The 57671-nt window shown below is 69.4% G+C and carries 41 protein-coding genes and 1 pseudogene (2 of these 42 only partly in view); 18 read left to right on the top strand and 24 right to left on the bottom strand.

What is annotated here, in order from left to right:
• Positions 1-267 carry the 3' portion of a zinc-binding metallopeptidase family protein gene (locus tag HHAL_RS01915; RefSeq protein WP_011813191.1) on the top strand. 699 nt of this gene lie to the left of the window's left edge, so 267 of the gene's 966 nt are visible here — the last part of the coding sequence; its start codon lies off the left edge, out of view; the stop codon is at positions 265-267.
• Between the two features lie 97 nt (positions 268-364).
• Entirely contained in the window at positions 365-1597 is a 1233-nt protein-coding gene (locus HHAL_RS12440) for an HD-GYP domain-containing protein (RefSeq protein ID WP_011813190.1), read from the top strand.
• 81 nt (positions 1598-1678) lie between these two features.
• Here HHAL_RS12440 and HHAL_RS01905 read toward each other — a convergent pair whose 3' ends face one another.
• From HHAL_RS01905 to HHAL_RS01890, 4 genes and pseudogenes are all read right to left on the bottom strand, one after another.
• Entirely contained in the window at positions 1679-2332 is a 654-nt protein-coding gene (locus HHAL_RS01905; protein ID WP_011813189.1) for a LysE family translocator, read from the bottom strand.
• 243 nt (positions 2333-2575) lie between these two features.
• A complete protein-coding gene (locus tag HHAL_RS01900) occupies positions 2576-2986 on the bottom strand; it encodes a hypothetical protein (RefSeq protein WP_041595002.1) in 411 nt (136 codons plus the stop codon).
• A gap of 144 nt (positions 2987-3130) precedes the next feature.
• Positions 3131-5023, bottom strand: a pseudogene (locus HHAL_RS01895) (CheR family methyltransferase); the annotation flags it as partial.
• 46 nt (positions 5024-5069) lie between these two features.
• On the bottom strand, positions 5070-5666 hold the full coding sequence (locus HHAL_RS01890; RefSeq protein WP_011813186.1) for a PAS domain-containing protein: 597 nt from the start codon (positions 5664-5666) through the stop codon (positions 5070-5072).
• A 286-nt stretch (positions 5667-5952) separates the two neighbouring features.
• Between HHAL_RS01890 and HHAL_RS12435 the strand changes: the two genes are divergently transcribed.
• Complete coding sequence (locus HHAL_RS12435; RefSeq protein WP_011813185.1) at positions 5953-6276, top strand: BON domain-containing protein; 324 nt, start codon at positions 5953-5955, stop codon at positions 6274-6276.
• Between the two features lie 123 nt (positions 6277-6399).
• Positions 6400-7980 carry an ATP-binding response regulator gene (locus HHAL_RS01880; RefSeq protein WP_011813184.1) on the top strand — a complete coding sequence of 527 codons (1581 nt, stop codon included), beginning with the start codon at positions 6400-6402 and terminating at the stop codon, positions 7978-7980.
• Here HHAL_RS01880 and HHAL_RS01875 read toward each other — a convergent pair.
• Positions 7928-11728 (bottom strand): PAS domain S-box protein, encoded by a 3801-nt coding sequence (locus HHAL_RS01875; protein WP_011813183.1) that lies wholly within the window; start codon positions 11726-11728, stop codon positions 7928-7930. The genes HHAL_RS01880 and HHAL_RS01875 overlap by 53 nt on opposite strands.
• 93 nt (positions 11729-11821) lie before the next feature.
• A complete protein-coding gene (locus tag HHAL_RS01870) occupies positions 11822-12748 on the bottom strand; it encodes a diguanylate cyclase (RefSeq protein WP_011813182.1) in 927 nt (308 codons plus the stop codon).
• 207 nt (positions 12749-12955) lie between these two features.
• On the opposite strand from HHAL_RS01870, the gene HHAL_RS01865 reads away from it, so the two are divergent.
• The 4 genes from HHAL_RS01865 (at position 12956) to HHAL_RS12430 (ending at position 20902) form a co-directional block, all read left to right on the top strand.
• Positions 12956-14308: an MFS transporter gene (locus HHAL_RS01865; protein WP_011813181.1), complete on the top strand. Its 1353-nt coding sequence runs from the start codon at positions 12956-12958 to the stop codon at positions 14306-14308.
• 97 nt (positions 14309-14405) lie between these two features.
• Positions 14406-16439, top strand: a complete 2034-nt coding sequence (locus HHAL_RS01860) for a putative bifunctional diguanylate cyclase/phosphodiesterase (protein ID WP_011813180.1) — start codon at positions 14406-14408, stop codon at positions 16437-16439.
• 186 nt (positions 16440-16625) lie between these two features.
• Positions 16626-18182, top strand: a complete 1557-nt coding sequence (locus HHAL_RS01855; protein WP_011813179.1) for a class I SAM-dependent methyltransferase — start codon at positions 16626-16628, stop codon at positions 18180-18182.
• A gap of 104 nt (positions 18183-18286) precedes the next feature.
• Positions 18287-20902 carry a hybrid sensor histidine kinase/response regulator gene (locus tag HHAL_RS12430; protein ID WP_011813178.1) on the top strand — a complete coding sequence of 872 codons (2616 nt, stop codon included), beginning with the start codon at positions 18287-18289 and terminating at the stop codon, positions 20900-20902.
• Positions 20903-20906: 4 nt separating this feature from the next.
• Here HHAL_RS12430 and HHAL_RS01845 read toward each other — a convergent pair whose 3' ends face one another.
• The 3 genes from HHAL_RS01845 to HHAL_RS01835 all read right to left on the bottom strand — a co-directional run bounded on the left by HHAL_RS01845 (position 20907) and on the right by HHAL_RS01835 (position 25129).
• On the bottom strand, positions 20907-21842 hold the full coding sequence (locus HHAL_RS01845) for an AEC family transporter (RefSeq protein ID WP_011813177.1): 936 nt from the start codon (positions 21840-21842) through the stop codon (positions 20907-20909).
• A gap of 6 nt (positions 21843-21848) precedes the next feature.
• Entirely contained in the window at positions 21849-24020 is a 2172-nt protein-coding gene (locus HHAL_RS01840) for a TRAP transporter permease (protein WP_011813176.1), read from the bottom strand.
• 131 nt (positions 24021-24151) lie between these two features.
• The gene (locus tag HHAL_RS01835) at positions 24152-25129 is read right to left on the bottom strand and encodes a TAXI family TRAP transporter solute-binding subunit (protein ID WP_011813175.1); all 978 of its coding nucleotides are present in this window, start codon (positions 25127-25129) and stop codon (positions 24152-24154) included.
• A 323-nt stretch (positions 25130-25452) separates the two neighbouring features.
• Between HHAL_RS01835 and HHAL_RS01830 the strand changes: the two genes are divergently transcribed.
• Positions 25453-25758, top strand: coding sequence for a sll1863 family stress response protein (locus HHAL_RS01830; protein ID WP_011813174.1), 306 nt, complete (start codon positions 25453-25455; stop codon positions 25756-25758).
• A 134-nt stretch (positions 25759-25892) separates the two neighbouring features.
• Here the strand turns inward: HHAL_RS01830 and HHAL_RS01825 are convergent, their stop codons facing one another.
• From HHAL_RS01825 to HHAL_RS01800, 6 genes are all read right to left on the bottom strand, one after another.
• Positions 25893-26759 carry a TorD/DmsD family molecular chaperone gene (locus HHAL_RS01825; protein WP_011813173.1) on the bottom strand — a complete coding sequence of 289 codons (867 nt, stop codon included), beginning with the start codon at positions 26757-26759 and terminating at the stop codon, positions 25893-25895.
• Positions 26760-26815: 56 nt separating this feature from the next.
• On the bottom strand, positions 26816-27997 hold the full coding sequence (gene nrfD, locus HHAL_RS01820; protein WP_011813172.1) for an NrfD/PsrC family molybdoenzyme membrane anchor subunit: 1182 nt from the start codon (positions 27995-27997) through the stop codon (positions 26816-26818).
• Between the two features lie 31 nt (positions 27998-28028).
• Positions 28029-28790, bottom strand: a complete 762-nt coding sequence (locus HHAL_RS01815; RefSeq protein WP_011813171.1) for a 4Fe-4S dicluster domain-containing protein — start codon at positions 28788-28790, stop codon at positions 28029-28031.
• A 23-nt stretch (positions 28791-28813) separates the two neighbouring features.
• Entirely contained in the window at positions 28814-31315 is a 2502-nt protein-coding gene (locus HHAL_RS01810; RefSeq protein ID WP_011813170.1) for a molybdopterin-dependent oxidoreductase, read from the bottom strand.
• Positions 31312-32490 (bottom strand): 4Fe-4S binding protein, encoded by a 1179-nt coding sequence (locus HHAL_RS01805; RefSeq protein ID WP_011813169.1) that lies wholly within the window; start codon positions 32488-32490, stop codon positions 31312-31314. Before HHAL_RS01805 ends, HHAL_RS01810 begins: the two co-directional genes overlap by 4 nt.
• A gap of 134 nt (positions 32491-32624) precedes the next feature.
• Positions 32625-33092, bottom strand: a complete 468-nt coding sequence (locus HHAL_RS01800; RefSeq protein ID WP_011813168.1) for a rhodanese-like domain-containing protein — start codon at positions 33090-33092, stop codon at positions 32625-32627.
• 101 nt (positions 33093-33193) lie between these two features.
• Between HHAL_RS01800 and dinG the strand changes: the two genes are divergently transcribed.
• The gene (dinG, locus tag HHAL_RS01795; protein WP_011813167.1) at positions 33194-35329 is read left to right on the top strand and encodes an ATP-dependent DNA helicase DinG; all 2136 of its coding nucleotides are present in this window, start codon (positions 33194-33196) and stop codon (positions 35327-35329) included.
• A gap of 76 nt (positions 35330-35405) precedes the next feature.
• Here dinG and HHAL_RS01790 read toward each other — a convergent pair whose 3' ends face one another.
• The 7 genes from HHAL_RS01790 to HHAL_RS01760 form a co-directional block, all read right to left on the bottom strand.
• Complete coding sequence (locus HHAL_RS01790) at positions 35406-36878, bottom strand: SLC13 family permease (RefSeq protein WP_011813166.1); 1473 nt, start codon at positions 36876-36878, stop codon at positions 35406-35408.
• A gap of 140 nt (positions 36879-37018) precedes the next feature.
• Entirely contained in the window at positions 37019-37222 is a 204-nt protein-coding gene (locus HHAL_RS13400) for a TonB-like protein (protein ID WP_011813165.1), read from the bottom strand.
• Positions 37223-37310: 88 nt separating this feature from the next.
• On the bottom strand, positions 37311-37808 hold the full coding sequence (locus tag HHAL_RS01780; protein ID WP_011813164.1) for an NfeD family protein: 498 nt from the start codon (positions 37806-37808) through the stop codon (positions 37311-37313).
• 65 nt (positions 37809-37873) lie between these two features.
• Positions 37874-40297, bottom strand: coding sequence for a glycoside hydrolase family 65 protein (locus tag HHAL_RS01775; RefSeq protein WP_011813163.1), 2424 nt, complete (start codon positions 40295-40297; stop codon positions 37874-37876).
• Entirely contained in the window at positions 40294-41091 is a 798-nt protein-coding gene (otsB, locus tag HHAL_RS01770) for a trehalose-phosphatase (RefSeq protein WP_011813162.1), read from the bottom strand. Before otsB ends, HHAL_RS01775 begins: the two co-directional genes overlap by 4 nt.
• 19 nt (positions 41092-41110) lie before the next feature.
• Positions 41111-41854, bottom strand: a complete 744-nt coding sequence (locus HHAL_RS01765; RefSeq protein WP_049751370.1) for a beta-phosphoglucomutase family hydrolase — start codon at positions 41852-41854, stop codon at positions 41111-41113.
• A 91-nt stretch (positions 41855-41945) separates the two neighbouring features.
• The gene (locus tag HHAL_RS01760; RefSeq protein WP_011813160.1) at positions 41946-44405 is read right to left on the bottom strand and encodes a sensor domain-containing protein; all 2460 of its coding nucleotides are present in this window, start codon (positions 44403-44405) and stop codon (positions 41946-41948) included.
• Positions 44406-44687: 282 nt separating this feature from the next.
• On the opposite strand from HHAL_RS01760, the gene HHAL_RS01755 reads away from it, so the two are divergent.
• Both HHAL_RS01755 and cysB read left to right on the top strand, forming a co-directional pair.
• Positions 44688-45908 carry a YeeE/YedE family protein gene (locus tag HHAL_RS01755; protein ID WP_011813159.1) on the top strand — a complete coding sequence of 407 codons (1221 nt, stop codon included), beginning with the start codon at positions 44688-44690 and terminating at the stop codon, positions 45906-45908.
• An 89-nt stretch (positions 45909-45997) separates the two neighbouring features.
• The gene (gene cysB, locus HHAL_RS01750) at positions 45998-46999 is read left to right on the top strand and encodes an HTH-type transcriptional regulator CysB (RefSeq protein WP_011813158.1); all 1002 of its coding nucleotides are present in this window, start codon (positions 45998-46000) and stop codon (positions 46997-46999) included.
• Here the strand turns inward: cysB and HHAL_RS01745 are convergent.
• Together HHAL_RS01745 and HHAL_RS01740 are read right to left on the bottom strand one after the other, a co-directional pair.
• On the bottom strand, positions 46996-48555 hold the full coding sequence (locus HHAL_RS01745; RefSeq protein ID WP_011813157.1) for a phospholipase D family protein: 1560 nt from the start codon (positions 48553-48555) through the stop codon (positions 46996-46998). The two genes, cysB and HHAL_RS01745, sit on opposite strands and share 4 nt — an antisense overlap.
• Positions 48552-49430, bottom strand: a complete 879-nt coding sequence (locus tag HHAL_RS01740; protein WP_011813156.1) for an EamA family transporter — start codon at positions 49428-49430, stop codon at positions 48552-48554. The genes HHAL_RS01745 and HHAL_RS01740 overlap by 4 nt, the downstream gene beginning before the upstream one ends.
• Before the next feature lie 243 nt (positions 49431-49673).
• Here HHAL_RS01740 and HHAL_RS01735 point away from each other — a divergent pair, with 243 nt between their 5' ends.
• The 6 genes from HHAL_RS01735 to HHAL_RS01710 form a co-directional block, all read left to right on the top strand.
• Positions 49674-50477 carry a MotA/TolQ/ExbB proton channel family protein gene (locus HHAL_RS01735; RefSeq protein ID WP_041594999.1) on the top strand — a complete coding sequence of 268 codons (804 nt, stop codon included), beginning with the start codon at positions 49674-49676 and terminating at the stop codon, positions 50475-50477.
• The gene (locus tag HHAL_RS01730) at positions 50474-51214 is read left to right on the top strand and encodes an OmpA family protein (RefSeq protein WP_011813154.1); all 741 of its coding nucleotides are present in this window, start codon (positions 50474-50476) and stop codon (positions 51212-51214) included. The genes HHAL_RS01735 and HHAL_RS01730 overlap by 4 nt, the downstream gene beginning before the upstream one ends.
• A gap of 80 nt (positions 51215-51294) precedes the next feature.
• Positions 51295-53268, top strand: coding sequence for an ATP-binding protein (locus tag HHAL_RS01725; protein WP_011813153.1), 1974 nt, complete (start codon positions 51295-51297; stop codon positions 53266-53268).
• A gap of 213 nt (positions 53269-53481) precedes the next feature.
• A complete protein-coding gene (locus tag HHAL_RS01720; protein WP_011813152.1) occupies positions 53482-55086 on the top strand; it encodes a BCCT family transporter in 1605 nt (534 codons plus the stop codon).
• Between the two features lie 63 nt (positions 55087-55149).
• On the top strand, positions 55150-56361 hold the full coding sequence (locus HHAL_RS01715) for an MFS transporter (protein ID WP_011813151.1): 1212 nt from the start codon (positions 55150-55152) through the stop codon (positions 56359-56361).
• Positions 56362-56489: 128 nt separating this feature from the next.
• A protein-coding gene (locus tag HHAL_RS01710; protein WP_011813150.1) for a putative bifunctional diguanylate cyclase/phosphodiesterase crosses the window boundary here: on the top strand, positions 56490-57671 show its 5' portion. The gene runs 516 nt beyond the window's last position; 1182 of the gene's 1698 nt are visible here — the first part of the coding sequence; it begins with the start codon at positions 56490-56492; its stop codon lies beyond the right edge, outside the window.

Genomic DNA, 57671 nt, shown 5'->3' with positions numbered 1-57671 from the left:
CACTTGCTGCATCTGACCGACATTGCCGACAGCTTCGTCGCCACGGGGCTGTCGTCGCCCCAGATGCCGGACGCCGGCTGGGACCCCTATACGGAACCCGATGCCGAGCGGTTGATCCGCATCGCGGTCACGCTCAGCTTCGGCATCAACCACGTCAACCGTTCCATGGGATTATCCGATCTCTACCCGTTCGTGCTTTCGGACCACGCCCGTCATAAAATGGCGTTTGTACATAACTGGTTGCGGCGGGGTGCCCAGGGACTCTGAGCGCAGTGGCCGGTTGCGTGGATGCAGGGCGCGCTTGCGGACTGGGGCCTGTGCCGGCAAGCTGTAGGATGATCGACTAGGGTGATCACCGGGCCTGATGAACGACAACGCGAGGCATAGCTCCGAGGAGGTGGCAACCGACCCCTTTGTGCCGGTGCGTGGTCGGGATCTTGTGGTCGGCCGGCCGGTGCCGTACTCGATCTACGATACCTACGATCGCCTTTTGCTCCGCTCCGGTCGGATCCTCAAGAGCGATGCGCAACGCCAGATGCTCCTGGAGGCGGGGCGAACCCGTGCCGCGTCGTTTCGTGATGAAGTGGTGGTGACTGGTGACGGCAGTCCGTCCTGGGAGAACCACAGCGGCGAATTGAAGTTCGACCCCTTTGTCAGCTTCTACCATTGCGCTACCTCGCTGAGGAAGGTCCATCACGCCATCGATCTCGGCCGGCGCGATTTCCTGCCGCGTCTCGAGGGCATGATCAGTCAGCTCGGCAACCTGATCGACCGCGATGCGGATGCGGCCCTCGCCGCGGCGCACATCAATCGCGAGTTTCCCAACCTCGTGCTCCATCCCATCCGCAAGGCCGTCGTTGCGGACCTGCTCGCCCGTTCCGCTTCGCTGGACGGTGGGCAGCGTCGGGCGGTCGTCGGTGCCTCGCTGACGGGCAATCTGAGTATGCTGGCCCTCCAGGAACAGCTGGATCAGCAAGAAGGTGCCCTGAGTGACGACCAGCGCCGCGAAATCCATGGGCATCCGGAACGCTCCGTGGCCGTGCTGGCGGCCGCGGGTCTGGAAGACCAGCAGTGGCTGCGCGCCGTCCGCGAGCACCACGAACGGATGGACGGCTCCGGCTATCCCCAGGGGCTCACGCAAGGGCAGATCGGTACCGAGGCCGCCGTGGTCATGCTCGCCGATGTCTACATGGCCATGGTCACCCCGCGTGCCCATCGACCGGCCCATGTGATCCGCGACGCGCTGCGCGAGCTCTACGAGGATGCCGGTCGCCGGTTTGATGCCACCCTGACCCGGCTGCTCATTCGCGAATTGGGGATCTTCCCGCCGGGCACCCTGGTCGGTCTGAACACCGGAGAGACCGCGGTGGTCACCCGACGCGGGCCGAGCAGTATGGCCCCGCAGGTTTTCCTGTTGCGTCGTCCGGACGGCAGCATCTTCATTCGCCCCCGGTTCCGGGCCCTGGCCGAGGAGGAGGGGGTCGAGATCCGCAGCGTCTATCGTCAGGAGGAGCTGCGCGTGCTCTATTCGCCGCACATGGCCTGGGGCTACGACGACGAGTGGGGCGAGGCCGTCGACCGCGCCGAGCGCGGCTGATGGCCACCTGATCCGGCGGATCCGCGCCGGTTCCCCGGTGCGGCGTTGGTCCGAAACACGGCCAAAGGCGTGAGGCCGGGGTTAAACGCTCCCCAAGGCGACCCAGGCGGTGTAGAGCGCCAGCATCCCCAGCACGACAGCAAAGATGCCTTCGCGTAGCCGTTGCCGGGCTGCAAGCCGCGCCCGCCAGACGGGCAGGGCGAACAGCGTGGCGACTGCGGCGTACCACCCCATATCGACCCCGGCGGCGACGGCCACCATCAGGGCCTGTTCCCAGGCCGCCTGCCCGGGGTCGGTGAACGGGCTGAAGATCGCCAGGAAGAAGAGGGCGATCTTCGGGTTGAGCAATGCCATTAAGAAGCCGTCGCGCGCCGCCTGGATCCGGTTGCCGGGGGGTGCGCTCGACGCGGTGGAGTGGGGATGCGCCGTGGCCGAGGCGGCGGCGCTCGAGTGGGCCTGGCGGGCCGATTGCACGGCTAGCCAGGCCAGATACGCGGCCCCCAGGCCCTGCACGGCGGCCAGCAGGGTTGGGTGTGCGGCGAGGAGCCCGGCCAGGCCGGCGACGCTCAGGGCCGCGTACCCGCCGACCCCGATCCCGTGGGCCACGGCTGCGGCGAGTCCGGCCGGCCGGCCGCTGCTCAGGCTATGGCGCACCACCACTGCCAGGCTCGGTCCCGGCGTCATGGCCCCGAGTGCGCAGACGGTGAGCAGCAGTAGCCAGTCGCTCAGTACCATGGCTTCGAATCTATCGTGGGCCGTCCGTTCGGCCGCAGCTTATCGGCGCGCCGGGGTGGCGTCCACGGGCCGGCGCACGGTACAGCCTACGTGGTAATCAGGTGGTGATCAGAAAGTTCTTTTCCACTCGGTCGGCCCGTGCCAGGGCCTGGGAAGGGAGGTGGAACACCGGGGGCGGTCACCGCAGTGGTGTCCGCCCCCGGCTGGAGCGGTTGTTGTCTGCCCCCGTGCCTCGGTGGTCCGTTAGCTCACCGCCCGGGAGTAGACGATCAGGGCGTGGCCGCAGAGCAGGATCACGAAGCCGAGCTTGATGGCCAGATCAAACGGGGCCGCACTGCCCTGGGTGCTGAAGAAGATCTCGCGGTCGATCCGCAGCGGCATTCTGGGGGCCAGGGCTGCGCCGCCGCCACCGCTTCCGCCGAGCCAATCCCCTTCGTGGGTGTCTCGATAGTACCGGTCACCCCCAAAGGCGCCGCCGATGATCATGCACAGCCCCGCGAGGCCATTGAGACCGATGATCACCGCATCGTACTGCTCCCGCTGCGTACCGGCGGTTTGCCACCAGGCCCATTCATGGACGTTCATACCCGCGTAGATGACTCCGACGACCCCGAGCACGATCAGGGCAAGGGCCTTTTGCGTTGCACCGAACATTCCGCACCTCCGCATGTGTTGGAACGTTGCGTCATCTAAAGTGGCGCGTTGGTGTGCGCTGCACAACGTGATTTGGTTGGGGGAATCCCGCGGCACGCGCCTGCCCCGGGGGCTGCCGGGCGGCCATGCCGAGCGGCGCGGTGCTCAGCCCGAGCCGGTGGTATCGACGATGGTGATCACGACCCCGTCGATGACGTTGTCCAGGCGGCGGTAGGGCATGATCCGTACGGTGAAACAGCGCTGATCGCAGGTGGTCAGCACCTGGCGTTCCGAGATGGTCAGGGTGCCCAGGGTGCCTAGCGCGTCCTCCTGGAGTTCGGGGTACCGAAGGCGGGTCGTTAGCTCGCTCAGCGGGCGGCCGAGGTCGTTCTCGCGGAGGTTGAACAGCTGCGTGGCGCGCTCGGTGTAGCGGCGCACGTTCAGGTCCTGGTCCAGGAACAGCGCGGCGATATCGATGCTGTTGAGCAGGTTCTGCATATCGCTCTGGGCCCGGGCGAGGTCGTTGAGTTTGCCCTGCAGCTCGTTGTTGATGGCGTGCAGTTCCTCGTTCATCGACTGCGTCTCTTCCTTGGTGGTGGTCAGCTCCTCGTTGGCGGATTGCAGCTCCTCATTGGTGGACTGCAGCGCTTCATTGGTGTGCTCCAACTCCTCGCGGGACGCCCGGTCCTGCGCGCGCAGCCGCTCGATCTGGTCTCGATACTGCTGCAACTCGATGGCGTGCGTGGCCTCATCATCCCCGGGGCGGGCGTTGGCGCCGCCGAGGGGCTGCACCGGAGCAACAGCGTCGCGGAATACGACGAGGGTCTTCCCTTGCAGGGGACCGGGCTCGCGGAACGCCTGCACCGTGATGTCCACAAGCTGCGTGCCGGTGGACGGGGCCGCGCACAGGCCGTGGCGCTGGACGGGGCGGTGCTGGTCCGCGGCCTGTTGCAGTGCGCTGTAAAGTGGTTCACGCAGACCGTCCGGCGCCATGGCGTAGACATTCCAGTTGGCCTTCCCGGCAGCCGGCTCCAGGTAGCGGCCGATCCGTCCGCTGATGTAGACCACGTCGGCGTCATCGTTGAGTAGCACCGCGGCGGGGGCGTAGGACTGCAGCAGCACTTGGTCGACGGCGGTCGACAGGCTCTCGGCGGCAGGGGGCGGTTGGTTGGGGGGCGACAACGGGGCCTCCTCCGCGGGGCAGGATAATGGTGGGAACGCGTTCAACAGGAAACCCCGTCCGCCACCCGGGCTGCTCGGCTGGCGCCGGTAGAGTCGCAGGCGTGCGTCGATCGGCGCAAATAGTCGATGGAGCCGGCCGATGGTTTCTGAAAGGCCCAGCACCAGTACACCATCCGGTTTCAGGCTATAGTGCAGGAGCGGCAGCAGGCGGCGCTGCAGCGTGGGCTGGAAGTAGATGAGCAGATTGCGGCAGAGGATCAGATCGAGCTGGGTGAACGGCGGGTCGAGCACCACATCGTGCTGGGCAAATAGCACCATGCTCCGGATGCTGGGGTGAATCCGGTAGCTGTGCTCGTGGGCAGTGAAAAATCGCCGCAGGCGGGCTGCGGATACACTGCCGCAGATCGATGGTGGATACGCGCCGCGCCGTGCCGTATCGATGGCCTCTGCGCTCAGATCGGTGGCGAAGATCTGGACCGACGGGATCTGCAGCGGTTCGGCCTGATCCATGGCTTCCGAAAGTGCCATGGCCAGGGAATACGCCTCTTCGCCCGTGGAGCAGCCAATGATCCAGGCCCGAAGTGTCTGCTCCGCCGGTTGTCGTGCCAGCAGATCGGAAAGAACGGTTGCAACCAGGCGTTGCCACACCTCGGGATCGCGGAAAAAGCTGGTCATCCCGATCAGCAGCTCCCGGAATAGGAAGTCGAGCTCCTGCGGATGCGCCTCCAGCAATGCGGCGTAGCGCGTCGGCGAATCGACACCGTGGACGACCATGCGGCGCTCGATGCGGCGGTGGAGGGTGTTGAGCTTATACAACGAGAAGTCGTGCCCCGTCCGTTGCCGAAGCAACGTCAGGACTCGCTTCAAGGACGCCGAAGGCGCATCCACGCCCGCCGTGTTCACGCCGGCCGGCCCCGCCCGATCACTCGGTCGCGGATGCGACCACGAGGATGTTGTCCACTCCTGGCCCGAGAGCGGCGTCGATCCGCCAGCGCTGCGGTGCGTCTGCGCCATTGGGGGTACAGACATGGCAGGTTGCGCCCGATCCCCCTTGGCGCAGGGTCTCCAGGAGTGCAGTGAACGCCTGGCGGCAGCCCGGATCCAGGAACCAGCTCAGTGGTTGACCGGCTGCGGCGCTCGCCTCGAGGTTGAGCCATTCCGCGCCGAGCCGATTGGTATCGAGAAGACGCCCCTCGAGATCCAGCACGAAATAGCCCACCGGGGCGTGTTCGAACAGTGTGCGGTAGTGGTGCAACTCCTCGGTGAGTGCCTGTTCGTTCGCCTCGCTGTACTCCTGCTGCAAGTCGAGTTCCACTTGGTGCGTTTGCAGTTCGTGCAGCAGTTTCAGCGCATCGGCAGCTCGCTCGGGCTGGCTGGCCAAGCGGTAGAGCAGCGAAAGGGTCTCGGCGCTGATGGTCCAGCCTCCAGCGCTGGGGGCGTTGCCGTCGACCAGGCGTTGCTCGGCCTCGTGGCGCAAGCGCGTCTCGGCGCTCGGTTGTGCAGCGGCGTCGTACTTCATGGTGCCTCCGGGGGCAGGCAGTCCGGGTGCGCGCTGCCCGCGTGACGGTGATGTATCGCCATGGTAGCGCGTCTGCCCGCAGGGCGGGGGCGAAAAGACGGGCGTGGCGCGGTCGCTGTTCCCCGGCGGCATCGCGGTGTGTGCGGTAACGAACCGACGCCGGCCGCGTTCCGGCCTGACGCTGTCTCGCCCGTCGCTGCTGCGCACCCGGCGGACTGACCGGGTGCATGCCCGCGTAGCGCGGGACAGAGGGCAAGTTCCCACAGGACACTGCGCGAGGTCGATCATGAAAAGCATCTACACGACAGCCAGCCCGGTTCGGGAATCCAGCGCGGACGCTCCGTTGATCCCTGGCGCCCCATGCGCCAATCGGAGGGAGGAAGGCGACAGCTTCGCGTTCGATCACCTCGCCGTGGCCGAGCAGGTGCGGCTGGCCCTGCAGGAGGAACCCGGGTTGCGCGGCGTGCAGGTCCACATCGAGGCGTTCGCTGGTGTCGTGCAACTAAGCGGTCTTGCGAACACCGCGGAGCAAATGAACCAGATGGTCGTCCGCGTGGCGGGATTACCGGGCGTCACCTCGGTGAGGAACTGCCTGCGGCTTGCAGCGTAGTGGCGTCGTGGTGGCCCCCTCCCGCAGGGGGCCTGGCGCCCCCTGTGGTCGCGCCGAATCCGGAAAGATCAGTTAGTCTAAAGAGAATTGGAGAACGAAACATCGAGGCTGCGGCTGTTGAGCATGTCCACCCCCTATCACCGAGTGATCCACGAGAACGAGCAACGCTTTCGCATCGCCACGGACGCCGCCGGGATCGGTGTCTGGGAGCTGGATATGCGCAATGGCGAATTCTACTGGAATCCGCGCATGTACGACCTCTACGGGGTCGCCCCGGTGGATGGTCCCCTGGGGTATTCGGAGTGGGAGCGGCGTCTGTTGCCCGAGGACCGCTGCAGGGCCCTGCAGCGGATCTGGACGGGGGTGGAGCAGGGCCATCCCTGGGAGGTCACGTTCCGCATCCGTCGCGGCGATGGCACGATCCGGGACATTCGCTCGGTGGGCCAGCAGCTCTACGATGAGCGCGGCGAGCCGAGTCGACTCTTCGGCATCAACGAGGACATCACCGAGCGTTGTCAGGCCGACCGGGCCCGGGTACAGTCCGAGCTGGAGCACTGTCGGGCCCTGAGCGCCATCGGCCGGGAGTTGCGCAACCCCCTGAGCGCGTTGCGGCGGTGCCACGAGCGGCTGGATTCTGCGGCCCTGGATGCCGAGCAGCGCCACTGCCTCGCTCTGGCCCGGATAGCCAGCGACACCCTGCTTGCGCAGATCGACGCCATTCTCGATCAGGCGTGGGCAGACAGCAGCCGCGCCGAGGTGCAGGCCGAACCCTTCGATCTCCGCCGTTGCCTCTCGGAGCAGATCGCCCTGCTGCGCGAGCTCGCCGAGCGCAAAGGACTGATCCTGTCCCTGGAGTGGGGGCGCGATCTGCCGGCTCGGGTCTGCGGTGACGAGACCCGGCTGTTGCAGGTGGTCCACAACCTCACCCGCAACGCCATCCAGTACACCGATCAGGGGTGGGTGTGCGTGCGGGTGCGTCGCTTGGATGCGACACGCATTGAGGTGGCGGTGGCCGATACCGGGCCCGGGATCCGGCCGGAAGATCAGGATCTCATCTTCGAGGCGTTTCGCCGCGAGCGCTCCGCCGGGAACGGACGCGGGGGCAGCGGGTTCGGGCTCTACATTTGCCGTCAGGTGGTCTGGCTGCTCGGGGGTGAGATCCGGGTGGAGAGCGAGCCCGGGGCCGGGGCGACCTTCACCTTCTCCGCCGAATACCCAGAGGTTGCTGAAGGCGAGGGCTCGGGGTGTTGCGAGACCGATACGGTGCCCCCCGAAGCGAGGCCGGCGCACCGCCGGTCCGCGGGGCTGGATGTGCTCGTCGTGGCCAACGATCCGGATCAGGGGCGGTTACTCTACGAGCTACTGCTGCGCATTCATTGTGCCCCGCGCCTGGTGGACAACGGCGCCGATGCCCTCGCGGAGTGGCAGCGCCAGGCGCCGTCGCTGATGCTCCTTGAACTGGAGCTGGGCGATCTGGATGGGCGCACGGTGGTTCAGCGGGTGCGTGAGGCCGAGCGAGGGGTCGATGCACCGCGAACGCCGATCGCGGTCATGACTGCCTACCCCCTGGCCGAGGTGCAGCGCGACTGCCTGCAGGCCGGCGCCGATCAGGTGCTCAAGCAGCGGGTCGGGCTGGCCGCCCTGCAGCAGCTCATCGGTCGCGTGCGGGGGGAGACTCCCCAGACGCTGCGCTGTCCGGTGTGAGGGCGGCGTGGGGAGCCAGCACCTCGGTGGCGGCGTCGTAGTCGAACTGGTCGATCTGCTGCCGGACTCGGCGCACGGTCGCCTCGTCGCTGAGCGCACGGAGGTGGTGGAGCGCGGCATCGACCAGGGCCTCGTCGACGAGTTCGTTCGCTCGCAGGGCCGTGTACAGGCGGTTTAGCGCCTCACGGGCCGCCGTCGCATCCAACGGCGGTTGCGGCGCCGAGGTGGTGGCCGCATCGGCCAGCACCTCAAGGCCCGCGGAGACTTCGTCCAGGGCCGCACGCAGCTCCCGGTGCAGCTCATCGGAAACGCTCTCTCCGGCCTTGAGGCAGCGGTCAACGCCGGCCGCAGCCTCGGCGAGCCGGGTGGCCCCTACGGTGGCGGCCGTGCCCTTCAGGGTGTGCGCCACCCGGCGGGCGGTCTCCGGGTCCCCCCGATCCAGGGCGGCGGGCAGCTGGCCGAGCTCACCCTCGAGTTGGCTGGCAAAGCGCTGGAGCAGGCGCCGATAGAAGGCGCGATCCCCCTCCAGGTGGCGCAGGCCGGTTGTCTGGTCGATCCCCGAAAGCTGCTCGGGCAGCGCGGCGTCCTCGCCATCCGCGCCGGGCGGGGTCGGGCCGTTCACGGAGGGCGATGCCGTGCCCTCGGCGCCGAGCCAGTGGACCAGCCGTTGGTACAGCAGCCGGCTGTCGATGGGCTTGCCGATGTGGTCGTCCAGGCCCGCGTCCCGGGCCCCGGCGCGGTCGTTATCCAGCACCGCAGCCGTCAGGGCCAGGATGGGCAGGTTCGGGTGCTCGCGGCGGATCTCCCGGGTGGCCTCGTAGCCGTCCATCACCGGCATCTGCAGATCCATCAGGATCAGATCGAAGGTGGCCTCCCGCGTCCACGCCACGGCCTCGGCGCCATTGCTGGCCAGGGTGATCCGCGCCCCGGTCTGCTCTAGCAGGCGCTGGGCCACCTCCTGGTTGATGGCGTTGTCCTCCACCAGCAGCAGGGATCGATCCGAGAGATTCGGAATGGCCCCGCTCGTGGTGACCGGTGTCGCGGCAGGTGCGCCGACGAAGGTGTTCTGGACGACATCGAAGAGCGTCGAGGCTGTCACCGGTTTGGGCAAGCAACCGTCGAAGGGATCGCCTACGGACCGGTCGTCCAGCTGATAGGCGCTGACCAGGATCATCGGCCCCCTGGTGGTGGGTAGGTCGCCGCGCTCATGCAGGGTGCGCAGGCGCCGGGCCGTGCCCCAGCCATCCGCTTCGCCGGGCAGGTGGCCGTCGATCAGCATCAGGTCGAAGGGCTGGCGGCTGCGCTCGGCGGCCAGCGCCGCCTCGATCCCCGCCGGGCCGCTGTCCGCCTCGGTGACGGTGTACCCCCAGGCCTCAAGATACTCGCGGAGGATCTGGCGCGCGACATCGTGGTCGTCGACCACCAGGACGTGGCCACCGGGCAGGCTCGGCGCATCCAGTGTCCACGGGCCCGTCCCGGCGATGGGCAGGTGGAGCTCGAACGCAAAGCGTGTGCCTTCGCCGGGGGTGGATTCTAGCCGAAGCTCGCCGCCCATGTGCGCCACCAGCCGCTGACTGATGACCAGCCCGAGGCCCGTGCCTCCGTAGTTGCGGGTGGTCGAGGTGTCCGCCTGGGAGAACGCCTGGAAGAGATTGCGCTGTTGCTCGGGGGTGATACCGATCCCGGTATCCTCCACCTGGAAGTGCAACCGCACCCCTTCAGGATCCTGACCGAGCTGCGTGATGCTGAGTCCAACCTGGCCGTGCTTGGTGAACTTGATGGCGTTGGAGAGCAGATTACTCAGCACCTGGCTCAGGCGCAGGGCATCGCCCTCGAGGCTTGAGGGGATGGTCGGTTCGACGCGCAGGAACAGCTCCAGGCCCTTTTCGCCGGCCTGGTCCCCGAACAGGGTAGCCATCTGATCCATCAGCTCGTGGAGGTCGAACGGGTGGGGGTCGAGGGTCAGCCTGTCGGCCTCGATCTTGGAGTAGTCGAGGATGTCGTTGATGATCCCCAGCAGCATCCGCGATGCGTTGTGCATCTTCTCGGCGTAATTGCGCTGAACGGGATCGAGGTCCGTCTCGATCAGGAGTTGGCCCAGGCCGATGACCGCGTTCATCGGGGTACGGATCTCGTGGCTCATGTTGGCCAGGAAGTCGCTCTTGGCGCGGTTGTTGGCCTCGGCAGCCTCCTTGGCCTGGTGCAGGGCCTGCTCCACGGCTTTGCGCTCGGAGATGTCCTGGATGACCGACCAGACCACCACTCGTCCGGTCTGCGGGTCTGTCATCCGGAACCCATTGAGCAGGACCGGGAACCGGTGCCCGTCTCGGTGGATGAACTCCTTCTCGTACGGCCCGTAGTACCCGGTGCGCGCCATCGCTTCCAGGTGTTCGCGTTCCTTCGGCTCGTATTCGCGCGGGGTAACGTCCCAATAGGTGAGCTGTGCGAAGGCCTCCCGGGTATAGCCGGCAGCCTCCGAGACCTGGTCGTTGAAGTCCAGGAAGGCGCCGGTCTCGAAGTCGGTCATGGCCAGCCCCACTGGGGCGAGTTCGAAGAGGCCGCGGAATCGCGCCTCCTGCGCGGCCAGTTGCTCGCGGGCCTGGACCCGGTCGGTGATGTCCTCGTTGATCCCTACCAGGCGCTGAACCTGGCCGTGTTCATCGGGGATGGAGAGGCTGACAGACCGGATGTGGCGAATCGCACCGTCGCTTTTGCGACGGATTCGGAACTCGGCCTCGCACGGTTCCGCGCTGTGGAGACTGCGCTCGATCAGCCCCTCGGCGATTGTCCGGTTCTCGTCCCACAGGGTCGCCTGGAGGTTGGCAAGACGGTGGTTGAACGCAGCCGGGTCCGTCCCGAAGATCCGCGCCGATCCGGCATCCCACTCGAGTCGGTCCGTCGCCCGGTCGAGTTCCCAGACGCCGATGCGGGCCGCGGTGGTGGCCAGGCGAAGCCGCTCATTGAGGCGCTTTTCGTTCTGCTGGGCCTGCCGCTCGGCGGTGATATCCCGACCGGTGCCCCGGAAACCGATGAGTTCGCCGGCCTCATTGAAGATCGGTAGCCCGCTGACGCGCTGCCAGACTCGGGTGCCGTCGGGGCGCACGGATTCATGCTCCAGCCCCTGCCAGGCCGCACCGGTCTGGGCTCGTTCCGAGAGCATCGTCTGGATCCGTTCGGCCTCGGCGCTCGGCATGAAATCGACCGGGGAGCGACCGATGATCTCCGCCGTGGAGCGGCCCAGCAGGGGCTCGATCTGCGCGGTCACCAGCTGGTAGGTGCCGTCGCGATCGATCTCCCAGATGTACTCCCCGGCCGCGTCGACCACATCCAGGAAACGTTGCTCGCTGGTCCGCAGGGCTCGGATGGTTTCCTTGCGCTCGGTGATATCCCGGAAGACGGCGAGCAGGCGGGGGTGTCCCGCGAATTCGACCTGTGACACCGTGATCTGGACATCGACCAGGGTGCCATCGCGGCGCCGGTGCTGGCTCTCGAAGTCGTCGCGCCCGGCGCGCTGGATCTTCTCGATATGTGCGGCGATCTCTGCCGGGGTTTCGGCGGCCTCGAAATCGGCGATGGTCAGCCCGCGCAGAGCCTCCGGAGTATAGCCGAGGTGCGCGGCGGCGGCCGGGTTGCCTTCCAGCACTCGACCGGTGTCCGGCGCGATGAGCAGGGTGGCGTCCGGGAGGTGGTCGAACAGGATGCGCCATTCGTCGGCCCGGCGATCAGAGTGGGGCGCGCTCTCGGACACGGTCTACCCTCCCTGTCTCACAACCCCGTGGAGCTCAAGGTTACCACGTCGGTCGCGGCGTCGCGCGGCCGCTTCGGGGCCCGAGGCCTGGGGTCATTGCGCCGCCTGGACCCGGTTGCGGCCCGCCTTCTTAGCGGCGTAGAGCGCCTGATCGGCGGCCTCCAGGAGCTGCTCGGGGCTGTCGTAGGGGCGATCGGCCGTATGGCTCGCAACGCCGACGCTCATGGTGATGATGCCGTCGGTCGAAGAGTGTCCGTGGGGGAGTTGCAGCGCGGCGACCGCCGCGCGGAACCGCTCGGCCATCTGCCAGGCATCGGGGGCATCGGTATAGGGCAGCAGGGCGATGAACTCCTCGCCGCCGTAGCGGGCCACCAGGTCCGTGGTCCGGCTCGGCACATTCGCAAGCACACGGGCGACGCGGCGCAGGCACTCATCCCCGGCGCCGTGGCCGTAGTGGTCGTTGTACGGCTTGAAGTGGTCGATATCCATCATGATGACCGATAACGGCGTGTCACCGCGCTGGCACCGGCTCCACTCCTCCGGCAGTTGCCGGTCCAGGACCCGGCGATTGGGCAGGTCGGTCAGCCCGTCGCGCTGCGAGAGCCGCTCCAGGGCGTCGGTCTTGCGCTTAAGGTCGACGTGGTTGCGCACGCGGGTTCGTGTGATCCGCGGGCTGAAGGGCTTGGTGATGTAGTCCATGGCGCCGAGTTCCAGCCCGTGCTCCTCATCGGCGGCGCTGTCCCTTCCTGTTACGAAGATCACCGGGATGTTCTGGGTGGCCCGGTCGGCCTTGAGCCGGCGGCAGATCTCGTAGCCGTCGGGCTCGGGCATGACCACATCGAGCAGGATCAGGTCCGGTTGCGGTGTCCCGGCGGCGATCTCCAGCGCCTTGGCGCCCCCCGTGGCCACCCGGATGTGGTAATCGTCCTTGAGCAGGTGGGCCAGGGCCTGGATGTTGGTGGGCTCGTCGTCGACGATGAGGATCGTCGGCCACTGCGGCAGGGGGTCTTCGTGCATCATCGGTCCAGTCCAACGGCCCGTCCGCGGGCTTGCCTCGGTACACCGCGAGGGGGTCCGGCAAGAGGTTAAACTAACATTCTGCAGGGTTTTGTTCCGTGGGGCCAGTGCTGCGCCCGGTGCAGGCGGGGGTGGCTGCTCGCCGTGCCCACGCCCCACTGGTAGGGTAATCGGCTTCTGTTCGTAACCCTACCGTTTCGGAGCCGAGCCATGACCATGGAGCAGCAGGTCGCCACCCCCACTGAGTCCGCCCTGGACAAGGCCTACCGGACCCTGGTCAACGAGGAGGACGCCCGCGTCTGCAAGGACATCAGCGCCGACGCCTGCCGCGTGGTGCCGGCCAACTTCTTCCTGCAGATCGCCGCGCAGTTCTTCACCAAGCTCGGTGATGCCATCGCCAGCCCCAAGACCGTCCTCGCCTGGGTCCTCAGTGCCCTGGCGGCCCCGGGGATCTTTACGGCGTTCCTGGTCCCGGTGCGCGAGTCGGGCTCGTTGTTGCCGCAGCTGTTCATCGCCAGCTTCATCCGCCGCCAGGCGGTGCGCAAGTGGACCTACGTCCTCGGCAATCTCCTACAGGCGGTGGCGGTGCTGGCCATGGCCGGGGTGGCGCTGACCCTGGAAGGGGTGGCCGCCGGCATTGGGATCATCACTGCGCTGGTGCTCTTCAGCCTGGCCCGCGGGCTGTGCTCGGTGGCCTCGAAGGATGTGCTCGGCAAGACCGTACCCAAGACCCGGCGCGGCCAGGTCAACGGCTGGTCGGCGGCCGCCGCCGGACTGGTCACCGTCGGCGTCGGTCTGGCGCTTTGGCTGGGCATGGGCGCCGATGCCGGGGCGGGTCTCTACGCGCTGCTGCTCACCGGTGCTGCCGCCCTGTGGGTTCTGGGTGCCGGGTTCTACGCCGCCATCCGCGAGGAGCCCGGCGAGACCGACGGCGGCGGCAACGCCATCCGCCAGGCCGTGGCGCGGCTCCACCTCCTGGTCGAGGATCCGCCGTTCCGGCGCTTCGTCCTGGCTCGTGCCCTGCTGCTGTGCTCGGCGCTGACGGCCCCGTTCATCGTCATGCTGGCCTACGAGCAGACCGGTGCGGCGGCGCTGGCGCTGGGGCTGTTCGTCATCGCCGACGGCCTGGCCGATCTGCTCTCGGCCCCCTTCTGGGGGCGTTTCGCCGACGCCTCCAGCCGTCGCGTGATGATCCGGGCCGGGCTAGCAGCGGCGCTGGTCGGCATCGCCCTGGTGTCCGTGGTCCACCTTTCGCCCGGGCTGGCCGGGCACGCCGCCCTCTACCCGGTCTTCTTCTTCCTCCTCGCCGTTGCCCACGCCGGGGTGCGCATGGGCCGCAAGACCTACGTGGTCGATCTGGCCGGCGGCAACAAGCGCACCGACTACGTCTCGGTCAGCAACACCGTCATCGGCGTGGTCCTGCTGCTCACCGGCCTGATCGGGGCGCTGACCGCGGTCCTGCCGATCACCGGCGTGATTCTCATCCTCTCGGCCATGGGGCTGGCCGGTGCCTGGCTCTCCGCCCGCCTGCCGGAGGTCACCGAAGAGCCAGCCGCCGGGTAGGCGAAGCGCGGGATCGAGGGGCGGTAGACCGATCGGGCTTTACACTCCCTGTACGGTTTGGAAATCTGTGGGCCTGAGCGGACAGGGAGCCACGGAGATGGCGGCGAAGGGTTTGCCCCGGGTCCTTTGGGAAGACTTTCTGGATCGATCCCGCATCGGCCTGTTCCTGGTGGACGCCCACCAGCGGTTACAACCGGTCAACCCCGCCGCGCGGGATCTCCTCGGCCGATCCGGGTCGGCCGAGCCGATCCCTCCGGAACAACTGCCCTGGCGGTTCGAGGCGAACGAGAAAGAGCCGGTTCCCCGGTGGCCGTGGGAGCGTCTGGTTGACCGTGCCGCCCCGCAGCCTGTGGTCGAAGAGACCCTGAATGTTCGTGATCCGTGGCAGCGCCCCCGCACTTTGCACTGTCATGGGGTTGCGCGGGATGGCATCGATGAGGCGGGCCCGAAGGCGCTGCTGGCCATCGAGGATTGGACCGCTGTCCGGGCCGCAGAAGAGGAGCGCGGCTTTCTGCTCGAACTCCTTGACGCATTGCCCGACTATATCGGCATCGCTGACACCCGAGGCGGCATGCTCTACCACAACCGGGCCCTCTACGAGGCGCAGGGGCAGGGCGGATCTGGCTCGTTCCTGGAACGGCTCGCCGGCGCGCATGATCCCGAGAGCTTTCAACGCCTCCAGAACGAAGCGGTCCCGAACGCCGAGCAAACGGGTATCTGGCGCGGCGAGACCCGCCTGCACCACCGGGGGATGGAGGCGGAAGTGCCGGTGGAGCAGTTCCTGATTGCGCACCGCGATGAGCACGGGGCCGTGGTGCGCTACTCCACATTGATGCGGGATCTCTCGCAGCGCTATCACCACGAATCCGAGATCGAGCGGCTGCTCTACCGGGATCCGATCACCGGATTGCCGAATCGGATGCTCTTCCACGACCGGATCGAACAGGCCCACGCTCTGCAGGAGGGTAGCGCCGATTGGCTCGCGGTGATCGTCTGCGATATCAAGGAGTTTTCCGCCATCAATGAAAGCCTTGGCCAGGATCTTGGAGATGAGATCCTCGCAGCGGTGGGCCGTAAGCTGCGTGAACTGTTGCCCCAGGCGGCCACCATCGGGCGCATGGGCGGAGATCAGTTTGGGGTATTGCTGCCTTGGCTGGCGGACGCGCAGGAGGCCATGGGGTATGCCGAGCGCATCGTCGACAAAGTCGGCAATCCTCTGGCGTTGTCGGATCGGTCGATCCACCTCAGCTTGCGAGCGGGAATCAGTGTGACCCGCCACAGCGGCGAGTCGGCGGGGGTGTTGGTGGAGCAGGCGGATGCCGCGCGGCAGCAATCGAAGCGGACCGCCTCGCGCTGCCAGTTTTTCAGTCGTGAACTGACGGAGCAGGCTCGCGAGCAGGTCTATCTGACCACAGAACTCCGCCGGGCCCTGGATAGCGGCGGGCTGGCGGTGCACTACCAGCCCCAGGTCGATCTGCGCAGTGGGGAGTGGCTGGGTTATGAGGCGTTGGTGCGTTGGCACCACCCGAAGGACGGCTGGATCTCACCAGGACGGTTCATCCCGGCCGCCGAGCGGGCCGGGATGATCCACCACGTGGGTGAGCAAGTGCTGGAACAGGCCGGCCGGCAGTTCCGGCAGTGGCGGGACGAGGGCGTGGCCCCGGAGTGGCTGGCCGTCAATATCGCCGCGCCGCAGATGGAGACGCCGGGCTGGGGGGAGCAGCTGCTGGCGTTCCTGAACCGCTTCGGCTTGGCCCCTGAAGATCTGGAGCTCGAGATCACCGAGCGTCTGCTGGTCGAGAGGCGCACCGAAGTGGCCACCGAGTTGGCTTATCTGCGTCGGCACGGCGTGCGCGTGGCGGTGGACGATTTCGGCACCGGGTACTCGTCGCTCAACTACCTGACCGAGCTCCCGGTGGACCGGATCAAGATCGACCGGGCGTTCATCGCCGACCTGACCGAGGACCCCCGGAAGGTGGCGGTGGTCGAGGCCATCGTGACCCTGGGCCAGAGGCTGGGTATCGCGGTGCTGGCCGAAGGGGTCGAGACGGAGGCGCAGCGCCAGGTCCTGCTCGATGTCGGCTGTCGCCAGGGTCAGGGGTTTCTCTTTGCCCGGCCGGCGCCGGCCTAGCGAAGCCAGGCGTGGGCCGACCAGGGCCATGTAGACATCGGCCACCATCAGGATGCGCGCCTCGTTGCCGATCGCCTCACCGGCCAGTCCTTCGTATGCTCGGCCCGAGCCGATCTTTGTGTCCGGCGCCCGGGGATGCAAGATGCCCGGAAACTGGTACCGTACCGCGCCGAACGGGGAGGGGGAATGGACTGGAGCGGTGGCTACGTCTCGGACATCAACTACATCAGCGGCTTCTATCGGGAGATCGCCCCGGGGTACCTGAGTTTCGTGGCCCGCCTGCGGGGCGAGCCGGCGCCGGATCCGGCCCGGCCGTTTCGCTACGCCGAGCTCGGCTGCGGCCAGGGGCTGGGGACCAACCTGCTCGCCGCCGCCAATCCCCACGCCGAGTTCGTCGGCATCGACTTCCTCCCCGGGCAGATCGCCAATGCCCGGGACCAGGCCGCAGCAGCCGGGTTGGGCAATGTCACCTTCCACGAGGCGAGCTTTGCCGAGGCCGCCGACTGGCCCGCTGCGGCGCTGGAACCCTTCGACTACATCACCTTGCACGGCATCTACGCTTGGGTCAGCCCGGCCAATCGGCAGGCCATTGTGCGCTTCATCGAGCGCTGGCTGAAGCCCGGAGGGCTGGTCTACGTCAGCTACAACGCCATGCCGGGGTGGGCCGGCGTGCTGCCCTTCCAGCGCCTGCTGCGCGAGCACGCCGCCCGCCACCCCGGCCGCAGCGACGAGCAGGTCCAGTCCGGGCTGGCCTTTCTGCAGCGGCTGCGTGAGGCGGGGCTGGCCTACTTCGACCGCCACCCGGCGGCCCCGGCCAAGCTTGACGGCCTCGGTGATATCGCCCGGGAGGCCACCTACCTGGCCCACGAGTACCTCAACAGCGCCGCGCAGCCGTTGTACTTCACCGACGTGGTCGCCGATCTGGCCCCGGCCAAGCTCGACTACGTCGGCTCAGCCGATCTGGTGGAGAACTACGACGTCCTGAGCCTCCCCGAGGCGGCCCGCGCGGCCTTGGAGGAGGTCGCCGACCCCCACTACCGCGAATTGTTGCGCGACTACGCGGTCAACCGGGTGTTCCGCCGTGACATCTTCATCAAGGGCAGTCGCCGCGGGACCACGGCACAGCAGGACGCGGCGCTGCTCGAGACGTCCCTGGCGCCGCTGCTCACCCGCTCCGAAATGACGCCGGTGTTCCACACCAACCTCGGCGAGCTGACCGGGCAGGCCCGGATCTATGAACCGTTGATGGACCGCCTCGCCCGCGGTACGACCACGCTGGGCGCCTTGCGCGAGGCCACCGGGATCGAATTGGCGGCCCTGATCCAGGCCTGCACCGTCCTCGTGGCCACCGGCCAGGCCCATCCGGCCCAGCCAGTCGCCGATGCGGGGCCCGCCCGGCGGCTGGCCAAGCTGCTGGCCGCCCGCATCCTCGACGATGAACCCCACGGCCATCTGCCCGCCCCGGCGATCGGCAGTGGCGTCGCCGCATCGGATACCGAGATCGTCGCCCTGAGTGCGCTGCTTGACGGGGTCCCGCCCCGCGCCCGGCGGCTGGCCGAGGCCGTCTGGGCGCGTTTCCGGCCCGTGGGGCGGCGCATGCTGCGGGACGGCGAGGTCCTCGAGTCCGAGCGGGAGAACCTGCGCGAGCTGCAACAGCGCGCTGGGGCCATCCTGCGCGAGCGACTGCCGGTCTGGCAGGGCCTGGGGTTGCTCGACGCCGGCGACGATCGGCGCAGCGGCTGAGGCCAGCAGCCGGCATCCCGCCGCACCGCCCCAATCGGGTGCACGCCGGTGGTATGGTGCTGCGGAGTTGAAACAGGTCGGTGGCAGCGCCGGCAGGGACCGTTATGAACCGATCCGAGCAGTCCGAGGCGCAGCGGCTGTACACCCGCATGTTCACCGAGCATGTCGCGGTTCAGCTGCTCATCGATCCCGAGACCGGCGCCATCCTCGACGCCAACCCCAGTGCCGTGCGCTTCTACGGGTACCCTCGGGAGGAGCTCTGCGGCATGCGGATCCAGCAGATCAATACCTTGGACGAGCCGCAAGTGCGCGCCGAAATGGCCCGCGCCCGGGCCGAGCAGCGGCGCTACTTCCGCTTCCAGCACCGCTTGTGCGGCGGCGAAGTCCGGGACGTCGAGGTCTACAGCGGGCCGCTGGAGCTCGCCGGACGGCAGTACCTTCACTCCATCATCCACGACATCACCGATACACGCCGCTATCAGCGCCGCCTGGAGGTCTTCCACGATCTATTCCGCTCCCTGCCGGTGGGCATCTACCGCAACACCCCCGGGCCTTCGGGGCGTTTCCTTGAGGTCAACCCGGCGATGGTCGAGCTCTTCGAGGCCGAGAGCGAGGCGCAGCTGCTGGCGACGCCGGTCGCGGCGCTCTACCGGGACCCGGAACGCCGGGCCGAGATCAGTGCCCTGATCGAGCGCGAAGGCTCCGTGAGCTGGGCGGAGCTCCAGGCCCGGACGCTGCGCGGTCGGCCGCTCTGGCTGCGGCTTTCAGTGCGGCGGGTGGAGGATGAGCACGGGCGGACGGTATTCGACGGCATGGTCGAGGATATCTCGGCCCACGTCCGCCTGCAGGGTGAGCGGGATCGCCTGCTCGAGGCCATCAACGAAGGGGTGTGCGGGCTCGATGACGCCGGGCGTTTCACCTTCCTCAACCCCGCCGCCCGGCAGTTGCTCGGGTTTGCCTCCGAGGAGGCCGCCCTCGGCCGGGAGGCCCACGCGCTGACGCACCATAGCCGTCCGGACGGCACCCCGTATCCGCTGGAGGAATGTCCGATTTTCCGGGTGCTGCGCAGCGGCGAGCCCTTGGAGGCGTGGCAGGACTACTTCTGGCGGACCGACGGCCGGGGCTTCGATGTGCTGGTTTACGCCGCCCCGCTGCGCGATGTGGAGGGCGGGATCACCGGCATTGTGCTCTCCTTCCAGGACATCAGCCGGCGCAGGCGCATCGAGCGCGAGCGCGATCAGATGCTGGAGATCCTCGACCACCACCCGCACCTGATCCAGCGCTTCCTGCCGGATACCACGCTGCTCTACGCCAACCGCATGGTGGCCGAGCTGTTCGGGATCCCGCCGCCGCAGATGGACGGCCGGCGCTGGATCGAGTGGCTCGGGCCGGAGGCGCGCGAGCAGCTGGAGGCCTTCCTGTGCCGCTTCACCCGGGCGGCGCCGGTGGGCACCGTGCAGCTCGCGGTGCTCGCCGCCACAGGGGAGCAGCGCCGGGTGCAGTGGACCTGCCAGGCCTTCTTCGATGAGGACGGACTGATCAGCCACTTCCAGGCCGTGGGCATCGACATCACCGAGCAGGTCGCGGCCGAGCGGGCGCGCGCCCAGGCCGACCGCGATCGACGAACCTTCCTCGCGGCGGTCAGCCACGATCTGCGCACGCCCCTCAATGCCATCTACGGCTTCACTGATTTGCTCCAGGCCACGGAGCTGACCCCGCAGCAGCGCGAATACCTCGGGTTGTGCCGTAGCGCCAGCGAGAAGCTGCTGGCACTGATCGACACCCTGCTCGATCTCTCGCGCATGGAGTCGGGGCGGCTGACCCTGCACGACGAGCCCTTCGAGCTGGCGGAGGTCGTGGAGCGCCAGGTGGCGGTGCTGCGGGCCGTCGCCGAGGAGGCCGGACTGCGCCTCACCGTCCGGGAGGCGCCGGGCACGCCGCAATGGGTGCGGGGCGACGCCACCCGCTTCGGCCAGGTCGTGCATAACCTGATCAGCAACGCCATCCAGTTCACCGAGCACGGCGAGGTGGTGCTGGAGGTGGCGCCCGAGGGCAGCGGTTGGCTCTACGTGGCGGTCCACGACACCGGGGTGGGGATCGCCCCGGAGGATCGGGAGCACATCTTCAAGGCGTTTGCCCAGGGGAACCCGTCGTTCCGGCGCCAGCCCGGCAACGGCCTGGGGCTGCGGATCTGCCAGGAGTTGGTGCGGCTGATGGGCGGGCGGTTGGAGATGACCAGCGAGCTGGGCAAGGGGTCCACCTTCTATTTCACGGCGCGTCTGCCCCGCGTGGAGCCGCCGCAGGCGGCGTTCGAGGCGACGCCCGAGCCCCACCGCACGACCCATCTGCGCGTCCTGGTGGCCGAGGATGACCCCACCAACGCCCTGCTCATCCAGGCGCAGCTGGAGCTCGCCGGGGTGACCCCGACCCTGGTGGAGGACGGCCGCCAGGCGGTGGACGCCTGGCAGGAGCAGGACTGGGACCTGGTGCTCATGGACGTACAAATGCCCGAGGTTGACGGTCCGGATGCGGTGCGCACCATTCGCGCCCGCGAGGCCGAGCGCGGCCGAGCCCGCACCCTGATCATCGCCCTGAGCGCCCACGCCGTCGATCAGGTCCGCGAGGAGTGCCTGGAAGCCGGCTGCGACGAGTACCTGACCAAGCCGGTGGACCGGCAACGGCTGGCGGCCCTGCTGGCCGGGATCGCCGGCCGCGACTGACCAGCTATCCCCCACCGCTGACCGCCAGGAAGCCCCCCACCACCAGCGGCAGGGTGGCCACGGCAGCGATGGTCTGCACGGTGAGGATCGAGGCCATGAGCGGCGCGTCGCCGCCGAGCTGGCGGGCGAGGATGTAGCACGAGGCGGAGGCCGGTACCCCGGCGAAGAGCACCAGCACCGCCCCGGTGGTCGAATCCAGGCCCGCCGCCAGGGCCACGGCGCCGACGCCGGCGGGCAGCAGCAGGAGCTTGATGGCCGATGCGGCGATGAGTAGCCGCGGGTGGCGCCCGATCTGTCCCCAGTACAGCCCGGCGCCCACCGCCATCAGGCCCAGGGGAAGGGCGGCCTGACCTAGGCCGTCGAGGAAGGCGGCCGCCGGTGTGGGCAGATTCAGAGGCAGCAGGCTGAGTGTGACCCCGACCAGACAAGCGAGAACCAGCGGGTTGCGCCCCAGGCTACCCCAAAAGCCCGGTGCCCGCTGCCCGGTCCTGCGGCCATAGCGGATCAGCGCGGCGACGGCCAGCAGGTTCACCAGCGGGACGAGTACGGCCAGGCTGATCGCCGCCAGGGTGACGCCCTCAGCGCCGAACAGCGCCGCCGCGGTGGCTAGGCCCACGTAGGTGTTGGGCCGGAAGGTACCCTGTAGGGCCGAGGTGAACCCCGGGCCGTCCGGCTCGAGCAGCGGCCGGGCGAGGAACAGCAGGGCGCCGGCGATGGCCACGCCGCCGGCAAGGATGGCCACCACCGGCAGCAGCGGCATCTCGCGCAGGGGCGCCTCGGCCAAGCGCACCACCAGCAGCGCCGGCAGGGCGAAGTAGTAGGTCAGCCGTTCCGCCCCGTCCCAGAACAGGGGCGGAACGACCTCATGGCGGCGTAGCAGGTGGCCCAGGGCGATGAGCCCGAAGACCGCCGCCAGGGCGCTGACCAGGGCGCCCGCCACGCCCGGCTACCCGCCCTGGCTCGGCACCAGCGGCTGGCGCGAGGCGAAGCGGTACTGCCAGGCCATCAGCACGGCGCCCAGGGCGATGCCGGCCAGGTCACTGTAGATTCCGCCGTAGATCATCGAGATCGCGCCGGCGAGCAGCACACCGCGCAGCAGCCACGGTACGTGGCCGAAGAGCCAGCCCTGCACCGCGGCAGCCAGCAGAAAGATGCCCACCGAAGCCGTCACCCCGACCCGGGCGATCTCCGTCCACGTACCCTCGCCGAGTATCGCCGGACTGTAGAAAAACATGAACGGCACGATAAACGCAGCCAGCCCGATCTTGAACGCCGTCACCGCAGTGCGCAGCGGGTCGGTGCCGGCGATGCCGGCGGCGGCGTAGGCGGCCAGCGCCACCGGCGGGGTGATTGCCGAGATGACTGCGTAGTAGAAGACGAAGAAGTGGGCGACCAGCGGCTCCACACCGAGCTGCTGCAGCCCGGGGGCCACCACGGAGGCCGCCACCGCGTAGGCGGCCGTGGTCGGCATGCCCATGCCGAGCATGATCGAGATGCACATGGCGAAGAACATCGCCAGCAGCATGGAGGCGTCCGCCACGCCCAGCAGCATCGACGAGAAGCGCGTGCCCACCCCGGTGAGGCTGATCACACCGACGATGATCCCGGCACAGGCGCACACCGCCACCAGCGGGATGACCATGCGCCCGCCCATCTCCAGGGCGCGGAGGATGCGGCGGATGCCCATCGCCTCCGGGGTCAGCCAGCTGACCACCACCGCCGAGATCATCGCCACGGTCCCGGCGCGGATCACCGAGTAGCCCTGGAACAGGGTGAAGATCAGCACCAGGATGGGAATGAACAGATAGACCTGCCGCAGCATCCGCCCCAATGCGGGCAGCTGGGCCCGGGGCAGGCCGCGCATGCCCATCTTGGCCGCCTCGTTGTCGACCATGAAGTAGACCGACAGGAAGTAGAGCGCGGCCGGCAGGATGGCGGCGGCGACGATCTCCACGTACGGGATGCCGGTGATCTCCGCCATGATGAACGCCCCGGCGCCCATGATCGGCGGCACCAGCTGTCCGCCGGTGGAGGCCGTCGCCTCGATGGCGCCGGCGCTCTTCGCCGGGTAGCCCACCTTGCGCATCAGCGGGATGGTCAGGCTGCCGGTGGCCACCACGTTGCCGGCGGAGGTGCCGTTGATCATCCCCATCAGCCCGGAGGCGAAGATCGACACCTTGGCCGGACCGCCGCGGGCCCAGCCGGCCACCGCGAAGGCGAAGTTGACGAAGTAGTCCCCCACCCGGGAGACCTGCAGGAAGGCGGCGAAGGTGATGAACAGGATGATGTAGGTCGAGGAGACCGCAGTGGTTGGCCCGAGGATCCCGCTATCGGTGTAGAGGTAGGTGAAGAAGCGCGTGAACGAGTAGCCGCGGTGCTCCAGGAAGCCGGGCAGCCACGGCCCGACGAAGGAGTAAACCAGGAAGACGCCGGTGATGATCACCAGCGCCAGGCCGGCGATCCGTCGGGTCAGCTCCAGGATCAGCAGCACGCCGGCCGCCGAGATCCACAGCTCCTGCTCCCCGGCGAAGGGGGTCCCGGCGGCCATCTGCCAGCGGCCCAGCGCCATGACGATGTAGGCGCCGACCATCAGCGCGCCGAAGCCGAGGATCCAGTCCGGCCAGTGGACGCGGTTGTCCGGGCTGCGCAGGAACCAGCCGGCCAGGGTGGCGACGGCCACGCTGGCGAACAGGGTGTAGCCGAACTGCTTGGCCAGCCACGGCGGCAGCTGCGTGGAGGAGATCCCGTCCACCTCCAGCAGGTAGCCGACGTAGGCGAGGGCGCCCAGGGCCCAGAGCATCAGGGCCGTGGAGGCGAGCAGAATCAGCCACTGAAGGACGCCCATCGGTGCCGCCGGGGCGTTGCGGTCCAGGGTCCGCGCGGAGGTCAGCGCGAAGCCGATGAACAGGCCGCCGGCGATGTGCAGGATCCGGAAGGTCCAGGTCTCCAGCGGGGCGACGTTCAGGGTGAAGATATGGAATGCCGTGTAGAGCGCACACGCCCAGAAGAACAGCTGCTTCTGCCAGCCGGTTAGGGCGCGCTCGTTGGCGCCGAGGGGAATCTCCGTTTCGCCCTGGGCTTCGATCGTTGAATCCGCGGTGGTGGATCGATCGCTCATCGATGGGGATGCCTCGGCGTCGGTGAGACCGGTGCGGGGCCTGCTACGGGGCAAGCCCCCTGACACAACCCGCCCCCGGTCGCAGGCGTGCGGCGCGGGGGCGGGGGATCAATGGGCTGTCCTGCTTGGGATCAGCCGCGCAGGTCTTCGGAGATCTCGTAGCCGTTCTCCTCGAACCAGCGCACGGCGCCCGGGTGCCAGGGCATCCAGTCGTTGAACTCGTGGTTCTCCGGCAGGGTCTCGCGGGCGGCCCGGTGGATGTCCATCATCCGGTCGTGGTTCTCCATGACCGCCTTGGTCACCTCGTAGACCAGCGACTCGGGCATGTCCTGGTGGGTGATGGCGAAGTTCCAGATGGAGATCGCCGGCGTATCCTCATCCAGGGAGCCGTACAGGTCCGCCTCGATGTCCGCCGGTGCCAGGGCCGGGAAGGCCTCCAGCAGCTGCTCCTGCTGCGCCTCGGTGACCGAGAAGATGTTGGTGTCGATCTCCGCCTCGAGCTGCGAGAACGCCGAGATCGGGGTGCCCGCGGCGAAGGCGAAGGCGTCGATCAGCCCGTCCTGCAGCTGCCCGGCGAGGTCCGAGGCGCCGCCGTTGCGCACGCGCACATCGATGCCCAGCTCATCGAAGAACTGCGGGAAGTACATGTCGGCGGTGCCGCCGGACGGCCCCACCCCGACGCGCTTGCCTTCCAGATCCTCCATGGAGGTGAGGTCATCGCCCTCGCGGGTGATGATGTGGAAGGTGGTCTGGTACATCGGGAAGACCGCGCGGATGTTCTTGTGCTCCATGCCGGGGGCGAGTTCGCTCTCGCCGTCCCAGGCGGCGCGGGCCGGCCCCATGGTCACCAGGCCGAACTCGTGGTCGCCGGTCTCCACCAGGGTGGCGTTCTGCACCGGCCCGCCAGTGACCTCGCCGCCGGCGCGGACGTCGAGCATACCGGCGACCATATCGGCCCAGCCGCTGCCGTAGATGTAGTAGGTGCCGCCCTGGCTGGCGGTGCCCACGGTGAAGCTGCGCGGCCAGTCGTCGCGGTCGGCCAGGGCCGGCGCCGAGAGCGCCAGCGCCGAGGTGGCGCAGATGGCAATGTTCCAGGTCTTGATTCTCATTTTTCGTGCTCCTCCTCCAGAGCCCGGGGAAGCCCTTTGGCGGGCGTGGCGCTACTATTGATAATCCGCACCCACGACCCGGGTGCAGTGCGCTTTATCGCAAGGGGGCGCGCGGTTGTCAATTCCCCATCCGCGTGCCGCGGGGGTGTGCCGCCCCCGCTGGTGGCCCTGGTCAGGGTGTGGCCAATGGCCGGAGAGGCGCGTCGAAACGCGGGTTGCGGCATTTCTCCGCAGGGTTTTCCACAGGTTTTGTGAACAGCTGATTCCCGACTACCTTGAATGGGGGAACTAGCCCAAAAGAACCAATAAAGAGGAGACCGGCGATGAGCGACAACGATCAGGACCGCAAGGACGAGCACGTGGAGGATATGAAGGCGCGCCTGGCCGAGTGGCAGGAACAGATCGACCGCGTCCGTGCGCAGGCCGAGGAGGCCGGCGAGGAGATGCGCGAGCGCTATCAGGAGCAGCTCAAGGAGCTGGAGGAGAAGTACGAGGAGGGCAAACAGCGGCTGCGCCAGATGCAGGACGCCAGTGAGGAGGCCTTCCGTGACATGCGCGAGGGCTCGGAGTCGGCGTGGGAGGCCATGACGCGGGCCTTCCGTGAGGCTGTCAATCGCTTCCGGCAGTAAGCCTCACCCGGGCGGGCCCGCTCGGGTCCGTCCGTCCACCTGCAACGCCCGGTCCGTCGCGCCGGCCGTAGCGTCTGACGCTGGCCGGCGGCGCCGGGCGGGTGGTCCTCTTTCTGAGCAGTACTCGATCCCGATCAGTACTTGCGGGGCGCCGGCGACAGGCCTTGGGCCTGGCAGTCGCGGCAAATGCACAGATGCTCGGCGGTGACGCCGGCCCCCTGCAACCGCCGATAGACCGCTGCCTGGCTGCCGCGCAGCGTCACCGCGGCCTGACAGCGCGGGCAGGCGACCGCCACCTCCGCCGTCTGCTGCTCCGTGGCCACCTGCTCCGCGGCGCTGATGCGCGCCGTATCCGCCGCCGTGGGGGCCCGATGGGCGCCCGCCGTCTGCGGTGCCGGGAGGCGGGCGTGGTCGGCATCGGCGACGTGGCGGGTGATCTCGGCCAGGGCCAGGTAGAGCGCCGCGGCCGGCTGGTGGGGGAGTTCGGCCTTGAGCTGGCCGATCAGCCGCGGCAGCCATGGGGTGACGTAGCGCTCCAGGAAGTTGCGCAGCTGGCGTGTTGTCTCCGCCTCGGTGGGCTGGGCCCACAGGTAGGCGACGAACTCCAGCTGAGCGGCCAGGTGGTCCGGCAGATCCCGGAAGGATTCGGCTCGATCCAGGCCGTGGCGCTGGTAGCAGGCGCGGATGGCCTGGACCACAGCGCCATTGATCGCCCCCTCGAGCTGCAGGCCTGCGTTGAGGGGGGCCCGGTAGGGCGGGTTCAGGAACAGGGCCGTGTAGCCGCGTCTGAGCGTGGCGGTGTCGGGGAGCGCCCGGGCCGCCCGGCGCAGGGTGGCGATCCGTTCGCCGCCGGGGTCGTCTGCGCCGAGCAGCGCCTCCAGATCCGCCGGCAGATCCTCGGCGAGGGCCGGCAGGAACCCCTCGGCGTGCGGGGTCACGAAGGCCCGCGACAGGCAGAGGTAGAGTTCCGCGCGTTCCGTGGTGGAATCCGTCGTGGCCATGCAGTACTCCCGCAGGTTCGGGGTGGCCCCGCCGCAGGCGGGGCCACCATCGGGGGTTACGCCCCGCGGCCCCGGTCGGGCCCGGCGGATCGCAGCAGCCGGTCCCCCAGGCCGTAGAAGATCAGCGCCGTGAACACCCCCACCAGCACGATGCCCCACTCGACCGCATTGGGACTGTACTCGATGAAGCCGGGGATCCAGGTGCCCTTGAGCAGCGGCACCATCTGGCCGCCGATGGTCAGCTCATAGCGGGCGATGAACAGGCCGATCAGGGCCAGCGCCCCGGCGGTGACCTGCGCCCACGGCTGGCTGCGCCAGGCCGCGCGGGCCATGAGCACCAGCGGGGCCACCAGGCCGAGGACGATCTCGATCCAGAACAGCGGGCTGCGCAAGAACTCCTGGTAGACGACCTGCACCCCCGCCGTCGGTGCCCACAGCCCGCCGATGATCCGCGCCAGCAGAACCGCCGCGTAGGCGGCCAGTGCCAGGGCGAAGGCGGCCGGCAGGTAGGCCTGGATGGAGCGCCACTCGGCGCCGTCGGCCTCGGAGCCGCGGAAGCGCCGCACGCTCTGGGCGGCGATCAGGGTGACTGCCAGGCCGCTGGCCACCGCACCGACGAAGAAGTAGAGCGGCGTGCCCATGCCGTACCAGACCGGGCGGAAGGCGAACATCCCGTAGGCCAGCCCCTGGGTGCCGATTGCGGCCAGGCCGGCGACCACGATGCCGACCGCCAGGCGCCGGGTCACCGGATCCTGGCTGCCGGCGGTGTGCAGCCGTACCAGGATGGCGATCACCAGCACCATGTAGGCGGTCCAGGCCAGGCCCATCCACACCAGGGGCGAGCGCAGCTGCACCCCGGTGGGGATGGCCCAGAGCGAGCGCAGGGCGTTGCCGAGCTCCAGGTTGAGGACGAAGATCGCCCCCACCGAGAGGCCCAGGGCCAGGGCGAAGAGCCGCGGCGTCATCCGATGCCACTCGGTGCGCCCGGAGAGCAGCGCGGTGGCCGCGGCCAGGCTGACCCCCATGGAGGTCAGCGCCAGGAAGGCGTAGCCGGCCACCGGCAGCCCCCAGATCATGTCGCTGCCCATGGCCATGGCCTGTCCACCCTCGGTCAGGACCGGCAGAGCCAGGGCGCAGGCGATGATCAGGCCGACGATGCCGACGGCCAGGGTGGCGTAGGGGACGAGGTTCGAAGTCCGGGCCGGGGTGCCCCCGGCCTGCTCAGCGGTGATGCTCATGATCCTGCCTCCTCAGCGCAGCCGTGCGCGGTCACGAGGACCGGTCGTCGTGTTCGAATTGCGGATCGAACGTCGGCACGGTGCCGTGTTCGCCCAGGTAGTAGACCTGCGGTCGGTTGCCGGTCTCTTCCTTGATGCGCGTGCCGCGCTTGTCGGCGATCAGTCGGTTGACCTGGCTCTCGGGGTTGTCGAGGTCGCCGAAGTAGCGCGCCTTGGGCGGACAGGTGCGGACGCAGGCCGGCACGTACTCGACCAGCTCCGGGTTGTCCTCGTCCAGGTCGGCGACGCCCTCCGGGGCCTGCGAGATGCGGTGGTAGCAGAAGGTGCACTTGGAAACCACGCCCTTGGGCTGAATGCCCACGCCGGTGCGGTGGTCCTGGTTCGGCCCCTGGTAGGGCGGGCTCCAGATCTGCCCGTCCTCGCCGGGGTGGACCTCGCGCAGATCCGGCTCGATGAGCGGCTTCTCGTCGGCGTAGAAGCGCACCCCGTAGGGGCAGGCGATCATGCAGTACTTGCAGCCGATGCACCGGTCCCAGTCCACCAGCACCACCCCGTCTTCGGTCTTGTAGGTTGCCCGGGTGGGGCAGACGTAGACGCAGGTGGGGTTCTCGCACTGCATGCAGGGCCGCGGGAACCACTTGATCGAGGTGTGCGGATAGCGTCCTTCGTTGTAGAACAGTACGTCCTGCCAGGACTCGCCGGGCAGGGTGTTGTTCTCCATGGCGCAGGCCGTGGTGCAGGCCTGGCAGCCGGTGCACTTGTCGAGGTCGATGACCATTCCCCATTTCGGCATGATGACTCCTCCTCAGCGCGGCCCTAGGCGCGCTCGACGCGGACCTTGGTGGTGTAGTAGCTGGCCAGGCCCGAGATGCGGTCGGACTGGTTGACGGTCACCTCGCCGGAGTGGCCGGGCTTGCGTCCCTCGGCCCAGCGCCCCTGGGCCCAGTGGCCGTGCTCCATGGGCAGGCAGACCGTGTCCGGTCGGGTGCCCTCGAACAGCCGGGCGTAGGCCTCGATCTCGCCCACGTCGCTGACGATGCGGACCCGGTCGCCGCTGCGGATGCCCCGCTCGCGGGCGGTGCGCGGGTGGATCTCGAGATAGACCGTGGTCCGTCCACCCATCACCGGCTGCACGTGGGCGATGGCGTGGGGGATATTGGCGCCGCGCCCCTCGGCGTGGAGCGCCGTCTTCGGGGTCGAGAAGTAGAGGTCCCCGCCGCCGGGGTGGTCGGGATCGACCCACTGGATCAGGCCGGCACGCTCGTGGTCGATGCCGAACTCCGAGGCCACGAAGTCCGCGTGCTCCTGGAGCTTCTCGGAGAAGAACTCGAACCGCCCGGAGGGGGTTGGCATCAGCTTGTCGGCCACTTCCTCGGCGGACATCTCGTGGGTGTAGTCGCCGTCGTCCTCCACCCACTCATAGAAGACGCCGCGCTCCTGCTTCCAGTGGTAGGGCTTCTTGTACCAGACGCCCTTCGCCTTCCAGCTCTCGAAATCCTCGACGCCGTTGTCCCCGGGGTGGTCCCGGAACCCTTCGGCCAGGTGGCGGAGCAGGTTCTCGGTATCGCCCACCGCCTGCCAGTACTCGCCGGCAGGTCCGTCGAGGCGCTTGCCGATCTCGATGAGGATGTCGCCGAAGACCTTGGTGTCGTAGAGCGGCTCCACCGCCGGGGTGCGCAGAGCGGTCATCGGGTACCCCTCGAAGGGGTAGGTGGGGGCGTCCTGCAGCCGCTCCAGGTAGGTGTGGTCGGGAAGGATCAGGTCGGCGTACCGGGCCGTCTCGCCGGGGAAGGGGGAGGTATCGATGATGAAGACATCCTTCAGGGCCTCTTCCCAGGCGGTGGCATCGGGCGCCGTCCAGATCGGGTTGTTGAGGTAGAACAGGATGGTGTCGAGCTTGTACGGCTCGCCGGCGGCGTGGTTGGGCCCGACCTCCTGCATCATGTTCCGCGCCAGCGGCCAGCGATCGGTGCCGAGTTTATCGATGCGCGGGATCTCGCCCTCATCGAAGCGTTCCTGCATACGCCCGGCGTAGTCGTCCAGGTAATCGTCCGGGTCGGCGGGGCCGTCGCCGTAGGGCACGTCCATCTGATAGAACAGACCGCCCTCGGTGAACAGCGTCCCGGCCAGGGCGTTCAGCGCGTGGATGGCCATGCCGTTGTAGGTGCCGTTGGAGTGCGAGGTGGGGCCGCGCTCCATGATGGCCATGGCCGGACGGGTGGTGCCGAACTCGTAGGCCACCCGGCGGATGGTCTCGGCCGGTACCGTGGTGATCGACTCCGCCCACTCCGGCGTGCGGTCCTTGAGCTCGTCGTTCCACCAGCGGATGAGCCCCTGGGTCCAGACCTCCTCGAAGTCGTCGGGGTCGATTTCGGTGCCGGCCTCGAAGCGGTTGGCGCCGTCGGTGAAGTCGCCGACGAAGTCGCGGTCCCAGTAGCCGTTGACCAGCATCTCGTGGGCGATGGCCAGGGCCATGGCGCCGTCGGTGGCCGGCTTGATGGTCACCGCCCGGTCGGCGGCGGCCAGAGTGGGGTTCATGTGCACATCCACCGCGGTGACCCGGGTCTTCGGGCTCTTGGTGCGCATGTGCCCCCACACCTGCATGAGGTAGTTGTAGGGGCGGAACGCCTCCAGGAAGCCGGCACCGAAGTTGAGGATGTAGTTGGTGTTGCGGTAGTCGTAGGCGTTGTACGACTCGTTGCCGTCGGTCAGGCCCTTGGCGACCATCGAGCCGTCGGAGCACATCGACGAGTGACCGATGACGTTGGGGGTGCCGTAGAGCTTGGCGAACGGCCCCAGCAGGCCGGCGCAGGACGCCCCCCAGCCGCGCCCGTACATCAGCGCGAAGCGGTGCGACTCTTCCTGTTCGCGCAGCCGATTGAGCCGCTCGGCGACGATCCCCAGGGCCTCGTCCCAGGAGATGGCCTCGAACTGCGGATCCTCGTCCCGGCCTTTGTTCGGGTTGGTGCGCTTCATCGGCCCCTTGAAGCGGTCCGGATCGTAAAGGATGTAGCTGCCCAGGTGGCCCTTGGGGCAGAGGCGGCCGTTGGCGATGGGGTTGCCGGGGTCGCCGTAGATGGCGTGGACGCGGCCGTCGGTGGTGTAGACATCGATCCCGCAGCGGGCGGGGCACTGGTGGCAGACGTTCTTGGTGATCTGCGTCTCGCCGCCGCCAACGGGGCCGTCGGCCCGGGCGTGGCTGCCGCCGGCGCTGAAGCTGAGCAGGTGGCCGACGCCCCCGGCGGCGACAGCCCCGCCGCCGACGCCGGTGGCCTGCAGGAATCGCCGGCGCGAGACTAGGTGATCCAGTACGCTCATGCGCTCTCCTCCTGTGGATCGGTTGCGTCGCTGCCGCGCCCCGGGCGAGGCGGGCGGAATCGCTGGGCGGCGTCCCGGGCGAACTCCCGGGACTTGCGGCACGCCGGGCAGAGCGCCTCGTCTGCCGCGGCCGGGAAGGTGCGTTGGCAGTCGGCGCAGGGGCGCTGCGCATGCCGGGTCAGCGGATGCGGCGCCGGGGCGCCGCCCGTCGCGGTGACGGTGAGGGCCTGTTCGGGGCAGGCCTGCTGGCAGAGTTGGCAGGCGATGCACGCGGCCGGGTCGAAATCCAGCCCGCTGCCGTCGGCCTCCTCGCCCCGGTGGAGGGCCCCGGTGGGGCAGAGTGCGGCGCAGACGCCGTGATCCTGGCAGCCACCGTGGATGGTCACCCGGGGGGTGAGCGCCGGGGGTGGCGTGACGCCGAGCGCCGCCAGGGCGTTGAGCATCCGGGTACGCGGTCGGGGCGTGATCTTGTGGCGCAGCGGGGCGGTGTGCGCGGGGGTGGCGTCGTCGTCCAGGACCCGGGCGGTGGCGCCGGCCTGGCCGGCCAGACGGCGCAGCAGGTCGCGGCGGCTCACCGGCGCCTCGTCGGCAACCCCGGGCAGCGGGGCCTGCGCGCGGGCGGAAGGGAGCGGGGCGGTCTCGATGCGGGGCTGAAGGGCTTCGGCGGGCCGGCCCCCGGCCAGCAGATCAGCCGCCTGCTCGATGGCCCGCTGGGCCGGGTGTTCGGGGCCGCCCAGCGGGCAGTCGGCGCACCAGCCCCGATCCAGCAGCACGGGCCCCCGGCCGCCGCCGGCGGTATGGAGCTCGAGCAGATCGGCGGCGCCGAGCCCGCCCAGGCAAGGCACCCGGACGTCCGCGGCGTCCGTCCGATCGACCCGGTAGCAATCGAGCCGCGCCGGCGCGTCGTCGGCCACCGCCACGCCGAAGCCCGGTACCTGCAGGGCGCCCGTGGGGCAGGCCGCGACACACTGCCCGCAGCTCAGGCAGTGGTCCGTAAGCTGCGCCGGGCCGTTCGCCAGGTGCAGGGCCTCCACCGGACACGCCCGGGCGCAGGCCTGACACGCGGACAGCGGGGTGCGCCGGGGCAGGCAGGCCTCCGGGCGGAACGCCAGCCTGCCGATTTCCGGGCGCAGCACCCGGAAACCGCCCGCACCGCCGTGGGGCCGCTCGGGCATCCTCTCCTCCTGCGTTCACCGCGGCCCCCGGGTTTTATTGTGGGTCATGGTCGGCTGGGGGCGCGTAGCTTTGATATCGCTCAAACGGTAGACAGGAGTTTGAGGGTTATCAATGATGTATTTGTTGTGCTGCTTTACCGCCCGTTCGGGGGGACCGGGTCGTAGCCCAGGTGCATGAGCCGGACGATGCCGCCCTCGATGTTGATCACCGGCACATCCAGGTGGCGGGCCAGCATCCGCCCGGCCTGTTGGGTGCGGCTGCCGGTGCGGCAGATCAGGGCGATGGGGGTGCCCGCCTCCAGGTGCGGCTCCAGTGCCTCGAGGAAGGAGTCGGGGTTAGAGAAGGTCAGCTGCACGGAGCCTTCGACGACACCCGTCTGTTGCCACTCGTAGGGCCTGCGGATGTCGATGAGCACCCCGTCGAAGGCGAGCAGCGCCTCCAGGCTTGGGGCTACGGAATGGTAGCCGGCGCTGGCCGGCCCCACCGGGACGGCAATCAAGGCCAGCAGGGGAAGGGCTACGGCATGCCGGCGCAGGCCCTCGGGGGTCGGTAGTCGGTGGGCGGCGTGGTGCCAGTAGGCGCGAAGCTGGTCGATCAACATGCGCGCAATATATGGAATAACGTATACCCAGGCAACCCCGCCGCCATCGTCCGGCCATCCCTCGCTCCCGCTGACCGGCCGCCGGCGGTTAGACTGGCGCCATGCCCGAGCCTGATATCACCGACACCATCGCCACCGCCTACCGCCGGGTCCGCGACGAGATGCCCGGATTCCGCGAGCGGGAGGCGCAGAAACGCATGATCTGGGAGGTCGCCAAGGCCTTCGATGCGGATCACCCCCACCGCCTGCTGGCCATCGAGGCGCCCACCGGCACCGGCAAGAGCCTCAGCTATCTGCTCGGCGGGGTACCCGTGGCCCGGAGCCGCGACCTGCCGCTGGTCATCGCCACCGCCACGGTGGGCCTGCAGGAGCAGATTCTCCACCAGGACCTGCCCAAGCTGGCCCGCTACGCCGGCATCGAGGTCGACGCCACCGTGGCCAAAGGCCGCGGACGCTACCTCTGCCCGCGCAACCTCAACGAGCTGGTCGGCCAGTCCGGGCAGGCTGAGTCGGGGGCGCAGCAGGCGCTGGCCGGCGAGGTCCTGGGCACCGCGCGCTGGCCGCGCCCGCCGCAGCCGGGCGAGCCCGAGCAGCTGCAGGCGATGGCCGAGGCCCTGGACGGGGAGCGCTGGGGCGGCGACCTGGACGAATGGGCCGACGGCGTGGCCGACGACCTGCGCCCGATGATCACCTCCACCAGCCACTCCTGCTCCGGGCGGCGGTGTGCCCACTTCGAGGGCTGCCCGGTCTACGCGGCCCGCGACCGGGTGGCCCGCGCCGAGGTGGTGATCACCAACCACGATCTGCTCCTCGCCGACCTGCAGCTCGGCGAGGAGCAGGGCGGCGTGCTGCTGCCGCCCCCGGAGCAGGCGCTCTACGTCATCGACGAGGGCCACCACCTGGCCGCCAAGGCGGTGCAGCGCTTCGCCGCCAGTGCCCGCGTGCAGGCGGCGCGGACGTGGCTGGAGGAGGGCGAGGGCGTTGCCACGGACACCGCGGCGGTGCTGCCGGACGACACGGCCGGCGAGCCGCCGGACGCCGAGGCGCAACGGCTGCAGGAACGCCTCAGCGAGGTGGCCGCCGCACTGCAGGAGGCGGACACCTTCCTCCAGCACAACTACCGCGCCGACGCTGAGGGGGAGCGCTGGCGCTTCCGCGCCGGCCAGGCCCCCGACCCTGTGCGCGAGCTGGCCGGGCGCGTGGCCGACCCGGCGCGGGGACTCCACGAGGCCCTGCAGGCGTTCACCGATCGGGTCTACAGCGCCCTGGAGGCGCAGCGCGGCGACACCCAGGAGCTGGAGCGCCAGCTGCCGCGGCTCGGCTTCCTGCGCGAGCGGGCGGCGAACCTGGCCACCACCTGGCAGCTGCTCGGCGAGCAGGAGGCTGCCGGCGTGCCGCCCGTGGCCCGCTGGGTGGAGCGCCAGGCGGAGTCGGACGGTGCCGTGGATCACCGGGTCTCGGTCTCGCCGGTCTCGGTGGCCGGTGAGCTGGCCCGGCGGTTGTGGGATCGCTGTGCCGGTGCCGTGATCACCAGCGCCACGCTGAGGGCGCTGGGGCGCTTCGATCACCTGCGCAGCGATCTCGGTCTCCCCGAGGACGACGCCCTCATCAGCCAGGGGTGGCTGCCATCCCCCTTCGACTACAGCCGCTCGCTGCTCCACGTACCGGCGCTGCGCAGTGACCCGCGCAACGCCGAGGCGCACCTGGCCGAGGTCTGCCAGTGGCTGCCGGAGCTCCTCGACCCTTACGAGGCGGCGCTGGTGCTTTTCACCAGCCGCCAGCGCATGGAGCGGGTGGCCCAGGCCCTGCCGGAGACCCTGCGTGAGCAGCTGCAGTGCCAGGGCGAACGTTCCCGCGAGGCGATGCTCGAGCGCCACCGCGAGGCCGTCGATGCCGGGCAGGGGAGCATCCTGTTCGGGCTGGCGGGCATGGCCGAGGGGGTGGATCTGCCCGGCCGCTACTGCGATCACGTGGTCATCGAGCGCATCCCCTTCGGTGTTCCCACCGAGCCGGTGATCGCCACCCTCGGCGAGTGGCTGGAGGATCAGCAGCGCTCCTCCTTCCACACCCTCAGCCTGCCGCGGGCCTCGCTGCGCCTGATCCAGGCCTGCGGCCGGCTGGTGCGCTCGGAGGATGATCGGGGGCGGATCACCATCCTCGACCGTCGGGTGGTGACCCAGCGCTACGGTCGTCAGCTCCTCGACGCCCTGCCACCGTTCCGCCGCCGCCTCGACTGATCCCCCCCAACGAAAAAGGCCGCCGACCCCGGCGGGTCGGCGGCCTGGCTGCGGGGAGGTGCACTCCCCGTCGGGTTTACTGCTTCTCGATGATGGTGGTCAGCTCCACGCCGAGGGCCACCGGCAGCAGGAAGTAGACGAACAGCGTGGTCAGCACGATGGTGACCAGGTTCAACAGCAGCCCGGCGCGGGCCATGTCCGGCACGGTCAGGGCCCGGCTGCCGAAGACCACGGCGTTGGGCGGCGTGGCCACCGGCAGCATGAACGCGCAGGAGGCAGCCACCGCCACGGCGGCCATCAGCACCAGCGGGTTGAAGTTGGTGGCCACGGCCAGCGCACCCATCAGCGGGATGAACACCGTCGCCGTGGCGGTGTTGGAGGTCACCTCGGTGAGGAAGACCACCAGGGCGACGCAGGCGGCGATGATCAGGAAGATGGAGACGCCGTCGAGCACCTGCAGGCCTTCGGCCAGGCTCTCGGACAGCCCGCTGGCCCCGAAACCGGCCGCCAGAGCGAAGCCGCCGCCGAACAGCAGGACGATGTCCCAGGGGATCTTCACGGCGGTGTCCCAGTCGAGCAGGCGCTGCCCTTTCTCCTTGCCCGAGGGCAGCAGGAACAGGGCCAGGGCACCGGCCATGGCGATGCTGGCGTCGCCGAACTCGTCGAGGACGCCCTCGGGCAGGAAGCCGCGGGACACCCAGGCCAGGGCCACCAGCACGAAGACGGTCAGCACGCGGCGCTCGGCCGGGGCCATGCGGCCGATCTCGGCCAGCTCCTGGCGGATGGTCTCGCGGCCGCTGACCAGATGCCCGATGCCACGGCAGTGGCGGCCAAAGGCCAGGTAGACCCAGGCGATGCCCAGGAAGAGGATCGACAGCGGCAGGCCGAAGGCCATCCAGCCGGCGAAGGTGATCTCGATGTCGTAGAGCTCCTGGGCCTGACCGGCGAGCACGGCGTTGGGCGGCGTGCCGATCAGCGTGGCGATGCCCCCGATGGAGGCGGCGTAGGCAACGCCGAGCATCAGCACCACGCCGAAGCCCCGGGGCAGCTCCTGGCCGTTCTGCTCAGCCTCCTCCTGGCTCTGCTTGAGCACCGCCAGGGCGATGGGCAGCATCATCATCGCCGTGGCCGTGTTACTGATCCACATGGACAGCCCGGCGGTGGCGAGCATGAAGCCGAGGATGATCCGTCGCGGTGAGGGGCCGACGAGGTTGATGGTGTGCAGGGCGATGCGCCGATGGAGGTTCCAGCGCTGCATGGTGACGGCGATGAAGAAGCCACCCAGGAACAGGTAGATCAGGTGGTTGCCGTAGGCCTCGGTGACGTCGCCGACCTCCATGACCCCCAGCAGCGGGAAGGCGACGATGGGGACCAGGGCCGTGGCGGCGAGGGGCAACGCCTCACTGATCCACCAGATGGCCATCAGGATGGCGACCAGGGCGACGCTCCACTCCGCCTGGCTCAGTTCTCCCGGCGGACCGATCAGGAATCCGGCCAGTGCGACCACCGGCCCCAGGAACAGTCCAATGCGCTGCCTATAAGACTCCATGCATGCCTCCATCAGGGATCGAAGAGCGCATAAGGTGGACCAAAAGGCCGGTGCCCCTCAATAGCCCAATAAAAACGGGGTCCGAGTATTGTCTCGAACCCCGTTTCGCAGCACCGGATACGGGGCTGGGTCCCGGCCGGTTACCAGCCCATGTCGCCCTCAGGAGTCGGTGCCGGCTCCTGCTCCGGCATCGGCTGCTGCTCCGGCTCGGGCGCCGGCGCTGGCTCCTGCTGCTCCGGCTCGCCCCACGGGTCGTCGGTGGGCTCCGGTTCGTCGCCGGTGCCGGCGCAGCCAGCACCGAGCAGCAGGGCGAACAGCGCAATGATTCCTAGCTTATAGGGCATGGGTGACTCCCCCTGTTGGGTCGGTTTCCAGGTCGTAGACGCTGTGATGCGTCTCCCCCCACAGAGACCATACTGGGGCGGTTCGGGTTCACGCCTGGGCGTCGTCGAGTCGTGCCCCCACCGGGGCATCCACCGGGCGGACGATGGCCCGGGTCCCCTCCAGCCGGACGATGCGCACCGCGCTGCCTGGCTCGATCTCGGGCTGGTCGGTGGGGTCGGGGATGGCCATCAGGTGGTCGCCGAAGGCGCGCACGCGCAGGTGACCGCGGGCGTCGTAGTAGGCCTCGAAGGCGGTGCGGCGCAGGGCGCTGTCGTCGGCCGACGGCGGCCCGCCGCCGCGCCCCATACGCCGGAAGACCCAGACCATGAACGGCAGAGAGGCCAGCCCGGCCAGGATGGCCACGGCGATCTGCGCCACCAGCGGGGCGCCGAACAGGGCCATGGCCATACCGGCGAAGGCCATGACGGCCAGGGCCATGAGCACCCCGGCGGCGCCCCCGGCGAGGAGAATCTCGATGCCGAGCAGCACCACCGCCAGGGTGAGCCAGACGGTCCACAGCGATTGCGGGTCATTCATCGGGTCCATGGGGCCTCCACACCGGGTCCGGATCCCACGTTAGCGGCCGCGGCGGCGGGAGGCCAGTCCCGCCGCTAGCGCTCGTAGGCCAGTTCCAGGGTCTCGCCCTGGTGCAGGTCGTGGATCCGGTCGCGGTAGCCAATGCGCACCGGTGGCCAGGGCCCTTCCTCCAGCCGCAGGGTCAGCCGGGTGTGGTTGATCACCAGGTGGATCCAGTGGCCGCGGTAGTGGATCTTGTGCTCCACCTCGTGGAGGCCGTCGGGCAGCATCGGGTCGAGCCACAGGACGCCGTCCTGGGGCTCCATGCCGGTGTAGCCGCGCAGGGCCAGGTCCACGGTGCCGGCCATCGCCCCGAGGTGGATCCCCTCCTTGGTGGTGCCCCCCTGGCTATCGCCCAGGTCGCTGATCAGGGCGTTGCCGAACAGATCCCAGGAGCGCTGCCGGTCCGAGCGCGCCAGCACCCAGGAGTGGACGATGTTGCTCAGCGTCGAGCCGTGGGAGGTGCGGGCCTCGTAGTAGGCGATGTTGCGCGGGATGGCCTCGGCGTCCAGCTCGTAGCCCATCTCGGCCAACAGGCTCTCAATCTGCTGTCGGGGGAAGAGGTAGAAGAGCATCAGCAGGTCGGCCTGCTTGCTCGCCTGGTAGCGGTTGATGTCCTCGCCCTCGGCCTCGAGGATGCGGTCGAGCCGCTGGATGTTGCCGTAACGCTCCCGGTAGCCGGCCCAGTCCAGCTCCTCGAGCTGCTCGTAGCCCTCGAACTGGCTGATGATGCCGTCGCCGTGGAAGGGGATGAACATCCGCTGGCCGATCTCCTGCCAGCGGGCCAGTTCCGCCTGGTCGATCTCCAGGCGGTCGAGGAGCTCGTTGCGCGGCGTCGGGCCGATCACCTCCAGGGCCTGCTCGGCGATGTGCAGGCACCAGGCGGCCATGACGTTGGTGTAGGCGTTGTTGGACAGGCCGATGGTGTCGCTGTCCGGGTAGCGGGTGTGGAACTCGTCGGGGCCGACGACGCCGTGGATCTCGTAGCGCTGGCGCTCGGGGTTGTAGGTGGCCAGGCTGGCCCAGAACTGGGCGATGCTCAGGATCATCTCGGCGCCGGCGAAGGCCATGAAGTCGGTGTCGCCGGAGACCTCGTAGTAGCGCCAGATGTTGTGGGCGATGGCGGCGTTGACGTGGCGCTGGCGGTGGGTGTCGTCCGGCAGCCAGCGGCCCGACGCCGGGTTGAGGTGCAGGGTCTGGGTCTCCTCCCGACCGCTGCTGCCGCTCTGCCACGGGTACATGGCCCCGCGCAGACCCTCGGCGCTCGCCGCCCGGCGGGCCTCGGGCAGGCGGCGGTAGCGGTACATCAACAGGGCCCGGCTGATCTCCGGGCTGTGCAGGTTGAGCAGTGGCAGGATGAAGAGTTCGTCCCAGAAGATGTGGCCGCGGTAGGCCTCGCCGTGCAGGCCGCGCGCCGGCACCCCCACGTCCAGGTCGGTGGTGTGCAGCGAGGTGGTCTGCAGCAGGTGGAAGATGTGCAGGCGCAGCACCGTCTGCTCTTCGGCATCGCCGTTGTTGTCGGTGTGCAGTGTTACATCCCAGCCGCGCCAGTAGCGCTCCCACGCCTTGGCGTGGGAGCGCAGCAGCTCATCGAAGCCCGGCGCCCGTTCCACCGCCGCCGTGGCGTCGATGCCCGGCTCGCAGATCGCCCGGTCGCGGCCGCTGTACAGGGCGGCGACCTTCTCCACCCGGATCGGCTGCCCCGGTTCCGCCTGCAGGGTCAGGTCGTGGCCGAGGTAGGCATCGGTCTCGACGCGCTCGCGGGCCTCGGGCCCCCGGCCGTCGGCCTGCCAGGCCCGGGTGCGTGCGGCGTTGGCCAGGTCGATCCGGGACTGGTTGGTCATGCTGCGCAGCAGGACCGCCTCGTCGCTGAAGAATTCGGTGGCGAGCACATCCAGGTGGCGGGTCTCCAGGGCCCGGTAGCGGGCCACGCCCAGGTTCTCGACGCCGCCGTCGATCCCCGAGCGGATGTGCAGCGCCCCGGTCCAGTTCACCGGCTCCAGCTCCCAGTGGATGGCCGCCAGGTGGCTGTCGCCCATGTGCATCAGGCGCCGGCTGGTCAGTCGGGTCTCGCGCCCGGCCGGGTCGCGGAAGTGCAGGTGCCACGTGAGCACGCCGTGGCGCAGGTCCAGGGTCTGGCGGTAGTCCAGCCACTCCACGGTATCGAAGTCGAGCCAGTCGCCTTCGGCGGGGCGGAAGTTCAGGCAGAGCCAGTTGGGCAGGTTGACCAGGTCTTCGTTCTCGACCCCGCGGCCGGAGACAGTACTGGTGCGCCGGTTGTAGCCGCCGGCCATGTAGGTGCCGGGGTAGTGGGTGTCGCCGGGGGCGGCCCCCTCGAAGGCGCCGCGGGTCGCGAAGCGACCGTTGCCCAGCACGCAGATGGCCTCGCGGTGTTGCTGCTGTTCGGGCAGCCAGCCCTGGTAGGTCAGTTGCCAGCCTTCGGTCTCGGGTAGCGTCATCGCTCCAGCCCCTTCAGCATCTGCTCGAAGAATTGGCGGACGGCGTCCACGTCGGCCACCCGGTAGTCGGCGGCGGTGGCCCGGTCGAGGTCGCCGACGAAGATGCCGACGCCCCGGCCCTCCAGGGCGCGGAAGGCGTGCTCGTCGGTCCAGTCGTCGCCGATGTAGATGGGCAGGGTGTCGCCGTTGTTCAGGGACAGGGCCTCGAGCAGCCAGAGCACGGCGCGGCCCTTGTCCCAGGCGACATCCGGCTGCAGCTCGAAGACGCACTTGCCCGGCCCGCAGCGCAGCCCCGGGTGGCGCTCGAGGACCTCGTCGACGGCCGCGCGCACCGCCGCGACCTGATCCTCCGGGGTGTTGCGGTAGTGTACGGCCAGGGCGAAGCGCTTGCGCTCGAGCAGGGTGCCCTCGACCTCCGCCAGGGCCGTGTCCAGCGCCTCGGCCGCCGCGGCCAGGGCCTCAAGGCCGGCCTCCGCCTCCTCGTTGCAGCGGTGGACGCCGCCGGGGCCGACGATCTCGAAGCCGTGGCTGCCGGCGTAGTAGACCGAATCCAGGCCGACGAAGCGCTGCAGCGCCTGCAGGTCGCGGCCGCTGACCAGGGCGACCGTCTGGCGGGCCGCCAGCGCCTCCAGGGCCTGGCGCATGGCCGGATCGAGCTGCGCATCGGCCGGGTTGTCGACGATCGGTGTCAGGGTGCCGTCGTAGTCAAGAAACAGCGGCGTGGTCCGCCCCTCCATGCGAGTGTAGAGTTCATCGCGTACCGCCGGCTCGAACAGGTCCCGGGGGGAGTGCATCGCTCGCGCCTCCTGTGCCTCAGCTCAGTTCGGTCAGCGCGGTCACGGCGATATCGGCGCCGTGCTCACGCAGGACGTCGTGGTTGTCGTGGCGGGCCACCCCTACCACTAGGGCGAAGGGGCCGGCGGCCCCGGCCTGCACGCCGGAGATGGCGTCCTCAAAGATGACGCTCTGCTCCGGCGCTACACCCAGCCGTTCGGCGGCCACCAGGAAGATGTCGGCGTCCGGCTTGCCGCGCAGGCCCAGCTCGCGGGCGGTCTCGCCGTCCACCCGGGCATCGAAGAGCGCCTCGATCCCGGCGGCGCGGATCATCGTCCGGCAGTTGCGACTCGAGGAGACGATGGCCGTCTTCACCCCGGCCGCGCGCCACTGCTGCACCCGCTCCAGCCAGTCCGGGAAGACCTCCACGCCGTCGCGTTCGATGACCGTCTGGATCAGCTGGTCCTTGCGCTGGCCCAGGCCGTGGATGGTGTCGCGCTCCGGCGGGTCGCCGTCCTCGCCCTCGGGGAGTTCGATGCCGCGGGCGGCGAGGAAGCGGCGCACCCCCTCCTGCCGGGGCAGGCCGTCGACGTGTTCCCAGTATTCGGTCTCGGCGTCGAAAGGCCGGTAGGGCGTGCCGGTCCGCGCGGCGTGTTCCTGCAGGAAGGTGTCGAACATCTCTTTCCAGGCCCGCGCGTGTACCGTGGCGGTACGGGTCACCACACCGTCCATGTCGAAGATGGCGGCCCGGTAATCAGCGACCTGGACGGCTGAAGGATCCATCAGTTTCAATTTGGCGCACCTCTCCCTGGTTGTGCAAGGGCTTATGCAGTATTCCGCACTGCCCCCCGGCGGCGCGCAGCGCGCCGCCGGCCTACGGCGCCGGGTCCGGTGGGCGGAGCTGCTCCAGTGGGGCGGGCCGCGCGAGGAAGAAGCCCTGGCCCTGCAGGCAGCCGGCCTCCTGCAGGGTGCGACGCTGGGCCTCGGTCTCGATGCCCTCGGCGATCACCTCCAGCTCCAGGCTCTGGCCGAGGGCGAGGATGGCGCGGGTGATGGTCGCCCCCCGGGAGGGTTGATCGACGTTGTCGATGAAGGAGCGGTCGATCTTCAGCCGGTCCACCGGTAGGTCCTTGAGGTAGCTCAGCGCCGAGTAACCCGTGCCGAAGTCGTCCACCGCCACCCGTACACCGTGCCGGCGCAGCGCGTCGAGCCGCTCGATGATGCGCTCGTCGGTGTTGACCAGCAGGCTCTCGGTGATCTCCAGCTCCAGGCGCTCCGCCGCCAGCCCGGTCTCCTCCAGGGTGCGCATCACCCGCTCGACGAAGGTGGGGTCGGCCAGCTCGGGGGCGGTGATGTTGATCGCCAGGCGGCCCCAGTCCTGACCGGCGTCGAGCAGGGTCTGGTACTGCCGGCAGGCGCGCTGCAGCACCCAGGCGCCGAGCTGGCACATCAGCCCGGTGCGCTCGGCCACCGGGATGAAGCGCCCCGGCGAGATCGGGCCACGCCGCGGATGGGGCCAGCGCAGTAGCGCTTCGAGGCCGATCCAGCGTCCGCTGTCCAGGTCTACTTGGGGCTGGAAGTGCAGGGCGAGCTCCTCGCCGGCCAGCGCTTGACGCAGCTCGGCACCGAGTTCGATGCGCTCGCGGGCGCGCTCGGTCAGCTCCTCGCTGAAGAAGCGGTAGCTCACGCCCTCGCTCTTGGCCTCGTACATGGCCGCGTCGGCCTGCTCGAGCAGTACATTGGCCCCCTGGGCCTGGTCCGGGAAGGTGCTCAGCCCGACGCGCAGGGTGATCGGGATCTGGTGGCCGTCGATCTCCAGCGGCGCCTCGGCGGCCTCAATCAGCCGCTCGGCGGCGCTGGCGGCATCGTCGGCGGTGGCCAGCTGCGGCAGCAGCACGCCGAACTCGTCACCGCTGAGCCGGGCCACGGTGGCCGAATCGCCCATGGCGGAGTCCAGGCGCTCGCCGACGATGCGCAGGGTGCGATCGCCGATGGCGTGGCCGAGGCTGTCATTGACGGCGCGGAAGTCGCTCAGATCGACGACCAGCACCGCCACGGCGTTCTCATTGGTCCGCTGGCGCTGGTGTTGGCGTAGGGCCTGTTCCAGGCGGTCGTGGAAGAGCAGCCGGTTGGGTAGCTCGGTGAGCGGATCCAGGTGAAGGACCCGTTCGAGCTGGGTCTGGTACTCCTTGATCCGCGAGATGTCCGAGAAGACCCCGATGTAGTGGGTCGGGCGTCCGGATTCATCGCGCAGTTCGCGGATGGTGGCCAGCTCGGCGAAAGTGGTGCCGTCGTTGCGGCGGTTCCAGATCTCGCCGGTCCAGTAGCCGTGGCTGCGGATCGCCTCCCACATGGCCTGGTAGAAGGCTGGGGTGTGGAAGCCGGAGGCGAGGAAGCGGGGGTTGCACCCCAGGGCCTGATCCTCATCGTAACCGGTGATCTGGGTGAAGGCGTGGTTGACGGCGACGATGTTGGCCTCGGCGTCGGTGATGATCACCCCCTCCCGGGCCTCCTCGAAGACGATGGCCGCCTGGCGCAGCTCCCGCTCGACGCGCTTGCGTTCAGTGACGTCGTGGAGGTTGAGGACGAAGGCCGGCTTGCCCTCCCAGCGCATGGTCCGGGCGCGCATCTCGACAATGCGGTTGCCGTTGCCGCTGGTGTGCAGCTCGATCTCTGCAGGGCTCCCGGTGGCCACCGGGAAGCCGAAATCCTGGCCGATCAGCTCCGCGGGCGAATGGCCAGTCAGGGTGCCGGCAGTGGCGTTGGCGTAGACGATCCGGCCGTGCTCGTCCACAACCAGGATGCCCTCGGCGGTGTTGCTCAGCACGCGGTCGAGCTGGTGCTCGCGCTCCCGGGCCCGGGACTCGGCTACGCTGAGTCGGTGCTCGCGCCGGCGCTGCTCGGTGACGTCCTCGAGGATGTGCACCGACTGCTTATAGTGGCCGGTGGCGTCGGTGACGGCGAAGGAGCGAGAGATGAAGACCTCGCCGCTGGGTAGGGCCAGCTCCTCGGTGATCTCCCCGCGGTGGTTGCGGTGCTGGCCGCACCCGCCCTGATCCATGGCAGCCCGGCAGCTGGGCAGTGGTCCGTCCCCATGCGGGAAGACTTCCCAGTAAGGGCGTTGGCGGAACTCTTCGGGGGTTAGCCCGGCGCGCTCGGCGTAGGCCCGGTTGGCCGCCAGGATGCGGTAGTGCTCGTCGTGGATGAAGACCGGTTCGGAGATGGCGTCCAGGGCACGCAGCCAGTCGCACTCCGCTGATCCCCATGCGGCGATCGTCGCCGGCGTGGCGGTGGTACCTGGCGGGTGTCGAGTGGGGTTGCTGTTGCCCGACAAAGCCGTTCCTCGCTGGTGGTCCGGAACAGGGTCTGGACGACCCCAATGTTTCAACCCTACCACGAAGTCAACAATCAGCGGGGCGGGCGTGTGGCAATTGATCCCCGGCGCCGCATTCGTGTCCCGGGTGGGCCGATGAGACCCCCTTCCGGAGGCCCCGCGCCGGAATATGCATAGGCCAAAGCGTTCTTTCACGGCGCCGGGTCGCCCGGCGTAGCCTCTCGATCCAGGCGGTCCCGCGATCCGACGGGGCCGGTGCCCATCGATACGGGAGGCTCTAGCATGTCGTCATCCATCACCCTGACCGCGCGGGGCCGTGTCGCCCCGGTGGCCGGTTGGGCCAGCCTTGGCCTGCTGGCCATCGGGGCGCTCTACCTCTGGCAGTTCATCAGCCCCACCCAGGCCGCTCTGCTGATCGTCGGCGGGGCATTTGGCGTGGTGCTCTACCACGCCGCCTTCGGCTTTACCGCGGCGTGGCGGGTGTTCATCAACGAGCGCCGCGGGCGCGGGCTGCGGGCGCAGATGGTCATGCTGGCGGTGGCGGTGGTGCTCTTCTTCCCGCTCCTGGATGCCGGCTCGGCCTTCGGCAACGAGCTCAGTGGCTACGTCTTCCCGGTGGGGGTGGCCGTCGTGGTGGGCTCTTTCCTGTTCGGGGTCGGCATGCAGATCGGGGGCGGCTGCGCCTCGGGGACGCTGTTCACCGTCGGCGGCGGCAACGCACGGATGGTGATCACGCTGCTCGGCTTCATCCTCGGCTCGGTGATCGCCACCCACCACGTCGACTGGTGGTGGGATCGGCCGGCCTTCGAGGCGGTGTCGGTGGTCGAGGGGCTGGGGGTGACCGGCGGTCTGGCCCTGAGCCTGGCGTTGTTCGCCACCATCTATGCAGGCACCGTGTACTTCGAACGCCGCCGCCACGGCGCGTTGGAGCAGCCGGCGGCGGCCGAGCGCGCCGGTTGGCAGCGGTTCCTGCGCGGCCCGTGGCCGCTGATCTGGGGGGCGGTGGCCCTGGCCCTGCTCAACGCCCTGACCCTGATCCTCTCCGGACGGCCTTGGGGGATCACCGCCGCCTTCGCCCTGTGGGGCGCCAAGGGCTTCGAGGCGGTGGGCATCGAGGTGGCCCAGTGGGGCTATTGGCAGCTGCCGGGTAACGCCCGGGCGCTGGAGGCCAGTGTGCTGGCCGACGCCACCTCGGTGGTCAACTTCGGCATCATCCTCGGCGCGCTGCTGGCGGCGGTGCTCGCCGGGCGCCTGGCGCCGAGCCTGCGCATCCCGCCCCGGGCACTGGCGGCGTCGATCATCGGTGGCCTGTTGCTCGGCTACGGCGCGCGGCTGGCCTTCGGCTGCAACATCGGCGCCTACTTCGGCGGCATCGCCTCGGGCAGCCTCCACGGCTGGGTGTGGCTGGTCTTCGCCTTCCTCGGCAATGTGGTCGGGGTGCGCCTGCGGCCCTGGTTCTTCGGCGACGAGTCGCGGCAGTCGCGCCAGCCCGCCTCCTGCTGAGCCGGATCCGCAGGTGTACGCTGGAAAGGGGCCGGCCCGGCGAGGAGGCGGGGCCGGCCCGCGACCATCCGGCGCCACGAGGGACGGCCATGAAGCTCAGGCAGCTGCAGTTCATCCACGAGGTGGTCCACCGCAACCTGAATATCTCGGCGGCGGCGGACGCCCTATACACGTCGCAGTCCGGGGTGAGCAAGCAGATCCAGGCCCTCGAGGACGAACTCGGGGTGCAGATCTTTGTGCGCAGCGGCAAGAGCCTCTCCCATCTGACCCCGGCCGGCGAGCGCATCATCGAGGCCACCGCCCGACTGCTCGAGGAGGCGCGCAACATCCGCGCCATCGCCGCCGACTACGCCGGCCAGGAGCGCGGTCAGCTGACCATCGCCACCACCCAGACCCAGGCCAAGTACGCCCTGCCGCGGGTCATCCAGCGCTTCCGCGCCCGCTACCCCAACGTCAGCCTGCACATGCACCAGGGCACGCCGATGCAGATCGCCGAGCTCGCCGCCCGGGGCGAGGTGGACTTTGCCATCGCCACCGAGGCCATGGAGCACTTCGAGGACCTGGTGATGATGCCGTGCTACCGCTGGAACCGCAGCGTGGTGGTGCCCGCCGATCACCCCCTGGCCGAGACCGAGCCGTTGACCCTGGAGGCCCTGGCCGCCCATCCGCTGGTCACCTACGTCTTCGGCTTCACCGGCCGCTCCCAGCTCGATGCGGCCTTCCAGGGCGCCGGGCTCGACCCGGAGGTGGTCTTCACCGCCACCGACGCCGAGGTGATCAAGACCTACGTGCAGCTCGGGGTGGGGGTGGGGATCATCGCCAGCATGGCCTTCGACCCGGACACCGACGAGGGGCTGGTGGCCCGCGACGCCAGCCACCTCTTTGCGCCGAGCACCACCAGCATCGGCTTCCGGCGGGGCAGCCACCTGCGCGGGTTCATGTACGCCTTCATCCACCTCTTTGCGCCGCACCTGACCGAGGCGGTGGTCGAGCAGGCCACCCGGGCGCGCACGCCGGAGGCGCGTCGGGCACTGCTCGAGGCCCTCGAGCCGGCGCTCGACGGCATGGCGAGCCCGCAGCAGCTGGCCTAGAGCTGCGACTCGATGGGCAGCAGGCGCGCGAAACCCGCCACGAAGCGCCGCCACCAGCCGGCCTTGGGGTCGCGGCGGTAGGTGGCGCCGGTGTCGTCCTGCCAGCGCACGGCGCCCCGGTCCGAGAGGTGCAGCTGGTAGGCGAAGCGGGGCTCGGCGGCCTGCTGGAAGATCGCCTCCAGCGTCTCGGCCATCCCAGCATCGCGGACGAAGACCCCCAGCTCCGTATTGATGTGGGCCGAGCGCGGGTCGAGGTTGAAGGAGCCGAGGAAGAACGCGCGGCCGTCGAAGACCGCCCCCTTGGTGTGCAGGCTCGCCCGCGAGGCACCCAGGCCAAAGGCGGCGTCGGCGCGGTAGTGCTGCCAGGCGCTGGGACGCAGTTCGTAGAGATCGACCCCCGCTTCAAGCAGGGTCTGCCGGCGCCGGGCGTAGCCGCTGTGGGCCAGGGCCACGTCGGTGGCGGCCAGCGAGTTGGTGAGGATCGCGACCTCGACCCCGCGCTGCGCCAGGCCGGTCAGCCCGGCGGTGCCCTCGGCACCGGGGATGAAGTAGGGCGAGGCCAGGGTCAGGCGCTCCTCGACGCCGGCAAAGCGCTCGGTGAGGGCGTTGAGCACCGCGCGGGTGGTCGGCTGCCCGGTGTGGCCCAGGGCCTTGCTCGGGTTGTCCACGGCCAGTTCGGCGTCCCGGGTCCAGGTGTAGGCGTCGGTCTCGCGCAGCTGCGCCGGCGGATCGGCTGCGTGGTGGCGCAAGGGGTGGTCGGCCTGCTCGTCGCGCCAGGCGCGCAGGCGTTCCTGGAACCGCTCCAGGGTCTTGGCATTGGCCCGCGCGCGCTGGAGCTGATCGATGGGGATGGCGGCCGGGCTGTTCCAGTAGTCGGTGAAGGCGCGGTCGGCCTGGTGGGCCAGCGGGCCGGCCATGGCCAGGTCGATGTCCATGAAGTTGAACGGATCGCCGGCGTAGAAGTAGGCGTTGGAGATGTTGCGCCCACCGACGATGGCCAGGCGCCCGTCGGCGATCCACGCCTTGTTGTGCATGCGGTGATTGAGATCGCTGGCGCGCAGCAGCAGCTCTACCCCGGCCCGCAGCGCGCCGGAGCGGGCGCGGTAGGGGTTGAACAGCCGCACCTCGGCGTTGGGGTGGGCGTCCAGCGCCGCCAGGGGGCGGTCATTGCCGCGCACGTCCATGTCATCGAGCAACAGCGCCACGTCCACACCGCGTTCGGCGGCGTCGAGCAGTTCGGCGAGGAGCAGGCGCCCGGCCTCGTCGTCGCGCCAGATGTAGTACTGGAGGTGAAGCCGCTGCTCGGCCATGCGAGCGCTGTGCGCCCGCCACTGGTAGGCCTCGAGGCCGCCGGTGATGAGCTGGAAGCCGGTGGCCCCCTGCCGCGCCGCGGGAACCGCCCGGAGCCACTCGGCCAGGGGGCCTTCGGTGGCCGGCAGCCGGGCGGGCTGCTGGGGCGTCTCCGGCGCCTGGTGGACCGGCGCGCAGCCGATCAGGGCGCCGAGCAGGACCAGCGCGGCGCCGCAACGCCGGATCAACGCCCCGGGGCGGCTCACGCCGGTCTCCCGGTGCCGAGGACCGCATAGCGCGAGAAGCGGGCATTGATCCACAGCGCGGCGACGATGACGCCGCCGCCGACAGCCAGACGCAGCAGGTCGGCGTCCCGCTCCCAGAGCAGCAGATTGACGAGCAGCCCGGCGGGGACGAGCAGGTTGTTCATCACCGCCAGCGTGCCACCGTCCACCACCCGGGCGCCCTGGTTCCACAGATAGAGCCCCAGCCCGGACGCTGCCAGGCCCAGCCAGACCAGCACACCCCACTGCAGCCCACTGCTCGGCATCAGGCTCGGGTCGCCGAAGACGGCGAAGCTCGGGGCGGCCACCAGCAGCGCGCCGAGGAAAAAGTAGAAGAAGATGCGGTAGGCCGGCACCTCGATGGGGTGGCGCAGCAGCAGGTGCTTGTACCCCACCTGTCCGGCGGCGAAGGCGGCGTTGGCTACCTGCAGCAGCAGGAAGCCGAGCAGGAAGTCGCCGGTGATGCCGTCGTAGCGGATCACCCCGGCCCCCAGGACCGCCAGCGCCGCGGCGAGCAGCGCCACCGGTGCAAAGCGCCGGTGCAGGGCGTCGTCGAGCAGGGCGACGTACAGGGGCGTGGTGATGGTGAACAGCAGCACCTCCGGCACCGTCAGGTAGGCGAAGGAGCGGTAGAGGCAGAGGTACGTCACCCCGAACTGCAGCGCCCCGAGCAGCATCAGTCCGCCGGTCAGCGGCAGCGACAGGCCGCGAAACCGCGCCAGGGGCAAAAAGACCAGGGCGGCCAGCGCCACCCGGCTGAGGACAGCGAAATCGTCATCCACCTGACCGGAGAGGTACTCGCCGATCAGGCTGAAGGAGAAGGCCCAGAGCAGGGTGACCAGGAGCAGGTACGGCATGGATCGTGGGAACGGAATGGTCAGGTCGGGCGGCGTAGTGTTGGCGAGAGCGCCGCGTGTGACAAGGCCTCGGCCGGTCCCGGGGCGCTGGTCCAGCGCCGCGCACCGGGGGGGCAGGGTGCACGGATCCCCCGGGTCGCTGTGCGGGTGGGGCTGGACCTTGAGGAGCAGTCCGGCAAAATGGGGGCCCGCTCGCCCGTTCCCCGTCGTGGCGAAGGAGCGCGCACATTCTGGAGGCGAACATTGGACAAGGCGACCCTCGGGGGATTGCTGGTCGGGATCACCATCATCCTCATCGCCATCGCGGCCAGCGGTGACGCCGCGCAGTTCTTCTACCTACCCGCGGTGCTCATCGTATTCGGCGGGACCTTCTCGGCGACGCTGATCAAGTTCTCGCTCCACCAGGTGATCAACTCGGTGCGGGTGGCCAGCCAGGCCTTCAAGCGGCGCCAGGATGACCCGGCGGCCCTGATCACCCAGACCAAGGAGCTGGCTACCCTGGTCCGCAAGCACGGGTTCCTCGCCCTGGAGGACGCCGAGGTCCACAACCCCTTCTTCCGCAAGGCGCTGGATCTGACGGTGGACGGCGTGGAGCCGGAGCTGGTGCAGCGCATCCTGCGTGAGGAGCTGGAGCTGTCCATGCAGCGCCACGAGGTGGGCCAGCGCATCTTCCGCAGCATGGGCGAACAGGCCCCGGCCTTTGGCATGATCGGTACGCTGGTCGGTCTGGTGCAGATGCTCGGCAACCTGGAAGATCCGGAGGCCATCGGCCCGGGCATGGCGGTGGCCCTGCTGACCACCCTCTACGGTGCGCTGTTCGCGCAGCTCGTCGCCCTGCCCATCGCCGATAACCTCGAGGTTCGGGCGCAGCAGGAGCACACCAACAACCTGCTGATCATCGACGCCGTGACCTGCATCCACAAGCGGTACAACTCGCGGCTGATCGACGAGGTGCTCTCCAACTACCTGCCGCCGAGCCAGCGCGGTGCCGCCCCGGCGGCCCCGGGGGCGCAGACGGCCACGGACAGCCCCGGGTCCCAGGGATGAGGTACCGCAGCAAGGCAGCCGCCCGCGGGTCGCCAGCCTGGATGACCACCTTTGCCGACCTGATGGCAGTGCTGGTGGTCTTCTTCGTCATGCTCTACACCATGTCCACCATCGACAATGAGCGCTATCAGAAGCTGGCCGAGTCCCTGCGCCAGGTCCTGGGCCCCTCGGTGGTGCAGGAGGACACCCCGCAGGCCGCCCCCACGGTGGTCGACCTGGAAGGGCCGGCGCCGACGCCGGAGCAGGAGGTCCACGACGATCTGCCGCCCGCGGATCCGGAGCATACCGACACCGCGGAGATCCTCGAGGCGCTGCAGGAGGCGCTGGCCGAGGAGCTGGCCGCCGGCGACGTGGAGCTGGGCGAGGGCGAGGACGGCGTGCTGCTGCGCTTTCCTGAGCAGGCCGCCTTCGCCCTGGGCAGCAAGGAGATCAGCGAGCCCTTCGTTCCGGTCCTCGATCGGGTGGCCGGCGTCCTCGCCGATACCCCGGGGTTGATCCGGGTCTCCGGGCACACCGACGACATCCCTATCCGCAGCGACCGCTTCCGCTCCAACTTCGAGCTCTCCACGGCCCGGGCCATCTCCGTGGTCCATATCCTCAAGGACGCCGGCATCACCCCGGAGCGACTGATCGCCCAGGGCCACGGCGAGACCCGGCCGTTGGCGCCCAACGAGACCCCGGAGCAGCGCGCCCGCAACCGCCGGGTGGACGTCCACCTGGTCGACGCCGCCGACTGACCCGGGGCCCCGTTCATGGGCGCACGATTGCCCGAATCAGCGTGTTATCTTTAAATCCTTTTAAATATGCGGAGTCGGTGATGGCCAGTCGCGACGTCCGGGGTGCGAAGCAGGGAGTGGGCGGGCACGAGATCGCGCCCGAGGAATTGCTGGAGATGCTCGAGGGGGCGCCGGAGCTGATCGGCGTCGCCGATCTGTGCTGCGGCCATGAGTTGTACCGCAACCCGGCCATGCGCCGGGTCATGGGCGAGCCGCGCCCGGATATCCCCCTGGAGCAGCGCATTGCGCAATCCCACCCGGAGTGGGCCGTGCGGCGGATCCTCGACGAGGCGATCCCGGCCGCGCGGCGCGACGGGGTCTGGCAGGGCGAGACGACGGTGCGCGCTGTCGACGGGACGGAGTTTGCCGCGTTGCAGACGATCATCGTCCACGCCGATGAACACGGCGAGGTACAACGCTGCTCAACCATCATCCGTGACGTCACCGAGCAGAAGGCGACCGAGCACGCGCTGCGCAAGAGCGAGGAGCGCTACCGCCGGTTCCTCGAAGATTTTCTCGGTGTGGCCTACCAGATCGATCCAGACGATTACCGGGTCGTCCTGCTGAGAGGGGCGGTGGAAGCCATTACTGGCTACGACCGCGCCTACCTGCTCGATCACGGGTACTGCTGGGGGGATCTGATCCACGCCGATGACTGGGAGCGGGTCGCTGCCGAAGACGCCGCGATCCGGCGCCGGGGTGAGCGGGTGGGCGATCTGCGCTACCGCATCCGCCACCGCGACGGATCCACCCGCTGGGTGCGGGATATCTGGCAGATGGTGGAGCTACCAGCCAATGGCCGGCAGGTCTTCCAGGGGGCGCTCTACGACATCACCGAGCGCATGGAACTCGAGCAGGCCCGCGCCCAGGCCGATCGGGATCGCACCACGTTCCTGGCGGCGGTCAGTCACGACCTGCGCACGCCGCTCAATGCCGTGGTCGGCTTCACGGGGTTGTTGCAGGACACCGAGCTGGATGCCGAGCAGCGCCGTTACGTGGAGCTTTGCCGGACTGCCAGTCAGACCCTGCTCGGCCTCGTCGATACCCTGCTCAGCCTCTCCCGGCTGGAGGCCGGGGAGATGCAGCTGGAGTGTGCGCCCTTCGACCTGCGGGCCTTCCTGGAAGACGAGGTCGGGCTGCTGGAGGCCCTGGCTGCCGAGAAGGGACTGAGCCTGAGCCTGCACATCGACCCGGCGGTTCCCGGGTGGGTGGAGGGGGATGCGGTGCGCTTCGGGCAGGTGCTCTACAACCTGGCGAACAACGCCATCAAGTTCACCGAACAGGGCAGCGTGGTCATCACCGTGGAGCCGGCGGACGGCGACGGGCTGTTGCGGGTCGCGGTCCGCGATACCGGGCCGGGGATCTCCGAGGCGGATCAAAAGCGCATCTTCCGCGCCTTCACCCAGGGCGGTGATGTCTTCCGCCGGCAGGAGGGCAGCGGGCTGGGTTTGACCATCTGCAAGGAGCTGGTGCGGCTGATGGGCGGTGATCTTGGTCTGAAGAGCGCCCCCGGGGCCGGCTCCACCTTCCAGTTTACCGCCCGGTTGCCGGCGGTGGAGCCTTCAGCGGCGGATGGCGCCGAAGCCACGGTCGCCGTGGACCGGTCGCACCCGCAGGCGGACCGGCCGCTGCGCGTGCTGGTCGCCGAGGACGAGCCGACCAACGCCCTGCTGATCCGCACCCTCCTGGAACAGCGGGGCTGCCAGGTGACGGTGGTCGAGGACGGCCAGGCGGCGATCGATCACTGTGCAGCCGAGCGCCCCGATCTGGTGCTGCTGGATGTGCAGATGCCCAGCGTGGACGGCTGTCAGGCGCTGGGCCGGATCCGCCAGCACGAGTCGCAGATCGGCGCGGCCCGCACACCGGTGGTGATGTGCACCGCCCACGCCGTCGAGCAGATCTGGGCGGACTGCGCCCGGCAGGGCAGCGACTACATCCTGACCAAGCCGATCGATCGCGATGAGCTGTCCCGTGTGCTGGCCTGGGTGCGGCAGCCCGCCGTAGACGGACACTGACGCCTGGTCGGGCGGTGGCGCGAGAAATCGCCGTTGGTCGCGGTCTCCGCCGCCAACGCCCTGGTTTCCCTCGGGGGCGTGCCTTGAAATTGTGCAAGAGACCCGGTACGGTGCAGGCCCTTTCCCCCGGGGCCGCCCCATGATTGTGCGTCCAAGCCCGTACAGAAGGGGTGGTCGTGGCCTTTCGCACGACGAAACGGAGCCCAACTCCCCATGTCTCAACCCGATTCGGCGGGTAACCGCCAGGCTGTGCCCGAACGGGAGATTCGCGGCAACGAACGCACAGTGATGGTGCTCTCGGGTGGCTTTGTCCTGGCCTTCATCGCCATCGCGGCGGTGGACCTGGACTGGCTGAGCGCAGCGGTGGATACCACCTTCGGCTACGCCACGCAGTACTTCGGCGCGTACTGGCAGCTACTGATGCTCGCCACTTTCCTGATCGCCCTGGTCATGGCCTTCAGCCCGCTGGGCCGGCTGCGGGTCGGCAACGATAAGCCGGATTACAGCAACTTCTCCTGGCTGTCCATGATCATGGCCACGCTGCTCGCCGGTGGCGGCGTCTTCTGGGCGGCCGCCGAGCCCATTGCCCACTTCATGGATCCGGCGCCGCTGTTCGCCGCCGAGCTGGGCATCGAGGGCGGCGAGGAGGGCGCCGCGGTGCCGGCGCTGGCGCAGAGCTTCATGCACTGGGGCTTCCTCGCCTGGTCGATCCTCGGGGCGCTGACCGGCGGCATGCTCATGCAGCTGCACTACCACCGGGGCTGGCCGCTGAAGCCGCGCACGCTGCTCTATCCGCTGTTCGGCGAGCGCATCATGCACGGCACCCCCGGGGCCATCGTCGACACCTTCTGTGTGATCGCTGTGGTGGCCGGCACCGTGGGGCCGCTGGGCTTTCTCGGGCTGCAGGTGGCCTACGGCCTGAGCGATCTCTTCGGGCTGCCGGATAGCGTCTGGCTGCCGGCGGCGGTGCTGCTGGGGGTGATCCCGCTCTATCTGTTCTCGGCGATCACCGGGCTGAACCGCGGCATCCGCGTCCTCAGCCGCTTCAACGTGATGCTGGCGCTCTTCCTGGCCGCCTTCATCCTGCTCTTTGGCCCGACGGCGTTCATCATCGACGGCTTCGTCCAGGGCATGGGCACCTACGTGGATAACCTGCTGCCGATGGCGACGTTCCGCGAGGATCCGGCCTGGCTGGACTGGTGGACGGTCTTCTTCTGGGGCTGGTTCATGGGCTACGGCCCGCTGATGGCGATCTTCGTGGCGCGCATCTCCCGCGGGCGCACCATCCGCCAGATCGTGCTGGCCATGTCGGTGCTCGCCCCGGTGGCCACCTGCTTCTGGTTCGCCATCGTCGGCGGTTCGGGCATCGCCTTCGAGCTGGCCACGCCGGGTGCCATCTCCGAGCCCTACAACGAGGCCGGGCTGCCGGCGGCGATGATGGCCATCGCCCAGCAGATGCCCTTCGGTGCGATCATCGCCGTGCTCTTCCTGGTGCTGACCACCATCTTCGTGGCCACCACCTCGGACTCGATGACCTACACCATCTCGCTGACCATGAGCGAGACCGACGAGCCGGCCACCTGGCTGCGGGTCTTCTGGGGCCTGGTCCTGGGCGTGATGGCGATGATCCTCATGCTCATGGGCGAGGGCGGTGTCACGGCCCTGCAGTCGTTTATCGTGGTCACCGCGGTGCCGGTGTCGCTGATCCTGCTGCCGTCGCTGTGGTACGCCCCGCGCATGGCCATGCACCTGGCCGACGGCGAGGAGCCGGCTATCGACGGTGAAACGGGGCAGTCGGTGAAGCCGACCGGGCGCTAAGCGGCGCCCGGCCTCGGCCGGTGACCCAATACCCAGTCCCGAACGAAAGGAGGCGTCGCGGCCGTGCGGGTGGATTCGGAATACCTGCGGTTTGTCATCGAGAACCGCCGGTTCCTCGGATTCGGCCTGCTGGCCGCGGCGCTCTCCGGCTTCGGGCAGACCTTCTTCGTCTCGCTGTTCAGCGAGCCGATCCGCACCTCCTTTGATCTTGGACACGGTGGCTTCGGCCTCTACTACGGCATCGCCACGCTGGGCAGTGCCGCGGCGGTGGTCTGGCTCGGCCGCGCCCTAGATCGTTTCGACCTGCGGGCCTTTGCGGCGGCCACGCTGATCGGTCTGGCCGTCGGCGCCGCCGTGGTGGGGCTGGCCGGGCACGTGGCGGTACTGCTCCTCGGGTTGTTCCTGCTGCGCCTGTGCGGCCAGGGGCTGATGACCCATATGGCCTTCAGCAGTATGGCCCGCTACTTCGACGCCCGGCGCGGGCGGGCCCTGGGGCTCGCCGCCCTGGGGTTGCCGGTGGCTGAGGCGGCCCTGCCGGGCAGCGCCGTGGTGCTGCTGGCGCTGCTGGACTGGCAGCAGGTCTGGCTGCTGGTGGCCGCGCTGCTGCTGCTTGTCGGGCTGCCGGCGCTGCTCGCCCTGCTGCGCGGACACAGCGCCCGCCGCCGGCGCATCGAACGGCTGGCCGACGAACAGCCCGCCGGGACGGGCTGGCGGCGGCGCGACGTGCTGCGTGACCGGCGCCTGTGGCTCTATCTGCCCGGGGTGATCGCCGCGCCGGCCTCGGTCACCTTCCTGTTCTTCCACCAGGTCCATCTGGCCGACGCCCGGGGCTGGCCCCTGGAGCTGATGGCCGCCTCGTTCCTCGGCTTCGCCGCCGCCCACGTGGTCGGGCTGCTCTTCGGCGGGCCGTGGGTGGACCGGATCACCGCCCGCCGCGCCCTCCCGCTGGCGCTGCTGCCGTTGCTCACCGGCCTGGTGCTGGCGGCGGGGTTCACCGGCCCCTGGGTGGTGCCGGCCTACATGCTCCTGGCCGGACTCTCCGCCGGCGTCGGGGCGCCGGCGATCAACGCCCTGTGGGCCGAGCTCTACGGCATCCACAACCTGGGCGCCATCCGCGCCCTGGCCCACGCGGCGATGTCGGTGGCCACGGCCCTGTCGCCGCCGGCCACTGGCGTGCTGCTCGATTGGGGGGTGCCGGTGGGCGCGGTGATCGGCGGGTTGGCCGGGTTCGTCAGCCTGGCAGGGGTCGCCGCCCGTCTCGCCTTCAGGCTGTAATAGCCAGGGCGCAGCGGCATGCTCATTTTGACTGGTGTCAACTGTAACGTTTGCGTTACGGTGACCCCGTGCGGCACCGTGACGCGGCGCTGCCGCATGGCAAGTTGGGCTAAGGAAGAGGCCCCTGGATGGTACGGATCGACCGCAGTCTGGCGCTTTCCTTGACGCGTTGGCAGTACCCCGGTGGCCTGCAGGGCTGGATGGCCCTGGTCGGGGTCGCTGCCCTGATCGCCGCCACCGCGCTGCTGGTCTGGCAGACCGGCGGCATTCAGTACGCCTTTTCCCACATCATGTATCTCCCCGTCTTGCTCGGTGCGGCACTGTTCGGTCCGCCCGGGGGAGTGCTGGCCGGTCTCGCCGGCGGTCTAGCCCTGGGGCCGTGGATGCCCATCGACACCGCCTCCGGCGAGATGCAGGAGCCGCTCAACTGGATCTATCGGACGGCCTTCTTCATGTTCGTCGGTGGGGTGGTGGGGATGCTCGGCCAGGCGGTTGCCCGCCTGCTCGGCGAGGATCCGGTCAGCGGCGCGCCGAGCCAGCAGCCGTTGCGCCAGGATCTGGGGCGGACGCTGGATCCTCCGGTGCCGGGGCGGACCCCGAACCGTCTCTCGGTGCTGGTGGTCATCTTCGACAACTACACCGAGCTGGTGCACACCTTCGGGCCCGAGGTCGGGGTGCGCCTGATCCGCGGGCTGGTGGGGCGGCTCCAGGCGGCCTGCGGGGCGGAGGCCCGGGTCTACCACCTGCACGGCGAGCGCTTCGCTGTGGTGGTCGATCAGCAGCGGCTCGAGGCCGTGCGCGCCTGCATCCGCGAGCAGGCGGCGGAGCCGCTGGTGGCTGGCGGGGTGCCGCTCTACGTCAATCTGACCTTCGGCCGCGCCGATTACCCGGAGCACGGCCGGCACGCCGAGCAGCTCATCCAGTGCGCCACCATCGCCGGGGATCTGGCCACCCGCCAGGGGGAGCGGGAGCGGGTCTACGACGCCAGCAGCGATCAGTCCAGCCGCGAGAACCTGGTGCTGCTCAGCGGCTTCCGGCGGGCGCTGGCCGGCGGCGAGCTCTGCCTCCACCACCAGCCCAAGTGGCACTTGGGGCGCGAGCGGGTGACCGGCACCGAGGCGCTGCTGCGCTGGCAGCACCCGGAGCACGGGCTGCTGACGCCGGTGCGCTTCATCCCGCAGCTGGAGAACAGCCACCTGATCCACGAGCTCACGCCGTGGGTGGTCCGCGCCGCGCTCCGCGATCTGGCCGATCTCCAGGCCCGGAGCCGCGACTGGCAGGTGGCGATGAACCTCTCCGCTCGCAACCTC

Origin of the sequence: Halorhodospira halophila SL1 (genome assembly GCF_000015585.1) — a bacterium.
In the GTDB taxonomy this organism is placed as follows: Bacteria; Pseudomonadota; Gammaproteobacteria; order Nitrococcales; family Halorhodospiraceae; genus Halorhodospira; species Halorhodospira halophila.
This window is presented reverse-complemented; position numbering and strand designations above follow the sequence as displayed.

What these genes read in the sequence shown, in the direction of transcription:
- HHAL_RS01880 (WP_011813184.1), top strand. Translation starts at nt 6,400, where the DNA reads ATGTCCACCCCCTATCACCGAGTGATCCACGAGAACGAGCAACGCTTT.
- HHAL_RS12440 (WP_011813190.1), top strand. Translation starts at nt 365, where the DNA reads ATGAACGACAACGCGAGGCATAGCTCCGAGGAGGTGGCAACCGACCCC.
- HHAL_RS01765 (WP_049751370.1), bottom strand. Translation starts at nt 41,854, where the DNA reads ATGGATCCTTCAGCCGTCCAGGTCGCTGATTACCGGGCCGCCATCTTC.
- HHAL_RS01720 (WP_011813152.1), top strand. Translation starts at nt 53,482, where the DNA reads ATGTCTCAACCCGATTCGGCGGGTAACCGCCAGGCTGTGCCCGAACGG.
- HHAL_RS01905 (WP_011813189.1), bottom strand. Translation starts at nt 2,332, where the DNA reads ATGGTACTGAGCGACTGGCTACTGCTGCTCACCGTCTGCGCACTCGGG.
- HHAL_RS01865 (WP_011813181.1), top strand. Translation starts at nt 12,956, where the DNA reads ATGACCATGGAGCAGCAGGTCGCCACCCCCACTGAGTCCGCCCTGGAC.
- HHAL_RS01840 (WP_011813176.1), bottom strand. Translation starts at nt 24,020, where the DNA reads ATGAGCGATCGATCCACCACCGCGGATTCAACGATCGAAGCCCAGGGC.
- nrfD (WP_011813172.1), bottom strand. Translation starts at nt 27,997, where the DNA reads ATGAGCATCACCGCTGAGCAGGCCGGGGGCACCCCGGCCCGGACTTCG.
- HHAL_RS01835 (WP_011813175.1), bottom strand. Translation starts at nt 25,129, where the DNA reads ATGAGAATCAAGACCTGGAACATTGCCATCTGCGCCACCTCGGCGCTG.
- HHAL_RS01860 (WP_011813180.1), top strand. Translation starts at nt 14,406, where the DNA reads ATGGCGGCGAAGGGTTTGCCCCGGGTCCTTTGGGAAGACTTTCTGGAT.
- HHAL_RS01755 (WP_011813159.1), top strand. Translation starts at nt 44,688, where the DNA reads ATGTCGTCATCCATCACCCTGACCGCGCGGGGCCGTGTCGCCCCGGTG.
- dinG (WP_011813167.1), top strand. Translation starts at nt 33,194, where the DNA reads ATGCCCGAGCCTGATATCACCGACACCATCGCCACCGCCTACCGCCGG.
- HHAL_RS12435 (WP_011813185.1), top strand. Translation starts at nt 5,953, where the DNA reads ATGAAAAGCATCTACACGACAGCCAGCCCGGTTCGGGAATCCAGCGCG.
- HHAL_RS01725 (WP_011813153.1), top strand. Translation starts at nt 51,295, where the DNA reads ATGGCCAGTCGCGACGTCCGGGGTGCGAAGCAGGGAGTGGGCGGGCAC.
- HHAL_RS01800 (WP_011813168.1), bottom strand. Translation starts at nt 33,092, where the DNA reads ATGTTGATCGACCAGCTTCGCGCCTACTGGCACCACGCCGCCCACCGA.
- HHAL_RS01890 (WP_011813186.1), bottom strand. Translation starts at nt 5,666, where the DNA reads ATGAAGTACGACGCCGCTGCACAACCGAGCGCCGAGACGCGCTTGCGC.
- HHAL_RS01810 (WP_011813170.1), bottom strand. Translation starts at nt 31,315, where the DNA reads ATGAGCGTACTGGATCACCTAGTCTCGCGCCGGCGATTCCTGCAGGCC.
- HHAL_RS01780 (WP_011813164.1), bottom strand. Translation starts at nt 37,808, where the DNA reads ATGGACCCGATGAATGACCCGCAATCGCTGTGGACCGTCTGGCTCACC.
- HHAL_RS12430 (WP_011813178.1), top strand. Translation starts at nt 18,287, where the DNA reads ATGAACCGATCCGAGCAGTCCGAGGCGCAGCGGCTGTACACCCGCATG.
- HHAL_RS01830 (WP_011813174.1), top strand. Translation starts at nt 25,453, where the DNA reads ATGAGCGACAACGATCAGGACCGCAAGGACGAGCACGTGGAGGATATG.
- HHAL_RS01825 (WP_011813173.1), bottom strand. Translation starts at nt 26,759, where the DNA reads ATGGCCACGACGGATTCCACCACGGAACGCGCGGAACTCTACCTCTGC.
- HHAL_RS01900 (WP_041595002.1), bottom strand. Translation starts at nt 2,986, where the DNA reads ATGTTCGGTGCAACGCAAAAGGCCCTTGCCCTGATCGTGCTCGGGGTC.
- HHAL_RS01805 (WP_011813169.1), bottom strand. Translation starts at nt 32,490, where the DNA reads ATGCCCGAGCGGCCCCACGGCGGTGCGGGCGGTTTCCGGGTGCTGCGC.
- HHAL_RS01730 (WP_011813154.1), top strand. Translation starts at nt 50,474, where the DNA reads ATGAGGTACCGCAGCAAGGCAGCCGCCCGCGGGTCGCCAGCCTGGATG.
- HHAL_RS01740 (WP_011813156.1), bottom strand. Translation starts at nt 49,430, where the DNA reads ATGCCGTACCTGCTCCTGGTCACCCTGCTCTGGGCCTTCTCCTTCAGC.
- otsB (WP_011813162.1), bottom strand. Translation starts at nt 41,091, where the DNA reads ATGCACTCCCCCCGGGACCTGTTCGAGCCGGCGGTACGCGATGAACTC.
- HHAL_RS01870 (WP_011813182.1), bottom strand. Translation starts at nt 12,748, where the DNA reads ATGATGCACGAAGACCCCCTGCCGCAGTGGCCGACGATCCTCATCGTC.
- HHAL_RS01815 (WP_011813171.1), bottom strand. Translation starts at nt 28,790, where the DNA reads ATGCCGAAATGGGGAATGGTCATCGACCTCGACAAGTGCACCGGCTGC.
- HHAL_RS01790 (WP_011813166.1), bottom strand. Translation starts at nt 36,878, where the DNA reads ATGGAGTCTTATAGGCAGCGCATTGGACTGTTCCTGGGGCCGGTGGTC.
- HHAL_RS01775 (WP_011813163.1), bottom strand. Translation starts at nt 40,297, where the DNA reads ATGACGCTACCCGAGACCGAAGGCTGGCAACTGACCTACCAGGGCTGG.
- cysB (WP_011813158.1), top strand. Translation starts at nt 45,998, where the DNA reads ATGAAGCTCAGGCAGCTGCAGTTCATCCACGAGGTGGTCCACCGCAAC.
- HHAL_RS01855 (WP_011813179.1), top strand. Translation starts at nt 16,626, where the DNA reads ATGGACTGGAGCGGTGGCTACGTCTCGGACATCAACTACATCAGCGGC.
- HHAL_RS13400 (WP_011813165.1), bottom strand. Translation starts at nt 37,222, where the DNA reads ATGCCCTATAAGCTAGGAATCATTGCGCTGTTCGCCCTGCTGCTCGGT.